This window comes from Methylocystis bryophila, assembly GCF_027925445.1.
Lineage (GTDB): Bacteria > Pseudomonadota > Alphaproteobacteria > Rhizobiales > Beijerinckiaceae > Methylocystis > Methylocystis bryophila.
Genome location: NZ_AP027149.1, coordinates 1,076,399 through 1,133,586 on the forward strand (window position 1 = coordinate 1,076,399; position 57,188 = coordinate 1,133,586).

Genomic DNA, 57,188 nt, shown 5'->3' on the forward strand with positions numbered 1-57,188 from the left:
CGCTGACGGCCGTCTCCGGGAAGACGGCGAAAGTAACGCCTTGCCGGCCCGCTTCCTTCGCCGCCACGACGAGACGGCCGATATTGCCCTCGAGGTCGCCCCAGGCCGGCACGAAGTCGACGGCGGCGACCTTAATGGCCTGTGTTCCGGAGGAAGCCTGCGCCACCGGCTTCCCATAGGCTGTCGTCAGGGGCAGGAGACTAAGGACAGCCGCGCAAGCCCAGATCTTCCATGTCATGGCGCTTCCCCCCAAGCCCGACAGGCCGTGCACGCCGCGCCGGTCCAGCAAGCGGTAATGGCGGTCCATATGGAGGCTCTGAGGCGCGCTTCAACTCGCCCCTCCGGTGGCGATGGATCTAGAGCGCGATGCGAAAAAGTGGAAACCGGTTTTTCGCACAAATCGCGCTCTAAAACTTTGAGATCGATCACGTTGTCTGCGTTCAAGCGATTCCGCCTGAACGCGACGCGATCTACCGCATCCCCCCGAAAATATTGCGCAGGACCTCGCGGCTGATCTTCGTGCCGAAGCTCTTGGCGGCCGATTGCAGCGCGGCGCTGGCGGCCTTCTCGGCGGGCGAGAGACGATTGGGGCTCGGGCGGGTGAAGAGCCCGCCGAGCGCCCCCTTGACGCCCTCCCAGATCCCGCCGTCGGCCGAGGCCTCGATGGGCGGCGCGTTGTCGACGTCCGGCGCCTTGGCCGGCCCCGCGCCCGCGCTTTCCATCCGCGCTCCGGCGCGCTTCTGCAGCACCTCGAAGGCGGATTCGCGATCGATCGGCGTATCGTAGAGACCGTAAAGCGGGCCGCCCTCGATGACGGCCTGGCGCTCCTGCGGGCTGATCGGCCCGACGCGCGAGGAAGGCGGTGCGATAAACGTTCTCTCCACGACCCGCGGCGCGCCTTTCTCGTCGAGCATCGAGACCAGCGCTTCGCCGACCGCAAGCTCGGTGATGGCCGCCGCCGTGTCAAAATCCTTGTTCTGCCGAAAGGTCTCGGCTGCCGTGCGCACCGCTTTCTGGTCGCGCGGCGTGAAGGCGCGCAGCGCGTGCTGAATGCGATTGCCGAGCTGGCCCAGCACCGTATCCGGCACGTCGAGCGGGCTCTGCGTGACGAAATAGACGCCGACGCCCTTGGAGCGGATGAGTCGCACGACCTGCTCGATCGCGGTGAGAAGGCCTTTCGGCGCGTCGGTGAAGAGGAGATGGGCTTCGTCGAAAAAGAACACGAGCTTCGGCGCCGGCAGATCTCCGACCTCCGGGAGCTGCGTGAAGAGCTCGGTCAACATCCACAACAGGAAGGTCGCATAGAGCCGTGGCGAGCGCATGAGCTTTTCGGCTGCGAGGATGTTGACATAGCCGCGGCCTGCTTCGTCCTGGCCGATAAAATCCTTGAGATCGAGCGCCGGCTCGCCAAAGAATTTCTCGCCGCCCTGCGTCTCCAGCACGAGAAGCTGGCGTTGCACGGCTCCGATCGAGCTGCTCGCGACATTGCCGTATTTCGTCTGCAGCTCGCTCGCATTTTCGGCGACATAGGCGAGTGTCGCGCGCAGGTCCTTCAGATCATAGAGCAGCAGGCCCCGCTCGTCGGCGACGCGAAAGACGATGTTGAGCACGCCTTCCTGTGTGTCGTTGAGATCGAGCAGGCGCGCAAGCAGAAGCGGACCCATTTCAGCGATTGTCGCGCGCACCGGATGGCCGTTTTCGGCGAAGAGGTCCCAGAAGATCACGGGGAACTTCTCAGGACGATAATCGAGGCCGAGATCCTTGGCGCGCTCGACCAAGATCGCGCGTCCGTCGCCGGGCTGACTCAAGCCGGCGAGATCGCCCTTCACATCCGCGAGGAACACCGTCGTCCCAGCGCGCGAGAATCCTTCCGCGAGCCGTTGCAGCGTCACGCTCTTGCCCGTCCCCGTGGCGCCGGCGATGAGGCCGTGGCGATTGCCGAGGGGCAGCAGCAGATATTGATATTGGCGCTCCTGCGCGGCCTCCCGCTTGGCCGAGGCGCGCGTGGCGCCGACGAGGATCTTGCCGGGAAGGGCGTTAGGGTCCGCGGGCATGCGCAAAGCTCCAGTTGAGGCGCCGATGACGCTCTCGAAGCGTCTCGCGCATTTTCGCAGAAGCCGGGGCCGCGTCAAAGAGCGAGCGATGCGCCGCTTTTGGCGCGGGCTCGCGAAGCGAGAGCGACATTGGCGAAAGGCTTGGGCGAAAGGCTCGCCGCAGCGCTTGGCGCCTGTTGTAGAAATGTCACGCCGCGTGAGAATCGGCGCCGAAGGGTCGATTGTTCATTGCCCGAATCTGGCACGCCGCATAGCGTAGGAGTAACCATAGTCTCGCTACGAGTCTGATGGTTCAATTCCAAGATCGCGGCGAACGCTCCGATGCGCGCAATGAAGTCCTGGCTCTCGCTCTTAGCCGCACTGGTCGCGATCCTCGTCGCGAACCCGGGCTCGGCGAGCGTCGTCGGCGCGTCGGACCTCTCGACCGTCTCCGCGGCGACGCCGTCCCATTGCGCGAGCATGCTGGGCGATCAAGCGCCGAACGGCGGCAGGCGGTCGGCGCCTTGCGAGCATTGTCTTCTCTGTGGCGTCGCCTTCATCGCGCCTCCAGAAGCGCCGACGGCGGATCGATCCGCAACCTCCCGACGCTTCGCGCCCTTGGCGGCCAAATTTGCCGCGCGGCCGCAGCAAGAGGCCAGCGCGCATCGCGCCCGGGCGCCGCCCGTCATTTAAAGCCGCGCGTCCAAGCGAAAGTTTTTGCGTCTTCTTTCTCGAATATTCCGCCCTCGCGCCGCGACGGCCGGCGAGCGGGCCTGCCACATGGTGGCGGATTCGGAGCAATCGTCATGTCAACTCGTCCCTCTATTCGCATCGTCCGCGCCGGCGCCGTCAGCGCTGTCGCCTTGCAGATCGCTCTGACAGCCGGCGCGGCCTATGCGCAAACCACTCTGCCGACGATCGACGTCGGCGGCGCGAAACATGTCGCGCACAAGCCCGCGCCGAGCGCCAAGCCAACAACCCATGTCGCCGCGGCGCCCACGCGCGCCGCCCCCGAGCGGATGACCCGACCCGCTCCTTCGCGGCCTGCGCCCCATCCATCCGCACCCCAGGCTCCGCTGGAGCCGACGCCGACGCCTGAGCAGCCCTGGCAGGAGGCCGCGCCGGGGACCCAGCAACCCGAGTATTCCGACCTCAAAAAGCCGTTGACGCAGCCGCAGAGGTCCGACGCTTCCTCGAGCGTGAGAGATTTCAGCCCGCAGCAGGTCAATGCGCGCGTCTTTGCGCAGCCCGGCGAGGCGCTGGAGATCGCGCCCGGCCTCGTCGTCGCGCAGCACAGCGGCCCCGGCAAGGCGAACCAATATTTCCTGCGCGGCTTCGCGCTCGATCACGGCTATGACATCGGCATCACTTTCGACGGCATGAACGTCAATCAGCCGTCGCATATCCACAGCAACGGCTACGCCGACACGAACTTCCTGATCCCGGAACTGCTCAGCCAGTTCGAGGTGCGCAAGGGTCCTTATTTCGCGGACGAGGGTGTGTTCTCGGCCGTCGGCGCGATCCACATGAACTACATCGACAAGCTGCGCGAGGGACTTGTCATCGCTTCGGGCGGCAGCTTCGGCTGGGGCCGGCTGGTGGGCGCCAAGTCCTGGGCGCTCGGCCAAGGCGAGCTGTTCACGGCCCTCGAGCTGCGCAACTACAACGGTCCGTGGCAGCGGCCGGACGAAGGGCGCGTCATCAACGGTTTCGCGCGCTGGAGCGAGGGCACGCAGGAAAACGGCTTCTCGCTCACGGCCATGGCCTATTCGCAGCATTATTTCGCGACGGACCAGATTCCTTACAACCTCGTCTCGGAAGGGCTCATGTCGCGCTGGGACACGCAGGACCCGACGGACGGCGGCAACGGCGCGCGCTACAGCCTGTCGATGCGCTGGAGCGAGACCAACAAGAACGACTGGTCGCGCGTCGAAGCCTATATGATTCACAACGACACCAATCTCTACGACAACTTCACCTATTGGCAGAGCAATCCCGCCAGTCTGCTCTTCCAGCCCCTCAGCGCCAACACCTTCGCCTTGGGCGACCAAACGCATCAGTTCGATCATCGCCAGCAATACGGCCTTAAGGCCATGCATGGCTGGAAATACACCCTGCAGGGCACGGATATGCAGACGCGCGTCGGCTATCAGGGCCTCGCCGACTTCATCCTGAACGGCAACGGCGACTCATTCCAGAGGCAGCAGTTCGATCAGATCTCGAACAACTACATCAAGGAATATATCCATGGGCTGTGGACGGACACGACGCAGTTCTGGACGCCGTGGTTGCGCACGACGGAGGGCTTCCGTCTCGACTATGTGCACGGCTCGGTGAACTCCGTCGCCAACCCCACGCTCGCGCTGGGCTCTTTTCCGCCCCTCGTTCCCGACCCGACCGCAACATTCCTCGTTCCCGCGACTCCCTTTCCTTTGGGCAGCCTCAACAATGGCGAGCTCGGGCGGTTCTTCACGAGCCCCAAGGTCGGGACCGTGCTCGGGCCCTATAACAACACCGAGCTTTTCGTGAACTTCGGCGAGGGCCTGCGCGCCGAGGATATCCGGGGCGCGCTTGGTCACTGGACGACGGACGGAGGCGCCTATTCGTACATCCCCAACGTGCAGCTTCTGACGAAGACGCGCGGCGCCGAAACCGGCTTGCGCAGCAAGGGCATCCTGCCGGGATTGGACGCGACCATCACGCTTTTCTGGCAGGATCTCGACGCCGAGCAGACCTTCAACGCCGATACGGCGACTAGCCAATACGGTCGTCCCGGCCGGCGTTACGGCTTCGAATTCACCGGGAATTACGAGATCACGAGCTGGGCCCATGCAGACGCCAACGTCACCGGCACGCATGCGCGCTTCCGCGGCTACGACCAGCAGCAGTTTGCGAATTGGTTCACATATCTCTCGGGCGGAGTCGCCGCCGACCCGCTCTGGCCGCTTAGCCTGCCAGGATCTTCCCCCGGCAATTATCTCATGCTCGCCCCGGTTTGGGTCTCCACTTTCGGCCTCGAGCTCGGGGAGAAAACCGGCTGGTTTGGCGCGCTGCGCGGGCGTTATTTCGGCGCTCGGCCGCTCACTGAAGACGGCCAGATCGAGTCGCATGCGACCTTTACCGTCAATGCGCGTCTCGGCTACCGCTTTGACAATGGCTGGAAGGTGCAGGTCGACGGCTTCAACATCCTGAATTCGCGCGCCGACATGATCGATTATGCGGCCAATGTGTTCGGCAAGCAGGATTTCGCGATCAACCCCTGGTACGTCGGCGGCAGCGCGGGCATCGCGCAGCGCACCTGGAAGCCGATCGATCCGCCGGCCGTGCGCCTCACGATCAGCGGACCGCTCGACTTCGTCGACAAGACGCCGATCGCGCCAGTCCTCGCGAGCTACTGATCGAAAGCCAAAGAGAGCGGCGCAAGCCGCTCTTTTTTTGACGCGAGCGTGTTCGTCCGCGAGCGCTCGAATGAGGTCCGTCTCGCCGCCTCACCAGCCGGCGATCTTTTGGCAGCCGTCCTGCCCTCCCTCGAAGGCGTAATGATCGCCGCAGGCGTAGACCGTCGGCGGCTCGTGGTTCGACTCGAACCGATCGTAACCTTCCTTCAGATTCTTCCAGAACCCGGCCCATTCCTTGCCGGCGACGGCGTCCTGAGACATGAAGGACATCCAGCCGCTGGCCGTCGTCTCCTTCAGCAGGGCCGACTCGGTCATGCGAAACGGGAAGATATGCACGGGCACGTCGCGTTGGCCGGCGGAAAGCGCGGCCGAGACGAAGCCGTAGATTTCCTCGATGCCCTTGTCGGTCATCGCGAAGCAGCCGACCGACTTGCAGGCGCCATGCACCATGACGAGGCCCCCGGTGCGTCCGTTCTGCTTGTCGAAGGCGTTGGGGTAGCCGACGTTGAAGGCGCGGAAATAGTTGGAGTGCGGATTGAGCTGCTTCGCGGAGACGGCATAGAAGCCCTCCGGCGATTGATAATCGGCCTCCTTGAGCTTGGGCCCCAGGTGGCCGGACGATTTGCAGATCGGGAAGGTGCGGTAAAGCGTGTAGTGGCCATTGACCTTGAGCCACAGCTCGAGCTCGCCCTCCTTCTTGAAGATGCGCACATAGGCCGGCGCGCCCATGTTGAAGCGGGGCGGCGGCTGATCCGGCCGGTCGAAAGCCCCGGGCGGCGCGGGCTTCAGCGTCGGCTCGGGCGCAAGCGCGGCGACCTGCTGCTCCGCAGGCGCCGGCGCCGCGACCGCTTGTGGGGCGGCGGCCTGAGCCTCGGGCGCCTCGGCGGCGGCCTCCGCCAAAAGCGTGGAAGGCCTGCGCGGCGGCAGGGGGATTTCCTCTTCGCCCAGGCCGTCCGGCCGGCGCGGCGGCGTCGGCGCGTCCACCGGCTGGCCCGGGATATTCAACGACGCCGGCGCCTCTGCAGCTTTGGCGGCGGCCTGAGCCTCGGACGGCGGCGCGACCTCGTCACTGCGGCGCAGCGTTGCGATGCCGCCGCGAATCGCGTGCAGAAATCGGCCGCCGAGGCCCTCGTCGGCCCGCGCCGGAGACGGCGCCGCGGCGCTCGGCGGTTCCGCGCTCTCCTCCTTCTCCGGGGCAAGGTTCAGCGCGAGGACGCCGATCGTGAGCGTCGCCGCCGAGACGATCGCCAAGGCAAGCTGCGTCCGACTCGGCTTTATCGCCTCCACTCTCATGATGACGACGCCCCGCCGCGCAGGATTGCCGCACTCTCGCGTAAGATGCGATTTAACATCCTAAAAAATAAACCATTTTTCCGGCCGGCGCGCTCGTCTGGCCGCGGGCTGCGGACGGCCGACGCAAGCAGGCGAAGGGCCCGCGTCAAGCTAATGCCCTTCAAACGTCACGAGGCTGCGCACGGGCACGTCGAGCGCCTCGAGCCTCTTCGCCCCGCCAAGCTCCGGCAGGTCGATGACGAAACAGGCGGCGATGATCTCGGCGCCCATCTTACGGAGCAAGCCTATGGCGCCCTCGGCCGTGCCGCCAGTCGCAATCAGATCGTCGACCAGGATCACGCGATCGCCGGGCGACACCGCATCTTCGTGCATCTCCATCTCGTCCGTTCCATATTCCAGCTCGTAACTGATCGAGACCGTCTTGTGGGGGAGCTTGCCCTTCTTACGGATTGGCACGAATCCCGCCGAAAGCTGATGGGCGACGGCGCCGCCGAGGATGAAGCCCCGCGCCTCCATGCCGGCCACCTTGTCCATTTTGGAGCCGGACCAGGGCTGCACCAGCTCGTCCACCGCCTTGCGGAAGGCGCGGGCGTCACCGAGCAGAGTCGTGATGTCGCGAAAGAGGATGCCTTTTTTGGGGTAATCGGGAATGGTGCGGATCGCGGCGGCGAGAGGCATGGGTCAAAGCTCGAAACGGTTGGGTTGCAGCTGCTTCCTAGCGCATTTGTCGCCTGAAAGCAGCCATCAGGCGCTGCTCCCTCGCGGCGACCGCTTTGTCGCTCCGCGGCGTGGCAAATTTGGGGACGGTCGATCCGAGCAGGCTGTTGAAAAAGTGAACGAAGATCGCGCTCCGAAGCTCCAATCGGAGGCCTGCGGCCTCCGGCCTCGACCTGCTGGCCCATTGCGCTATGCTCGCTCCATGACCCCGGCGCTCCCCTCCGCCTCGCTTCTCGCCCAGCTCGACGACCGCTCGCGCGAGATTTTTCGGCAAATTGTCGACGGCTATCTCGCCTCGGGGGAGCCGGTCGGCTCGCGGCATATCTCTCGGGTTCTGCCGATGACACTCTCGCCCGCTTCGGTGCGCAACGTCATGCAGGATCTGGAAGAGCTCGGGCTTGTCTATGCGCCGCACATCAGCGCGGGGCGGCTGCCGACTGAAATGGGCCTGCGCTTCTTCGTCGACTCGCTCTTGCAAATCGGCGACGTGGGGCCGCAGGAGCGCGCGCGCATGCAGGCGCAGGTCGAGACGGCCTCCAAGGAGCGCGATTTCGAGGGCGTCCTCGCCGAGGCGACGGGTCTGCTCTCGGGCCTCGCCCGCGCGGCTGGCGTCGTCGCCGTCGACAAGGCCGACGTACGCCTGAAGCAGATCGATTTCGTGCGGCTCGAACGGGAACGCGTGCTCGCCATTCTCGTCGCCGAGGACGGCGGGGTCGAGAACCGCGTGCTGCCGGTCCCGAAAGACCTGCCGGCTTCCGCGCTCATTGAGGCGGCCAATTACCTCAACGCGCGCATCCGGGGCCGCACGCTCGCCGAGGCCCGGCGCGAGATCGAAGCGGCGAGAGTGGCCGCTCAGGCCGAGCTCGACGCGCTGACCGCAAGGCTCGTCGAGGCGGGGATCGCGAGCTGGGGAGGCGCGGGCCGTGAGCTCATCGTGCGCGGCCAGGCGCATCTCCTGGAAGATCTGACCGCGCTGGAGGATCTCGAGCGCATCCGCCTGCTCTTTTCCGATCTCGAAACCAAGACGGAAGTCATCGACCTGTTGGAGCGCGCCGAGGAAGGCGAGGGCGTGCGCATCTTCATCGGCAGCGAGAACAAGCTCTTTTCGCTCTCCGGCTCCTCGATGATCGCCGCGCCCTTGCACGACGCCAATCGCCGCATTGTCGGCGCGCTCGGCGTGATCGGCCCGACCCGGCTCAATTACGCGCGCATCGTGCCCATGGTAGACTACACTGCGAAGCTTTTGTCGCGCGTGGCGGGCGGGGGTTAGGGCGCGGGTGCTCGATCCGGAACCAATGCTGCGGAAGGGACGTTATTCCTCCACGTTCGCTCGCTGCTTTCATCCGGGGCGGAAATGAACAGCTTGAAAAATGTTTTGGTCTTCTCGTGCCTCGCGGTCACTCTCGTGGCGTCGCAAGCCCTCGCGCGGACTGAGAGAATGCGTAAGATCGAGGACGCGGGTATCTATTGCGCAAGCTTCGACAGGAAAATCGCTAACTTCTATCCGCTCGCCAAATCACGTTGTTCGGGGAAGTTCTCCTGCGCCATGCGCGCCACGATGGTGACGACGAAAGCCGATCTCATCAGGCATCAATGCACAGGCTTCTTCGTCGCGCCGGTTTGCCACGGCGCGCCGGTGAGTCACGAGACCCACAACATCTTGGAGACTTTGCACGTGTCTTGCGCCCGCGCCGAGGTTAGGCGAGGCTTCACCCCATAAGGGCCGGCTGTTGTGCTCTGGCCAGCGCAGCCTCTTTTATTTATCCCCCCACATCCGTGTTCAGCACCTCGACCCCGCGGAATCTGGCGCAGGGGGCGCCGTGGGAGACGGGCGCGAGCTGGATCGGCTCGGCCTTGCCGCAGGTGAACACGCCCCAGAGCGCGTAGGTCGAAGCGTCGCCGAGACCGTCGAGCCCGCTCCAGAAATCGAGCGTGCGTCCCTGATAGGCCGCGCCCTGCACCATCTCGCCGAGCTTGCCGTTCTTGATCTCGTAGAAAAGCTGGCCGCCGAATTGAAAATTGTCGCGCTGCTGGTCGATGCTCCAGCTCCCCGCGCCGACCACATAAAGTCCGTCCTCGACGCCGGCGATGAGCGCGTCGCGCGAGCAGGGGCGCTCGCTGGGCTTTAGCGAAATATTCGGCATGCGTTGCAGCGGAACGGCGCAAAGATCGTCGGCATAGGCGCAGCCGTTCGTCATCGGGAGGCCGAGATAATGCGCCTGGCCAATCGCCATCTGAAAATTCTTGAAGACGCCCTTCTCGACGATGTTGAAATCGGCGAAGGAAGCCGGCGCGCCATCGTCGTCATAGCCGATCGTCGCGAGCGCGCCTTCCTGGCGCCGGTCGGCGAAGATCGTCATCAGCTCTGAACCGAAGCGCAGCTCGCCGAGCCGTTGCGGTTTCACGAAAGTGGTGCCGGCGAAATTCGCCTCCCAGCCGAGCGCGCGGTCGAGCTCTGTCGAATGACCGACCGTCTCGTGGATCGTCAAAAACAGATTGCTCGGCTCGATGACAAGATCGCGCCTGCCGGGCGCGACGGGCTTGGCGTGAAGCTTTTGCCGCGCCTCCTCGGCGCCCCGCCGCGCCTCTTCCAAAAACCCGCAGGCTTCGACATGGTCCCAGCCCGCGCCGCGCGGCGGGATCAGGCTGTCGCGCGTCGCGAAGCGTCCGCTCTTCTTGTCGACGACAGTGATCTGGAATTCGGGCCACACGCGCGTGCGGCTCTGCCAGATGCGGCTGCCGCGGCTATTGGCGAAAAGCCGCTCCTCGCGCGCCGCCTGGAAATGCGAGGTGCAGAAATCGGCGCCGGCGTCGCGCGCCGCGGCGTTGACGTTAAGGAGAAACTCCGCCTTCTCGCCGATGGCCACGGCGAAAGGGTCGACCCCGAGCGCCATCACCCAGCGATCCTCGACGACGGGCAACGCCTCGAGCTCGATTTTCGCGCCTTGGATCGGCTCGACCGCGCGCGCATTGGCGAGCGCCGTCTCGACGGCTCGGCGAATCGCGTCCGGCGTGAGCGTCGTCGAGCCGCAAAAACCCCAGGAGCCGCGCCGCAGCAGGCGCAGGCCGAAGCCCCAGCTTTCCCCGTTGCCAGCGTCCTCGAGGCGCTCCTCGCGGACGCGCAAAGATTCCCAAAAGGTCGCGCCGAGACGAATGTCGGCGTAGTCCGCGCCGCCTTCTCGGGCGAGCGCAAGCGCAAGTTCCGCCAACGCGAGCCGCGCCGATTCGTCGGGCTCGGCGGGGGCAGGATGGGGGGCGGAGGCGCGGCGGCGTGAGCGAAACGGCGCGTTCATGGAAGAAACTCAGACTGTCGAAAGGCCAGGGCTCTTGCGTGCCGGCAGACGTCATCTTCGCGCCGAGTTCGGCGACGGCTCGTCATTGATTGCATGAAGGCGATTGTGCGCGGCGTCGATTTGAAGTCAAGGATTGCTTCGCAACCGCCTGCGGCGGCGGCCCGGAGCGCCGTCCTTGAGTTCAAATCGACGCCGCGCGACGCTCCGCCATGCCATTCAATGACAAATCTGCGCTCGGGAGCGCGTTTCGCCCGGAGGATGGCGGCAGGCTCGGTTTGACCCCCGGACGCCCCCGCCCTACAACCGCGCCAACCTTCAAGCGCCGCGCAAAGCCTCTCAAGAGCCATGTCACACAACAGCTTCGGCCATCTTTTCCGCGTCACGACCTTTGGCGAGAGCCACGGGCCGGCGCTCGGGGCGGTTGTCGACGGCTGTCCGCCGCGCATTCCGCTGACCGCCGAAGAAATCCAGGTCTTTCTCGACAAGCGCAAGCCGGGCCAATCGCGCTTCACGACGCAGCGTCGCGAGGACGACGCGGTGAAGATTCTCTCCGGCGTCTTCACAGACGACGCCGGCCGGCAGGTCACGACGGGAGCGCCGATCGCGCTGATGATCGACAACACGGATCAGCGCTCGAAGGACTATGCCGAGATCGCGCAGAAATACCGGCCGGGCCACGCCGACTACGTCTATGACGCCAAATACGGCATTCGCGACTATCGCGGCGGCGGACGCTCCTCGGCGCGCGAGACCGCCGCGCGCGTCGCCGCCGGCGCCGTGGCGCGCAAGGTTGTCGCGGGCGTCACGATCCGCGGCGCGCTGGTGCAGATGGGACCGCACAAGATCGACCGCGCGCGCTTCGATTGGGCCGAGGTCGACAAGAACCCCTTCTTCTGCCCGGACAAGATCGCCGCCGCGCATTGGGAGAGCTATCTCGACGAGATTCGCAAATCCGGCTCCTCCGTCGGCGCGGTGATCGAGCTGGAGGCGACAGGGGTTCCGGTGGGCTGGGGCGCGCCGATCTATGGCAAGCTCGACGCCGATTTGGCCTTGGCGCTGATGTCCATCAACGCGGTGAAGGGCGTCGAGATCGGCGCGGGCTTTGAGGCGGCGGCGCTTACGGGCGAGGAAAACGCGGACGAGATGCGCAAGGGCCCGAGCTTTTTGTCGAACCATGCGGGCGGGATCTTGGGCGGACTTTCGACGGGCCAGCCAGTCGTCGCGCGCTTTGCGGTCAAGCCCACCTCCTCGATCCTCACGCCGCGCAAGACCATCGATCGCGCGGGCGAAGAGACCGAGATCGTCACCAAAGGCCGTCACGATCCATGCGTCGGCATCAGAGCCGTGCCGGTCGGCGAGGCGATGATGGCCTGCGTTCTGGCCGACCATTTCTTGCGCCATCGCGGGCAGGTGGGGTGACGCTCACGCGCCGCGCCGCGCTGATACTCGGCGCGCTCGCGCCGCTGCCTTTGCGTGCGCAAGCGCGCGATGATCTTCTACTGATTTTGCCGCCCGAGAGCGCGGCGGCGCACGATCCCGGCCCCGGCGCTTTTGATCGCCCGAAGCGCCTTGCCGCCGTGCGCCGCGCGTTGGCGCGCCCGGAGCTCGCAACTGCAGCGCGGATCGAGGCGCCGAAGGCGAGCCTCGACGCGCTGCTCGCGATTCACGATCCCGCCTATGTGGAGCGCTTGCGCGTCTCCGCGCCGCGCGAAGGCGTTTTGCGCCTCGGCCCCGACGTGATCATGAGCCCCGGCACGCTCGACGCCGCGCTGCACGCCGCTGGCGGCGCGGTGCTCGCGACGGACGCCGTCATGCAGGGTCGCGCCAAAACCGCCTTTGTCGCCACGCGCCCGCCCGGTCATCATGCGCTCCCTGATGAGGCCATGGGCTTCTGCTTCTTCAACAACGCTGCGGTTGCGGCCCGTCACGCGTTGGCCAGCGGCGCCGAGCGAGTCGCGATCCTCGATTTCGACGCGCATCACGGCAATGGCGTGCAGAAAAGCTTCTGGAGCGAGAAGCGCGTTTTCTACGCCTCGACGCATCAAATGCCTCTGTATCCGGGCACGGGCGAGATTTCCGAGCGCGGCGCGCACGGCAATATCGTCAACGCGCCGCTCGCCAAGGGCGACGGTGGCGAGGCTTTTGCGGCCGCTTGGCGCGAGCGCGTCTTCCCGGCGTTGGAGGCCTTCGGCCCGGACCTTATGGTCCTCTGCGCGGGCTTCGACGGCCATAAGCACGATCCGCTCGCGGGCCTGCGGCTGGAGCCACAAGACTTTCGCGCGCTGACGCTGCGCCTGCGCGACTTTGCCGAGCGCCGCTGCCAGGGTCGTATCGTGTCGCTGCTCGAAGGCGGCTATCTTCCCGAAGATTTGGAGCGAAGCGTCGCCGCGCATGTTGCTGTGTTGGCGGAGGCGGGCTGACGACTTGTTTCGTCAGTTTCCGCTTTTGGAATTGGGTAGAGCTTCCGCCAAGTCGTGCTCGACATCCCTGCGGCCGTGCAGGACACGCACAACGCTCAAGGGCGTTGAAACGGGATCGTAGATAATGAGATAGGAAAATACCGACCAGAATTTGACGGGCGCGTCCGTAAGGTCGGCCCGAGAGTGGCCAATTTCCGGCCGTTCTGCAAGAAGCCTTATTGCTTGCCGAAGTTCGCGCAACACATAGCGTGCGACGCGAGCGCCCCCATTTTTCGTTAGATAAAGGCGGATGAAGTGGACGTCTTTTTCCGCTTCGGGTGAAAGGCGATAGCCTGTCACGATCTGCTGCGCGCTTCTTCCTCGTCCATTTCGGTTTCCATCCTCTCGAAGACCGCCTCTCCGTCGACGCCCTGGCCGGCCTTCAGCGAGGCGAGCCCCGCGGCTATCTTTTCGCGAATGGACCCCTCGGCCCAGAGAATGGGCCGATCCTGATCTTCCATGAGCCGAAGCGCGGCGCGGACGACTTCGGCCTCGGAGTCGAAGAGACCCGACTTGATCTTATCTTGCACGAAGCGCTCCAGCTCGGGCGGCAAGGTGACGTTCATTGGCGGCATCGTCCAAGGGGTTGATAAGTTCTATGATAGCTCGGCGCGCATCTCTCGCAAGTTTTGCGACGCGCCCGAGCTGCGCACCGCTACCCCACCTCGAACCAGGTCGCGACGCCTGCGGCCTCATGATCCAATATGTCGTCGTGGAGCGCCCATCTGCCGGGGCTGTCGGCGACGAAGGCCACATGCTTGGCCTTGCCGGGCGGGGCGACGACGGTGTTGCGCCAATAGGGCTCCCAGCCGTCGTCGAGATCGTGCAGCAGCCGCACGCAATGCCCATGCACATGCATCGCGAGGGGAATGCCGGTGCGATTGTCGAAGCCGAGCGTCACTGGCGTGCCGCGCTTGACGCGAAACAGCGGATCGCCCGCATAGGCCTTGCTCGGTCGGCCATTGAGCGTCCAGCGGCCGTTATCCTGCGCGATGACGAGATCGACCTTCTTCGACTGCTCGAGATGAATGACCGGCGGCAGCGCGGGATTTTGCGGCAGGCTGCGGACCGGCTCCCGCGCGCCGCGCGGCGCGCCCTTTGTCGCAAAGAGCAGGAGGTCCTGATCCCTGCCGTCGGCGGCGCGGAGAATCATCCGCGCCTTCGCGCCCTCGGTCGCGGGCAGGTCGAACATCAGCTCGTAGCGCGCGCTGGGCGTGACGGGAATCGTGTTGCGCACGGGCGGGAACGGGTCGCAGGGCTGGCTGTCGACCGCGATTACGGAGGGCGTTCCCCCCTCGAAGCTGAGCGCCATGATGCGGGCGCTGGCGAGATTGGCGAGACGCAGCCTGATGCGCGAGCCGGGCTGAAATTCAAAGCTCTTCGGCGCGCTTGCGCCATTAACGGCGATGAGATTGCCGAGCCGCCCGGCGCCCTTCGCCTCATCGGCGTTGGAAAAATCGCCCTCGATCGCGCCCTTGGCGTCGAGACGCCAGTCATCGAGGACGACGAGGATATCCGCGTCGCTTTCCAGCGGCTTGGGCTCGTCGACGACGAGCAGGCCTTTCAGGCCGCGGTCGAGAAGCTCGCCCGCCTCTTTGAAGACGCCGGGGCGATAGCAGAAGAGGCCGGGGTCCTCGAGCTTGCGCCGATAGTCGAAGCTCGCGCCGGGCGCGACGGCCGCCTGCGTCAACGGCGCGACGCCGTCCATGCCGTTCTCTCCGCGCAACCCCTGCCAATGCAGGCTCATCGGCTTCTCGGTCTTGTTGACGAGCCGCGCGAAGAGCGTGTCTCCCTGCCGGTAGCGCAGGATCGGCCCCGGCGAGACGCCGTCGAAGCCCAGAATGTCAGTCGCGGGCGCGGGGGCGGGCAGAAGCTGCGCCTTGACCGGCCCCGCCTCCAGAATGCGGGGCGGCGGCTCCTCGCCACGCGCCGGCAAGGGCAGGGCGAAGGCGCCGACGCCGGCGAGAAAGGCTCGGCGAGTTTGGGCGAACGGCATTGCGGCATCCGGGCTGGAGTGCGGTCGAATCCGGCTCTTTTAGCGCGACCCGGGACTGAGGCGAAAGCTTGCTGCCCGAGGAGGCAAATTTGTGCTGCATCGCCCTCCAGCCCTTGCTATAGAGCCCGACGCGGCTCTGGCGCGCAACGCCGGTCGGTCGTCTCGACGGCAAGGCCGTCGCGGGCGTGGCGGAACTGGTAGACGCGCCGGATTTAGGTTCCGGTGACGCAAGTCGTGGGGGTTCGACTCCCTCCGCCCGCACCAACCAGGGAACGACGAGACGACGGACGGCGTAAGCCAAAAAATGGCTTCGCAGCCGCAAAGTCATTGCGAGAGGCGGAAAAAATGCAAGTTACCCAGACCCTTTCCGAGGGGTTGAAGCAGGAATTCAAGGTGGTTCTGCCGGCGAGCGATCTCGCGGCGAAACTCGAGACGCAGCTCGCCGAGGTGCGCGCCAAGGCGCAGATCAAAGGTTTCCGCCCCGGCAAGGCGCCGATGGCCCATTTGAAGAAGCTCTACGGCAAGAACCTCATGGGCGAGGTCCTGCAGGAGGCTGTCAACGAGGCCAATCGCAAGATCGTCGAGGACAATAAGCTGCGCGTGGCGAGCGGACCGAAACTCGACTTTCCCGAGGACCGCGACCTCGTCGAAAAGGCGCTGGAGGCCACTGGCGACTTCTCCTTCGTCGTGACCTTCGAGACGCTGCCCGCCTTCGAGGTCGGCTCCTTCGACGACATTTCGCTCGAGCGCCCCGTCGCCTCCGTATCCGACGAAGAGGTGGAGAAGGCGATGAGCCAATTCGCCGAGCGGCTGCGCGAATATGAGCCGAAGACCGAAGAGGGCGCCAAGGCCGAGAAGGGCGACAAGCTCACGATCGATTTCGAGGGCAAGCTCGACGGCGTGCCCTTCGAGGGGGGGACAGGCGGCGACGTCGACCTCGTGCTGGGCTCCGGGACGTTCATCCCGGGCTTCGAGGAGCAGCTTGAAGGCGTCGCGAAGGACGAGAAGCGCGTCGTGAAGACGCGCTTTCCCGACGACTATTCCGCGACGCATCTCGCCGGCAAAGAGGCCGAGTTCGACGTGACCGTGAAGGAGGTCTCCGGCGCGAAGCCAATGGAGCTCGACGACGAGCTCGCCAAGAAATACGGCTTCGAGTCGCTCGAGGCGATGCGCGCCGCGGTGCGCGCCAATATCGAGGCCGATTTCGACAAGGCGTCGCGCGACAAGCTGAAGCGCAAGCTGCTCGACGCGCTCGACAAGCGCTATTCCTTCGAGCTGCCGCCGAGCCTCGTCGAGCAGGAGTTCGAGGGCATTTGGCGCGAGGTCGAGAAGGAGCGCGCCCGCCCGACGTCGCAGAAGGAATTCGAGGGCAAGAGCGAGGAGGATCTGCGCGCTGAATATCGCGTGATCGCCGAGCGTCGCGTGCGCCTCGGGCTCGTTCTCGCCGAGATCGGCCAGCGCGCTGGCGTGTCCGTCGAGGAAAAGGACTTGACCGAGGCCGTCGTCGAGCGCGCCCGACAATTCCCGGGCCAGGAAAAGCAGGTCTGGGACTTCTATCGCAACAATGAGCAGGCGCTCGCCTCGCTGCGCGCGCCGATTTACGAGGAGCGCGTCGTCGCCCACCTCTCCGGCCTCGTGAACATCGCGGACAAGACTGTCACGCGCGAGGAGCTCTTCGCGGAGGACGAGGAAGAGGCGGCGTAGGAGCCGCATTCTCCGTCTTTCGGGCCCGGCAACCGCAGGCGTATTGCCGGGCCTGAAACCGGTCGCCAAATCTGATGTCAGCCCCATCTCACGGCGCTCTCACGCCAAATGACTTGGAAACGCCTTACATCTCATGGCGGCAAGCGTGGCGAGCGGTCGGCCTTTGTCAAGGATGCGAGCCACAGCCCGTCATATTTGACGGACTATGGCTCGCACCGCTGCGCGGCGGCCTGAAAGGCCGTCCTTGACAAGGGCCGAGCCGTCTCGCCGAGAATGCTCCGCCAAGAGATTCAAGGCGAACTTCGAGTTCACGGCCAACGATGGACGAGCGATGCGAAGAGAGCCGATCAACTCGCGTCTTTCATTCAACGGAGCCCGCTCGTGACTGATTTCGCTTCCGCTCATACCGAAGCTCGCTCGAGCCGGGTCGTCGATCCGAGCGACGAGAGATGGCGCCGACTGCTTGCGCAGATTCAGAAGGACTCCCTGCAGATCGGGGACTTCACGCTCTCCTCCGGACGCAAGAGCCGCTTCATCTTTCAGCTGCGCCAGACAACGCTTCATCCGGAAGGCGCTTATCTCTCGGCTGAAATCATCGTCGATTACATGCGCACGCAGGGCCTGCGCTTCATCGGCGGGCTCGTGCTCGGCGCCGTGCCGATCGTTGCGAGCGTCGCGGCCGTCAGTCAAAGCCGCGGCGCGCCGGTTTTCGCCTTTTTCGTGAGAAAGGAGGCGAAGGGCCACGGGTCCCGGGAGATCATCGACGGCTACACGGGCGAGGGCGAGGGCGAGGAAATTCTGCTCGTCGACGATGTCGCGACGACCGGAGGCTCCATCCTCAAAGCGCTCGCGATCCTCAAAGAAGAAGGCTTCAAAGGCAGCGTGAAGAAAGCCCTCGTCGTGATCGACCGCGAGGAAGGCGGGGCGGAAAATCTCGCGCGGGAAGGCATCGCGCTCGTCTCGATCTTCAAGAAGAGCGATTTCGACATCGGCGTTTGAACGCCGCGCGCTACGGCTCCGCTCTCGTCGGGGTCGTAGAGAGCGCGTGGAATTACGCGATCGAAAAGGACTAAGCTCCAGATCAAAAACTTAGAGCATGTCCTACCGGAAAACCGCTTCGGACTTTTCCGCGACATGCTCTAGATCACGCTGAGTTCAGGCGGAATCGCCTGAACGCAGAAAACGTGATCGATTCTAAAAGTTTAGAGCGCGATTTGTGCGAAAAATCGGTTTCCACTTTTTCGCATCGCGCTCTAGGCGAGAACTTTTACATGGCTCTGTCGTCATCGCCGTGTATTCTCTGCCCCTCTCCGCATTGTGAGGGAGGATTTTATGAACAAGTTTCAACTTCGCCGACTTGCCGCGTTTCTCGTCTTCTCCGCGGCTTTCGCTGCGCCGCCGCTGGCGGCAGAGCCCTCCGCGCTCAAAGCTTACAACGCCGACATCAAAGAGAGCTCGATTTCCGGAATATCGTCCGGCGCCTTCATGGCGGTTCAGTTCGCCACGGCCTGGTCCTCGACGATCAAGGGGGTCGGCGTCGTCGCGGGCGGCCCCTATTGGTGCGCCCAAGCCGACGCGGGCGACTTGGTGGACGCCTATGTCCTTCCAGCCTGGACGGCGACGCATGCCTGCATGAAAGGGCCGCCGCCGGATCTGGGCGTCTTTTTCTCGAAAGCTGACGCAAAAGCAGCTCTGGGCGAGATTGACCCGCTTCAAAATATCGGCCGGCAGAAGGTCTATCTCTTTCACGGCTATAACGACAAAGTCGTGGCGAGATCCGTCTCCGACGCGGTCGCCGATTTCTATCGCCACTATCTGGGCGACGCGAACCGAGGCAACCTCTATTATCAGACCGCGCTCGGAGCCGGTCATTCGCTCGTCGTCGCCGAGGGAGCGAACGTCACGGGCCTGAACGCCTGCAGCGCCAATGAGAGCCCGTATATCGACCAGTGCGGCTATGATCAGGCCGGGGTTATCTTGCAGCATACATATGGTGCGTTGAATGCTCCAAATCGCGGCCAGCTGAGTGGCGCGGTCAAGAGTTTCGATCAATCTCTCTACACAACGCCAGACATCCCCGATGCGCTGAGCATGGGTTCGGTCGGCTATGCTTATGTCCCCAAAGACTGCGAAAACGGGGAGGCGTGCCGTGTTCATATCGCCTTGCATGGGTGCAAGCAGGACGTCGACGACATCGGCAGGCGCTACGTCAATGACACCGGGTATAATTCCTGGGCGGACACGAATCATATCATCGTCTTGTATCCGCAGACCAAATCGAGCCTCGTCCTCCCGCAAAATCCCGAGGCGTGCTGGGATTGGTGGAGCTACGTCAACCACAAGGATAATTACGTCACACGCGCCGGAGCGCAGATTCGAACGATCAAGGCCATGTTGGACGCGCTGACCGCGGGCGCCAAGCCTGCGATCGCCGCCGCCGCGAACGTTGGGCCGGTGGCGAATGCGCTCACCGTCATGGATGGCCCGGCCGCCAGCGGAAACATGGCCTTAGCTCCCGCAAAGGAGGCGACGACCGTTGCCGCGCCGGGTGCGCTCGCGGTCATCGACACTTCCGACTCCAGTGCGGACCTCGTTTGGGCCGCTCTGAAGGGCGCGACAGCCTACAAAGTCTCTCGAGCGGGAGTCGACGGTCCCTTCGTCGTGGTTGGCGAGGTCGCCGGACCGAGCTTTGGCGACACGGGCCTCGCGCCGAAGTCGACCTACCGCTGGCGCGTCTCCGCAATCGTGGGGGGCGTGGAGGGGCCGGCCTCCAGTGAGATCAGCGCCGCCACGCGCTCCATGCCCGCGCCCTGCGACGATCCGGGCGCCTGCCCCATCGAAAGGTGACGCATACCGCCGCGGCGCGAGGCTGGTGCTACATAATGTCGCAACGCGAAATATGCATTCTCTGCGGGCAGAGTCTCTCAAAAGCCGAGGTCGGCTCTGCCTGCCGGCGTTGCATGACGAGAGGATCGAGCAAGGCTCGGATCGGCATCGATATAAATAACAACCGAATATACATTTGGCGTGTCGAGCCATAGTCTTTGTTTATCTGATAAATCCTGTGGCGCCTCAATGTGACGAGTGCTTTCGAGCACCCTCTGATGCGTGTAAGAATATTGATGTGACTATCAGCGTCGCATATAATAGCCTCATGCCGTCACCTCTATGTAGGCCGAGTCGCCAGGTGCGGACATTTGACTTCCGCGCGCTGGAAAATTAGCTTCACCCTCTCTCGGCGCTCCAAAGGCGGGCGTCGGATCAGAGGGCTCCGTGTTCGACCCCGAACATCATCAACTCGCCGCGCGCCTCATCGAACGCGCGACGCAAGGGCTGGGCGGGACTCAGCTCATCGCTGCGATAAGACAAGAGTTTCCGGACGCGCCCTTGCGCTTGATCGCGCATGCGGGCTTCATCGCCATCACTCGGCCGAGCGTGAGCCCGGAGGCGCTCTCGTCGATTTACGATATGGCGATATGCGCCCGTCGGCCTGACCTCAAGGAGATGGCGGACGCCTGAAGCCCCTAGCGAACCTCACCTTGATGAGGCTCCGTAGGAGCCGTCTCGAAGGATGAGGACACGCGAAATCTCGTAGGATTCCCCTCTTGGCCGTCCTTCGAGACGCCCGCTTCGCGGGGTCCTCAGGACGAGGGCAGGGAGTCGATCGTCCCCCCGATTGCGCTAGTGGGCCGAGCCGAGGCCATTGACAGCCTTGCCCGCTTCCCTCTTTATGCATCCGTGGTTATTTGAGCCGGCCGGCTTGCCGCCACGTAAAATAAGGCGCTAAAAGGCCGGGGCTCCTCGGAAACCCTGGCCGCGTCTCAAGTTTTGAGGAGCCAGGAGTGTCCAAGCCTTCCCGTCGCCCCATGAAGCCCGCGACCGCCCTCGTCCACGGCGGGTCGCTGCGCTCCTCCTTCGGTGAGCTTTCAGAGGCGCTCTACCTCACACAGAGCTTCGCTTACCCTTCCGCGGAGGCCGCCGAGGCGCGCTTCAAGGGCGAAGACCCGGGCTTCATCTATTCGCGCTTCTCCAATCCGACGGTCGCCATGTTCGAGCAGCGCATGTGCCTGCTCGAGGGCGCCCAGGCCGCGCGCGCCACGGCCTCGGGGATGGCCGCGGTCACCGCCGCGATGCTCTCGCAGGTTCGGGCCGGCGACCATGTGGTCTCCGCGCGGGCCCTTTTCGGCTCCTGCCTTTATGTCGTCGAGGAGCTTTTGCCGCGCTTTGGCGTCGAGACGACTCTCGTCGACGGCGCCGACATTGCGCAATGGAAGAAGGCGGTCCGTAAGGAGACCAAGGCTTTCTTTCTCGAGACGCCAACCAATCCGGGCCTCGAAGTCTATGATATCAAAGCGATTGCGGATGTCGCGCATGAGGCGGGCGCAAAGCTCATCGTCGACAATGTCTTCGCGACGCCGCTCTTGCAAAAGCCGTTCGAATTCGGCGCCGACCTCGTTGTCTACTCGGCGACGAAGCACATCGACGGCCAGGGACGTTGTCTTGGCGGCGTCATTCTCGCCTCGCAGGCCTTGATCGACGAAACGCTGCATAATCTTTTGAGGCAGACGGGCCCCGCGCTCTCTCCCTTCAACGCCTGGGTGCTGCTGAAGGGTCTCGAGACCCTGCCGTTGCGGGTCGCGCGCCAGACGGAGAGCGCCGCGCGCATCGCCGATTTTCTGGCTGCGCAGAAAGGGGTTTCGCGCGCGCTTTATCCGTTTCGCGACGATCACCCGCAGGCGGCGCTCGCGAAACGACAGATGCTGGGCGGCGGCACGCTGGTCTGTTTCGAGATGCGGGGCGGCAAGGAGGCGGCGTTCAAATTTGCCAACGCGCTCGAGATCATCAAGATTTCCAATAATCTGGGCGACGCCAAGAGCCTGATCACCCATCCGGCGACGACGACGCATCAGCGTCTGGCGCCGGAGGCGCGGGCCAAGCTTGGCATTTCCGATGGGATGCTGCGCCTCTCCTTGGGCCTGGAAGACATCGACGATCTGATCGAAGATCTCGAATTCGGCCTGCGCGCCCTTTCCGCGTAAACGGAAAACTCCGTCACTTTTGCGAGAGCGCGTTTCGCTTGAGCGCAGAAAACGTAAAATTTAGAGCGCGATCTGCGCCAAAGCCGGTTTCCGCTTTTTCGCATCAGGCTCTCGTGTTCCGCCTGAGGCCCGACAGGGTAAAAGCGTCGGCATGGCGCGGTCCGCCACCGTTCAGGGAAGTCCGCTGAAACGGGCGCCATGCCGACTTTACCGGTTTCGCGGTCCGTTTCGGCGGCGCAGGCGCTTCGCGAGAGCGAAGCGCGACTGCCGCAGCCGGGGGAGGAGGCGAGACCCGGTGTTCTGATCAGCTATCCGCCGCGAGTCGCGTCTGCTTCGATGCGAGCGAAACGCGCTCGGCGCTCGAGGTTGATTGGGCGGAAGATCTGCCCGCGCGCCACAGAGATTTGTGCTCGCGCGGCGCGGATGGGCGTGGCTCCCGGGTGTTCGTCCGGACGGGCGCTTGCCGCCGCCGAGGCCGGGGGTCGATTCAGAGACTTAGACATTGGTTCTCCTGAAGAAATTCGCTTCAAGGCGCAACGAACCGCCACGCTGAAACGCGCGCTTTTCCGTCACGGTGGCAGCGAGTCTGGCCGCGGCATGTCCCGCAGCAAGGTCAGGAGAAGTCTGGAGGCCCCCGGGGCTGATGAGCGGCCGCGGCGCGAACTGGGTTTGCGGCGTGGTCGTCGAGCGTTGGGGGCGCCGCGGGCTCGAAGAAGACCAGGGCCGCCGGCTGAGGCGTTCGCTCCAGGAGGAGGAAGGAGCCCTCGCTGAAAATCTGGCACAGGGGGCAGTTTGCGGCGTGGCGCTGGGCTCTGCCCGGCGGCTGCGTCTCGCCGAGCGCGCCGTCCTCGGCAGCTCGAACGCAGTCCCGCAATGCGGCTTGCGGCAAGTTAGCGTCGTTCGAGACGTGGGCGAAGACCCCCGCCGCCGGCAGCAGGACTTTCAGTCCCAGCGCCAGAGCGAAGAGCACCACCACAAATGCGTTGCGTCGCATTCCGCTCACTGCCAACTCGCCTACGTATAAAGCGACCTTGGCCGCAAGCAGTGATACTACTCCGATGACGGTCGGGAGCAAGTCGAAAAGTTCTAAAGATGCCGAACGCTTGGGCGATGTCGCATATTTAAGTGCGGATTTTCTGGGAATGGCGCCTTTCAGCGCGGCCGCGCCCATGCGGGGAGAGCGGAGCTTGAATTGCGATCAGGCGGCAGGCGCAACTTTCGTCTTCTCTTATCAATCTGCAGTCATGTCGCGACGCGGCATGACGCCCGGCGCCTATCGCCGCCGTCGCGCCCGAAGCGGCTTCGCCTGATCCGATCTGCGTCCGATCGGCATGGGGGGACCCCTCGCCTTGTCGCGTCGGGATGAACGTGTTAGGCGGGGCCGCGAAAACTGCGAAATCTTGATAGGAGTCGATGGAAATGGCGGAAGGCAACGGCAATGACAACGCGGCGCAGCAGGGCTCCGGCGCGCCGGCGCTGAACGCCCTTGGCCAATATTTGAAGGATCTGTCCTTCGAGAACCCCAACGCTCCGCGCTCGCTCGCCCCGCCGGACACGCCGCCGAACATCCAGGTTCAGGTCAATGTCGACGCCAAGCAGCTCGCGCCGACCGATTTCGAGGTTTCGCTCAAGCTCGACGCCAAGGCGGGCGAGGGGGCGAATGTGCTCTTCAAGCTCGATCTCGAATACGCCGGCGTCTTCCGCCTGACCAATATTCCGCAAGAACAGGTGCATCCGATCGTCATGATCGAGTGCCCGCGCCTGCTCTTCCCTTATGTGCGCCAGATCGTGTCGGACGCCACTCGTGACGGCGGCTTCCCGGCGCTGTTTCTCGATCCGATCGACTTTGTCGGCCTCTATCAGCAGAAGGCGGCGGAAGCCGCCAAGGCTCAGGGAGCCAGCATTCCAAGCTGATGGAAGCAAGGGGCGACGCCTGCGGGTTTTCGGGGCGCGGCTTTGACCGCGCCTTTCCTTATGTTACGAAATTGATCCGGCGAGCGCCGCAATTGCGGCCTAGAGCATGACACGGAAAAGCGCGAAGCGGTTTTCCGGTCAGGCCATGCTCTAAGTTCTCGATTTGGAGCTTGATCCTCTTCGATCGCGAGATTCCGCGCGATCGGGACTCGCTCTAGCGCGCCTCGCCCAATGAACGATCATAAGGGAGAGGAAGCCCATCGATGAGCGAAAGACGCTCAAGCTTCGGCTATGAAGATTTGCTCGCTTGCGGCCGCGAGGAGCTGTTTGGCCCCGGCAATGCGCAGCTGCCGCTGCCGCCGATGCTGATGTTCGACCGCATCACGGAAGTGTTCGAGGAGGGCGGCGAGCACGGCAAGGGCTACATGCGCGCCGAGTTCGACATCAAGCCGAGCCTCTGGTTTTTCGATTGCCACTTCAAAGGCAATCCGATCATGCCGGGATGCCTAGGGCTCGACGCGCTCTGGCAGATGGTCGGTTTCTATCTCGCCTGGCTCGACCTGCCGGGCCGCGGCATGGCGCTCGGCGTCGGCGAGGTGAAATTCACCGGCATGGTGCGCCCGACCGTGAAGCTCGTCACCTATGGGATCGACTTCAGGCGCGTCATGAAGGGCAAGCTCGTGCTCGGCATCGCGGACGGCTGGATGGCGGCCGACGGCAAGCGCATCTATGAAGCCAAGGATTTGCGCGTCTGCCTCGCGAAAGAGTGAGCGCAAAGAGAGTGCGCGGCGAATAGGCGATAGCGAATAGGGCGCGAGAGCGCTTCAATTCCCGAGTCCCTATTCGCTCCTCGCTCCCAAAAAGGGCTTCGAGCCCTGAGGAGGAACATCATGAGACGCGTCGTCGTCACTGGAATGGGCATCGTGTCGTCGATCGGCGACAATGTCGAGCAAGTCAAAGAGTCGCTTTTTCACGCGAAGCCCGGCATTGTGCGCGCCGAAAAATACGCCGAGCTCGGCTTCCGCTCGCAAGTGCACGGCATGCCGAAGCTCGACGCCATGAAGGTCGTCGACCGGCGCGCCGCGCGCTTTCACGCGGCCGGCACCGCCTGGTGTCACGTGGCGATGGATCAGGCTATCGCCGACGCGGGGCTGAGCCTCGAGGAGATTTCCGATCCGCGCATCGGGATCGTGATGGGCTCGGGCGGCCCCTCGGCGCGCGTCATCGCGGAATCAGCCGACATCACGCGCGAGAAGGGGCCCAAGCGCGTCGGTCCCTTCGCCGTGCCGAAGACCATGGCCTCCACGGCCTCCGCCACGCTCGCGGTGTGGTTCAAGATCAAGGGCGTCAACTACTCGATCTCCTCGGCCTGCGCGACCTCCAATCATTGCATCGGCAACGCCTTTGAGCTGATCCAGTGGGGCAAGCAGGACATGATCTTCGCCGGCGGCTGCGAGGAGCTCGAATGGGAGCTTTCCGTGCTGTTCGACGCGATGGGCGCGATGTCCTCCTCCTATAACGACACGCCGGAGACCGCCTCGCGCGCTTATGACAAGAACCGCGACGGCTTCGTCATCGCCGGCGGCGCCGGCGTGCTCGTGCTCGAGGAATATGAGCGCGCCAAGGCGCGTGGCGCGAAGATTTATGGCGAGATCGTCGGCTATGGCGCGACCTCGGACGGCCACGACATGGTTGCGCCCTCTGGCGAAGGCGCTGTGCGCTGCATGCAGCAGGCGCTCCAGAATGTGAAGATTCCGATCGACTACATCAACCCGCACGCGACCTCGACGCCCGTCGGCGACGTGAAGGAGATCGAGGCGATCCGCGAGATCTTCGGCAATGAGGACAAATGCCCGCCGCTTTCGGCGACGAAGTCGCTCACTGGCCATTCGCTGGGCGCCACCGGCGTGCAGGAAGCCATCTATTCGCTGCTGATGATGAAGCACGGCTTTATCTGCAAGAGCGCGAACATCGAGGAGCTGGACCCCGAGTTCTCCGACATGCCGATCCTGCGCCAGCGGCGCGACAATGTGAATCTGCGCGCGGTGCTCTCCAATTCCTTCGGTTTTGGCGGCACCAATGCGACATTGGTGTTCAAGCACCCGGACGCGTAAGACGGTAGCAAGATGAGCGAGCCTGGAGGCTCTCGGTCCGGACGGCGTGGACCGCGAGCCTCCAGGCTCGCGTTGGTTTCAACGAAGCTCGAGGGCAGTTGCGGATGACCGAGGCCAAGGGATTGATGCAAGGCAAGCGGGGCCTGATCATGGGCGTCGCCAATGATCACTCGATCGCTTATGGGATCGCGCGCGTGCTCGCCCGGCACGGCGCCGAGCTCGCCTTCACCTATCAGGGCGAGATGCTGCTGAAGCGGGTCAGGCCGCTTGCCCAGGAGCTCGGCTCGGAGCTCATCCTTCCCTGCGATGTCGAGGACCTGGCCACGGTCGACGCCGTCTTCGCGCGCCTGCAAAAGGAGTGGGGCGGGCTGGATTTCCTCGTCCATTCGATCGCCTATTCCGACAAGAACGAGCTCAAGGGCCTCTATGCCGACACCTCGCGCGAGAATTTCATCCGCACGATGGTGATCTCCTGTTTCTCCTTCACCGAGGCGGCGAAACGCGCCGCGAGCCTGATGCAGAGCGGCGGCTCGATGCTGACGGTGAGCTTCGCCGGCGGCACGCATGTGATGCCCAACTACAATGTGATGGGCGTCGCGAAGGGGGCGCTTGATTCTTCGGTGCGCTATCTCGCGGCGGATTTCGGCGCGCGCGGCATTCGCGTCAATGCGATCTCGCCCGGTCCAGTCCGCACGATGGCCGGCGCCGGGATCGGCGGCGCGCGCGCGATGGGCGCTTTTCAGAAGGCGCATTGCCCGCTCAAGCGCATGATCACCTTGGACGAGATCGGCGGCTCCGCGCTCTATCTCCTCTCCGAGCTTTCCGGCGGCGTGACCGGCGAGATCCATCTCATCGACGCGGGCTACAACATCATGCTGCAGCCGCGCCCCGAGGATCTGGAGGCGGGCGGGGATTGGGACGCTCTTCCTCCGCCGAAAGCTAGGGCCTGAGAATCCCTCACCGCCCCAACGCCCGCTCCATCTCCAGCTCCGCCCGCAGGCTGTCGATGTCGCGATAGATCGAAGCGACGGCGAGCGTTTTCCCGCCGCGCTTGTAGCGCAGAACGCAGTCCTTTGCGGCGATGTCGCCGTCGATCTTGATGGCGTCCCAGCTTTCGGCGTGTCCGACATAATTGATCGGCACGTCGTAATGCTGGCTCCAGAAAAACGGGACCGCCTCGAAGGTCTCACGCGCGCCGAGCATATTGCGCGCGGCGGTCTCGCCCTGACGTTCGGCGACAACCCAGTGTTCCACGCGTATCTTGTCGCCGCTATGCGGATCCGGCCAGCGCGCGATGTCGCCGGCCGCAAAAATTCGCGGCGCGCTGGTTTCGAGAAAGGCGTCGACGACGACGCCGCGATCGACCGCGAGCCCGCATTTTTCCGCCAAAGCGACGCGTGGACGCACGCCGACGCCCGCGACAACGAGATCGGCGGGAAGCGAGAGCCCGCTTTTCAGCGTGACTTTCTCCGCGTCGATCGCGGTCGCGACATCCTCGAGGTGGAAGATGACGCCGTGCTCCTCGTGCAGCTTACGCACGAAGGCGCCCATCTCTTCGCCCAGCACGCGCGCCATCGGAACTTTTTCCGGCGCGACGACGTGCACTTCGATCTCGCGCGCGCGCAGTGACGCGGCGACCTCTAGGCCGATGAAGCTCGCGCCGAGCACGACGGCGCGTTTGGCCGTCTTGGCGCGCTCGATGATCGCGCGGCAATCGTCGAGCGAACGGAGCACGCTCACATGCGGGAGATCGGCTCCAGGAATCGTCAGCCGAACCGGCTCCGCGCCCGGCGCCAGCAACAGGCGGTCATAGGCAAGCTCTTCCCCATCTTCGAGCTTGACGGCGCCCTTCGCGGGATCGATGGCGCTCACCGTGGCGCCGAGCCTCAGATCGACGCCGTTTTCCGCGTAATAGCTTGCGGGCCGCAGGGGCAGCCAATCTTCCGGCGCGCTGCCCGCGAGATAGTCTTTAGAGAGGTTGGGGCGGTCGAGCGGCGGCGCCTTCTCGGCGCCGATCATCGTGAGGACGCCGGTGAAGCCCGCGCGTTTCAGCTCGAAAAGGGCGGAGAAGCCGGCGGCGCCGCCGCCCACGATGACGATGCGCTCGATATTGCCCGTCGGGGCCTGGACATAGGGGCCGGCCTCGCGCTTTGAGCGCACGAAGATCCTGTCCCCTTGTCGCTCGACCGACCAGCAGGGAAGCCTGTCGAAAGCCGGCGCGCGCAGCGCCTCGCCCGTCGACAGGTCGAAAGCGGCGTGGTGCCAGGGACAGCGAATCTCGCCACCCACGGCGATCCCGTCGACGAGCGGCCCATGATAATGGGTGCAATGCGCTCCGACAGCGAAGATCTTCTCGCCGTCGAGCACGAGCAGCACTTCTGCTTCGCCGACGCGGCCGACGAGCTTTCCGGCATGCAAGAGATCGGCATGGGCGACGCCCTGTGTCAGATCAGGGAGCTCTTGGGCCGGCGCGTCGTTCATCTCAGCTCCGTATTCAAGCGGCCTCTGGAGCTTCAGATAGATCGCCGGCGGCCGCGGTCCACGTCTTCGAGATCGTCAGGGCTTCGCGCAGTCCTCCGCCAGGGCTCGCAGCCTCAGAGCGCGTTCCGCGGGCTCTCCGGGCAGGTCGCGCGCCCGCGCTTCGACGCAGCCGCAAGCCGCTTCGCAAAACTCGATCGCACCGCCGTCCGCCTCGCAACGCATTTCGCAGGCAGCCAGGAAGTCTTTGGGGAACGGGTTCTCGCTCGGCGTCGAGAGCTTCGCTATTCCCAGAAAGACGCCGAAAAGCAGCGGCTGATGCAGCAGGTAGATCGCCAGGCTGTGACGGCCAAGCCAACCGGAGGCGTTCGCGAAAGCGCTTCCGGCCCCCGTCGGCTCAAACCTCCCGAGCGCAGCCAAAACGCCCGGAGCTTTCGCGAAGGCGACTCCGGCGAGCAGCGCCCCTGACCAAGGGAAGAGCGGCCGCCAGTCATTGGTCAACGGTTCGACGGTCGAGAGGCCGATCCAACTCAGCCAGGGCGCGTCGAAGACAGGCGCCGCAAGGAAGCGCGGCGCGAGAAAGACCGCGACCGCGGCGAACAAGGACGCCGGCCAAGGCAGAAAGAGAAAGGGCGCCGCCAGCAGGCTCGCCGCCGCGATGCAGTGCAATATGCCAAAGAACACGAAGGACTGCGGAAAAACGAGATAGGTGCCAAGCGACACGAGCGCGGCGGCGGCGGCGATGCGCGCGAGGCGGCGCCAGAACGGGCCAAAGCTCGGATTGCGCTCATGTGCGAGGACGAGGCTCACCCCGGCGATGAAGAGAAAGGAAAGGGCGATCGCATGGCCGAAGCTCTTGAACTGGGCCGAATAGGGAAAATAGCGATCGATATAATCGAAATTTCCGAGGTCCCAGACGAAGTGATAGGCGACCATCGCGACGACGGCGAAGCCGCGCGCCGCGTCGAGCCAAAGGAGCCGGCTCAAGGCGGTCATCTCGAGGCGAGCGCGGCGGCCTGAAACTTTCCGAAGACCATGTCGGGGGCCGAGAGATTGTGGCGCGACGGCAAATGCCGGCCCACCCAAAATTCGGTCGCGCTCGCGCCTGGGAAGCCAATCACCTCGGCCTCCTGCCAGCCCGAGCCGCGCTTTGTGCGCCAGGCGACGCGCGCCGCGTCGTTCATCGTCTGCATCGTGAACATCGAGCGCAGCGAGGCGAAGGGCAGCCCATCCGGCATTTCTGCGCTGTAGGAGACGTCCAGCACCATGCGCTCCTGGTCGATCTTGTCGATTCGGATGTGGGCCTCGCCGCCGCGCTTGAATTTCAGCACGAAGCTCTTCGTTTCCGGCTCGAAGATCACTTCTTCAAAGTCCACGATGGGGCGCTGCTGCGTTTCGACCGGGCCGATCAGAAAGGAGGAGCCATAGGCGGTCCAGCGCATTTCCTCATAGGGAAGGGGCCGCGCGCGCCAGTAGCCGTCGGGCGGATAGAACACCAGGATTTCCTCCGCGCGCTGGCGATAGCTCATCCAGACCTGCACCATGTGAAAGCCGCGCTCCACGCGGTCGCCCACGCGCACCGGCACGGTGGGGGCGCGCCAAAAGGCGTTGGGCGGGAAGGTGTAGCCGACGAGCCAGAACTCTGGCGTCTCCCAAAAAGTATGACGTCGCGTGTGCTCGACGACTCCGGAATAGTCATGGGAGAAGTCGCAGCTCGACCAGTCGGGCGCGTAGCGGTCCCTATCGATCATGTTGATGTAGGAAGGATGCACGGCCTGCACCTGCATGCGGCGCAGCCGGCTCGAGTAGAAGTCGAGCTCGATATTGTCCTTCTCGGCGCAAAGCTCCGGCGTCGAATTGTTCTCGACGCGAACCTGCAACTCCTCCTCCGGCTGCCCCTGCGCCAGGGCGCGTGGCGCGAGAGCAAGGCTCGCTCCACCTATGAGGAAACGGCGGCGATCGGTCCAAGTCATGGCGAGAGGGCCCTTGTCTGCGAAGGGTTCTGCTCTAGCGCAAAGGAGGCCTGACGCGCCAGAGGCAAGCCGGCCCCGAGCGTCGGGCGCAGCGACTTGGGCTCCACCTTGACAGCGGTTCGGGGCGCGAGCGGAGCCTCCCGATCGCGTTGACAGCGCGGGCTATATGTTATCAATGCTGCCGCTCATCCCGCACCGACAAGGAGGACCTACATGGCCGTGAGACTGGCGATCAACGGATTTGGCCGCATTGGACGCAACGTGCTGCGCTACATCGTGGAATCCGGCCGCGCCGATCTCGAGGTCGTCGCGATCAATGATCTCGGGCCGGTCGAGACCAATGCGCATCTCCTGCGCTACGACTCCGTGCACGGGCGTTTTCCGCAAAAGGTCACCGTCTCGGGCGATACGCTCGACGTCGGCCGTGGGCCGATCAAGGTCACGGCGATCAAGAACCCGGCGGAGCTTCCCTACAAGGAACTCGAGATCGATATCGCGCTCGAGTGCACGGGCCTCTTCACCGCGCGTGAGAAGGCGAAGCTCCTCCTCGACGCCGGCGCGAAGCGCGTGCTGGTCTCGGCGCCTGGCGAGGGCGCGGATCTGACGGTCGTCTATGGCGTCAATCATCACAAGATCACCAAGGAGCATCTCGTGATCTCCAACGCCTCCTGCACGACGAACTGCCTGGCGCCCGTCGCCAAGGTGCTGCATGACGCGATCGGCATCGACAAGGGGATCATGACGACGATCCACTCCTATACAGGCGACCAGCCGACGCTTGACACGATGCACAAGGACCTCTATCGCGCCCGCGCTGCGGCGCTGTCGATGATCCCGACCTCGACGGGCGCGGCGAAGGCCGTGGGCCTTGTGCTGCCGGAGCTGAATGGTCGTCTGGACGGCTATGCGGTGCGCGTGCCGACCCCGAATGTCTCACTCGTCGATCTGAAGTTCGTGGCGAAGCGCGCGACGAGCAAGGACGAGATCAATGCGGCGATCCAGGCCGCTGCGGACGGGCCGTTGAAGGGCGTGCTGGACTATACAAACGACAAGCTCGTCTCCACCGACTTCAACCACTGCCCGGCTTCCTCGACCTTTCACATGGACCAGACCAAGGTCCTCGACGGGACGCTCGTCTCGGTGCTGAGCTGGTACGACAATGAATGGGGCTTCTCGGCGCGCATGACGGACGTCGCTGCGGCGATCGCGAAGCTGATCTGAGGGAGCGCGAACCAATGGCGGAGCCAACATCCCCTACAGATGACCTCCGCCCCACCTCCAACCTCGTGGAGGACGAACGCCTCAACGAACTAGCAAAGCTTGTTAATGAGGCGTTCCCCAACCTCTCCTGTCTGCGCTGCTCGAATGAGCGATTCTACCTTGTCGAAAGTCGCAGCGTCGTGCCGCATGGTTCCTTCCAGCTGCCCGGGGACGCCTTTCCGAGGGGGCATTTTCATCACGTCGAACTCATCTGCTCTCGCTGCGGCTATGTCGAAAGACACGAGGTGACAGTTCTCAAGAACGCAACTAAGCCTATTATAAGCAAGGGATAAAAATGCAGAAACTCGACGCAAAACTCGATAGACTCGACGCGAAAATTGACGTTCAGTTTGCGGAGTTTGGCGGAAAGTTCGCGTCGATCAATGGGCGTTTCACGGGTGTCGAAGGTCGCCTCTCCGGCATAAGCGAGCGGTTCAACGCGCTCCCTACCGTCTGGACCATGCTCGGCATCGTCTTCACCACCTGGGCGCTCGGCTCGGGGATTTTGATCTTCGCGATGAACTACCTCAGAAGGTGACATGACCTCCTTCAAAACGCTCGATCACGCCGATCTCAAGGGCAAACGCGTCCTCCTCCGCGTCGATCTCAACGTGCCGATGGAGGGCGGCCACATCACCGACGCCACGCGCATCGACCGCGTGCTGCCGACGATCAAGGAGATCGCCGACAAGGGCGGGAAGGTCATCCTGCTCGCCCATTTCGGACGACCCAAAGGCGCAAGGAACGACGAGGATACGCTCAAGCCCGTCGCTGCGGCGCTGGCTGAGCATCTGCGTCGTCCCGTGGCCTTCGCCGACGACTGCGTGGGCCCGCCTGCGCAGGAGGCGATCGCCGCGCTGAAGGACGGCGACGTGTTGCTGCTCGAGAACACGCGCTTTCACAAGGGCGAGGAGAAGAACGACCCCGCCTTTGCGGAGGAGCTCGCGAATCTTGGCGATCTCTATGTGAACGATGCGTTTTCGGCGGCGCATCGCGCCCACGCCTCGACCGAGGGCCTCGCTCACAAGCTTCCGGCCTATGCCGGTCGCGCGATGCAGGCCGAGCTCGAGGCGCTCGAGCAGGCGCTCGGCGCGCCGCAGCGCCCCGTCATGGCGATCGTCGGCGGCGCGAAGATATCGACGAAGCTCGATCTCCTCGGCAATCTCGTGTCGAAGGTCGACTATCTCGTCATCGGCGGCGGCATGGCCAACACCTTTCTTGCCGCGCAGGGCAAGGCGGTCGGCAAGTCGCTCTGCGAGACGTCGCTGCTCGACACGGCGCGCGAGATCATGAGCAAGGCGAAGGCCGCCGGCTGCCAGATCGTGCTTCCCGAGGACGTGACCGTGGCGCTGACGTTCAAATCGCATGCGCCGGCGCATGTCGTCTCCGCCGACCATGTCGGCCCCCAGGAAATGATTCTTGACGTCGGACCGAAGGCGGTCGCCCATGTCGAAGGCCTGCTCGAAAAATGCAAGACTCTCGTGTGGAACGGCCCCTTCGGCGCCTTCGAGCTGCCGCCTTTCGACGAAGGGACGAGCGCCGTCGCACAAACGGCGGCGCGATTGACGGTTGAAGGCAAGCTCTTGTCGGTCGCAGGCGGCGGCGACACCGTCTCGGCGCTCAATCAGGCGCATGCTGCGCAACAATTTACTTATGTGTCGACGGCCGGCGGCGCTTTCCTCGAATGGCTCGAGGGCAAGGAGCTGCCGGGCGTCAAGGCGCTTTCGGCCTGAGATATGGGAGGCTGAGCGCCCCGCGCCGGGCTTCAAGAGGCTGCCTCCGCTCCTATGCGGCGGCTGGAAGGCCTATTGCGGCGACGGCACGACCTTGATTTTGGCCATCATGCCGCCGTCCTCGTGTTCGAGGATATGGCAGTCGTAGACGCACTCGCCGATTTCCGAAAAGGCGATGTCGAGCACGACCGGCGGGGAGGCGCATGAGCCATCTCGCCATTGCTCGACACTGCACACGCCGTTCTGATCGTTCATGACCTGATCGTTGATCTTTGGATTGGGCGCCGCCACGCCGAGGGGCAGATTGTCCTCCAAGACCCTGAAGCCAAGACCCCGAAGCCGACATTCGCTCCCGGACTTTTCGAGGCAGGCGGAGTGAGTGACCTTGACCGGGTCGAGCTTGGGCAGGCGATTGACGAAATGAAACTTCAGGACAGCGCTGCGGCATTGAGCAACAGGGTTTGCCACCATATCGGTGTGGCGCCAGTGCAACAGTCAAGCATATAATGGTTGATTGGAATCCTTCTTCATTTAAATCCCATAAGTGAGAATATCTCCAAAGTATATCTTCGCTCATTTACCTCGCTCGCCTTACAGGTTTAGTCTTCGCTCACGATCGGCGCTTTGCCGGCGCCGAAAAGGTCACGAGTGATGACGGCAGGCGAGCAGCAAAACGGAGCAGGGGGCCCACGAAGAGATCGTGCTGCGCCCTCGCTGGGAAAGAGGCTTCTGCTTGGAGGAAGTCTTTGCGTTCTCGCGCTCGCGTCAGACGCTGCGCTGGCTCAGCTCGCGCTTCCCGACATTCACATCAGCAAGCCGAAAGCCAAACACGTCGCGGCGCGCCCTGCCGCGCCGCGCCAAGTTGCCGGGTCCCACGGCGGCCGGCCCGACTCGACGCCGCGAGCCGCGACCAACCCTGTTCCCGCGCCAACCGCTGCGGCCAACACGGGTCCGACGCCCTTCCTTGCCCCCGGTCAGCAAGTGGGACGTGGCCCGAGCGGCGTCGTCGGCTATTCGGCGAGCGGCACGTCGACCGCGACGAAGACCAACACGCCGATCATGGATATCCCGCAGTCCATCACGATCGTCACGCAGCAGCAGCTCAGGGATCGCGACAGCGTGACCTTGCAGGAGGCGGTTTCCTATGTGCCGGGCGTCACGGTCGCCGGCGGCGAGGGCAACAGTGACCAGGTCGTCATCCGCGGCCAGACGACGACGGCTGATTTCTATAAGGACGGCGTGCGCGACGACGCCGAATATCTGCGCGATCTTTACAACATCGAGGCGGTGGAGGTGCTCAAGGGGCCGAGCGCCCTCACCTTCGGCCGCGGCGGCGCGGGCGGCATCGTCAACCGCGTCACCAAGAAGGCGGACGGCGAATCCATTCAGGAGCTCAACCTGAGCGGCGGCAGCTTCGGTCAAAAACGCGTCACCATGGACTGGGGCGGCGCCGTCACCGAGCACTTCGCGGCGCGGCTCAACGGCATGTATGAGCAGTCCTACGGCTATCGCAATTTCTTCGGTCTCGAACGTTACGGAATCAGCCCCACCTTCACCTGGAAGCAAGACGAGAACACGCTCGTCTGGCTCACCTATGAGCATTACCGCGATCACCGGACGGCTGATCGCGGCGTCAACTCGACTGGCCTCTGGTCCGTTTTTCCGGGTCTGCCGACCGACCTGATGACGAATTATGCTCCTGGCTATCCCTCGCCGGTCCCGAGCTGGTTCTTCTATGGCGACGCCAACCCGAGCGCCGCGCAAGTCAATTATTCCAAGGTCGACGTGAACTCGGTCGATCTCGCGGGCGAGCACAAGACGGACTTCGGCCTCGAAATCCGCGACCACATCCTCTTCGCCAATTATCAAAAGCGCTATCAGAACACCTTCACCGACGAGCCCGTGCTGCTTTACGAAGGCGGGGTCAACGGCATCACCGGCTATCGGCATAACACCCCGCGTCAAAACATCATCAACCAGCTCGACTTCGTCTACAGGTTCGAGACGACGCCGGAGGTCAAGCACACGGTGGCTTTTGGCGGAGAGGTTGGACATCAGTCATCAAAAAGCGATCGCGACTTCGCCTGCTTCAATTTCGATTGCGGCACGACCGAGGTCGACACTTTCTATCTGACGCCGACCATCTACAATCCGGTCAACTACGGCAACGTCGCCGAGCGGCGCCGCTCCGATCTGCTCACCGCTTCGGGCTATGTCCAGGATCAGATCGCGATCACCCAATATTTGGATGTGATCGCCGGCGTGCGTTACGACCGCTTCGATCTGAAATTCATCGGCAATGATTACGCCAATCCAAACCTCGCGGCGAGCGGGGACATGGACGAAGGCTCGGCGACGATCGACGGCTACATTCGCACGATCAACAATGAGTGGTCGCCGCGCGTCGGCGTGGTGGTGAAGCCAAATCCGCAGCTCTCGCTGTACGGCGTCTATTCGCGCTCCTTCTTGCCGCCCTCGGGCGATCAATTCGTTCTGATCACGCCCAATCTCGCGGCGCTGTCGCCGCAGGGAATCGAGAATTACGAAATCGGCTTCAAGGCGGAGCCGCAGCCGAACCTTTTCTTCACCGGCGCTCTCTACCTTTTAAATCGCTCCAATCAGCCGCTGGCGGTGAACTCCGTCAATTTCGTCGCGGGGAACACGAAGACGAGAGGCGGCGAGATTGGCGTCGTCGGGCAGATGACCGACAAATGGCGCGTGTCTCTGGGATACGCTCATCAAATCGGGCTGATCACCGCCATTGACGGCGGCGCGCCCTATCCGAACAATCCGTTGCAGACGGACGTCGGCCACAAGACGCCCAATGTGCCGCTCGACACTTTTTCGTGGTGGAACAAATACGACCTGTCGTCGTTCTTCGACGCCGGTCCGGGCGTGCTGGGCGTCGGTCTTGGTCTGATCTACAACGCCAAATTTTTTCCCGAGATCGACAATGCGATCATCGTGCCCGGTTATGCCCGCGTGGACGGCGCGCTCTATGTCAAGTTGAGCGAGAAGGTCAGCGCCCAGCTCAACGTCGAGAATCTCGCCGGCGCCCATTATTACGTGGCGGCGAGCGCCGACAACAACATCATGCCGGGCTCGCCGCGCCGCGCCATTGTCACGCTGCGGGCGAAGTTTTGATCGGAGGCCCGCGGCGGCGCGACCACCGCGGGAACGGCCCAGAGCGATGCGCTATCCGAGCGCTTTCGCCAGCTCCGCGACGATCGCGTCGCCCATGGCGCTCGTCGAGACGCTCGAGGGCGCGTTGCCCTTGATGTCGGCGGTGCGCAGCCCCTTCGCCAGCACGCCGCCAATCGCCGCCTCGATGGCGTCGGCGGCCTTGGGCAGATCGAAGGAATAACGCAACGCCATGCCGACCGAGCCGATCATCGCGATCGGATTGGCGACGCCCTTGCCGGCGATGTCGGGCGCCGAGCCGTGGCAAGGCTCGTACATCGCCTTGCGTTTACCCTTCTCGTCAGGCGCGCCGAGCGAGGCGGAGGGCAGCATGCCGAGCGAGCCGGTGAGCATCGAGGCTTCGTCCGAGAGCATGTCGCCGAAGAGATTGTCGGTCACGACGACGTCGAACTGCTTCGGCCAGCGCACGAGCTGCATGGCGAGCGCGTCGGCGAGCATGTGCTCGAGCTGCACGTCCGCATATTCGCGCTTGTGCAACGCGGTGACGACCTCGCGCCATAGATAGCCCGACTTCATCACATTGGCTTTGTCCGACGATGTGACCTTATTGCCGCGTTTTCTCGCAAGCTCGAAGGCGACTCGGCCAATGCGCTCGATCTCGAAGGTCTCGTACACCTGTGTGTCGACGGCGCGCTTCTGCCCCTCGCCGAGATCGACGATCTCCTTCGGCTCGCCGAAATAGACGCCGCCCGTCAGCTCGCGCACGATCATGATGTCGAGACCGTCGACGACCTCGCGCTTCAGCGAGGAGGCGTCGGCGAGCGCCGGATAGCAGATCGCCGGGCGCAGATTGGCGAAGAGGCCCAGGTCTTTCCTCAGCCGCAGCAGCCCGGCCTCGGGCCGTACGTCATAGGGAACGCCGTCCCATTTGGGACCGCCGACGGCGGCGAGCAGCACGGCGTCGGCCGCATGCGCCCGCTTCATGTCGTCTTCGCTGATCGCGACGCCATGAGCGTCATAGGCCGCGCCCCCGACGAGGCCTCTCTCGATCTCGAATTGGGCGACGCCCGCCCTCGTCAAAAGCGCGATGACCTTTTCCGCCTCGGCCGCGATCTCGGGACCGATCCCGTCACCAGGAAGAAGCAACAGCTTGAAGGCGGACATTCGAACCTCACCCTTTTCTTGTGATTGCCGCCAGGCGGCGTTTTCCGCTCTTAAGGCGCTCGTCAGAGCGGCGCAACCGCGCTCGGCGGCGCCCGCGACAATTGGTCCGATTCGGGCCGCTTGCCGAAGGCTCGGGACGCGTGCAGCTTGAGTTTGCTAAAAAGGTTCCGGCGCGCCGGCCCGCAACGGGCGGCGCCCAGGGGCTCAAAAAATGCAAAATGGGAGGAGATCAGAATGAACGGAAAGTCGTTTCTCGCGCCGGCGGTCCTCGTTGCGGCGCTTCTAGCCGCATCGCCTGCCGCAGCCCTCTGGCCTTTTGGATCGTCCGAGCCGACCGAGGCGGACGCGCGCAAGGTCTTCGAGAATCTGATCCATAAGAAATTCGATCCCGACGCGAAGATCGTCGATTTCAAGGTCGACCGCTTCTGGCGGCTCGACGTCGAAGGCGCCGGCCACGAAGGCGTTGAATTCTACTACACCATCAAGGTCGAATTCCCGAAGGGCGCCCATCTTGAATGCAAGCCGGACGCGGCCGGCAAGGTTTCGGAGGGCTGCTCGCCCAGCACCTATTACTCGACCACGATCCAAAACCAGATGATCAAGGAAAAACAATATATCGAGCCCGGCAAGGTGATCGAATTCAAGGACGAGACTCGCTTCGACAAGACCGACAGCGGCAAGTGGAAGGGCCAGGACGGCAACCTCTACTGAGCGCCTAGAGCGAATTCCGCAAAAGTTGACAGACTTTTGCGATCAGAATTCGCTCCAGCCTTTTGATTTGGCGCGATTCCTTATCGCTCGAACGTCTCCGTTCGAGCGGGAAACGCGCTAGAGCGAATTCCGCAAAAGTTGACAGACTTTTGCGATCAGAATTCGCTCCAGCCTTTTGATTTGGCGCGATTCCTTATCGCTCGAACGTCTCCGTTCGAGCGGGAAACGCGCTAGAGCGAATTCCGCAAAAGTTGACAGACTTTTGCGATCAGAATTCGCTCCAGCCTTTTGATTTGGCGCGATTCCTTATCGCTCGAACGTCTCCGTTCGAGCGGGAAACGCGCTAGAGCGAATTCCGCAAAAGTTGACAGACTTTTGCGATCAGAATTCGCTCCAGCCTTTTGATTTGGCGCGATTCCTTATCGCTCGAACGTCTCCGTTCGAGCGGGAAACGCGCTAGAGCGAATTCCGCAAAAGTTGACAGACTTTTGCGATCAGAATTCGCTCCAGCCTTTTGATTTGGCGCGATTCCTTATCGCTCGAACGTCTCCGTTCGAGCGGGAAACGCGCTAGAGCGAATTCCGCAAAAGTTGACAGACTTTTGCGATCAGAAGTCGCTCTAACCTTTTGATTTTGCGAGACTCCTTATCGCTTGAACGTTTCCGTTCCAGCGGGAGACGCGCTAGGAACTCCTCGTCGGCGAGGGTCGTCTGCCGGAGCGCCCGGCTCGGCGCCCCGGCAGCGCGCGGATCGCTTTTCGGACGGCGTCGGCGTTCTCCGCCCATTTGCGCGCCCGCGCCGTTCGTGTAAAACGCGCGCCTGGAGCATGTCCCGGAAAGGCGCCACGCGGTTTTTCGGTCAGGAGATGCTCTCAGTTTTTGATTTGGAGCGGGTCCTTTTCGTTCGCGTGATTCCACGCGATCGGGACGCGCTCTCACGCGAATTCCGCAGAAGTTGACAGGCTTCCGCGACCAGAATTCGCACCAGCTACTTGATCTGGCGTGGTTTCTTGTCCCTCGAACGCTTCCGTTCGAGGGACAAGCGCTTCAGAGACGGACCGCTGCGCATGACGCGCGCAAGGGATTGAGCAATGCAACAGGTCGTCATGGCGATCCATCTGATGACGGTGGTCGCCCTCGTCACATTGATCCTCTATCAAAAGTCCGAGGGTGGGGCGCTTGGTCTCGGCCAGAGCGGCTTCTTCAGCGGGCGCGGACAGGCCAACGCCTTGACCAGGGCCACGGGCGTCCTGGCCACGGTCTTCTTTGTGACGAGCATATTGCTGACCGTCCTCCCCGCCTGGGAGCGGCGCTCGCTCGGCGGCGAGGACTGGACCAAAGGGGTCGACCAGGAAAAAGTTCAGCTCAAGGAGATCAAGCCCGAGGCGGCGCCGCCGGCGCAGAAGGAAACTCAGATCCCCAAAGACAAAGAGAGCATTTTCGAACAGTTGAAGCGCGCGCAGGAGCAGCGTCAGTCGGGAGGCGGCGCGCCGGCGATGCGGAAGGCTCCCGAAGAGCCCGCGCAACCGACGCAAAAGCCCGAGGCCCCCGCCAGCGCGCAACCCGGCCCGACCCAGGCTGAACCCGCGCAAAAGCCCGAAGCGCCGAAAACCGAAGCCAAGCCGGAGGAGGCAAAGCCGACCGAAGCCAAGCCGGAGGCCGCAGCTCCCAAGCCGGAGGCGGAGCCGAAGGCCGCGACTCCCAAGCCGGAGGCGCCTGCCGCGACGCCGCCCGCGGCTGGAGCGTCGGAGCCCGTGCCGGCCCCGCGCGCGGAGGAGCCGGCCCCGGCCCCGAAGTCCGAGGCCAAGCCCGAGGACGCGAAACCAGCCCCGGAGGCTAATCCGGCGCCCGCCACGCCGCCGCCCCCGGTGCAGTGGAAGTCGCCGACGCGCTAGCGCGTTTCCCGCTCGAACGGAATCGTTCGAGCGATAAGGAATGGCGCCAAGTCAAAAAGTTAGAGCATGTCATGACCGGAAAACCGCTTCGCACTTTTCCGTGACATGCTCTAAAACCGCGGACGCGCTCGCGTCCGCGCCGATCACCGCATGAATTCGCGCTTCCTTCCCCCTTTCGGGGGCGGGCGGGAGCGTCGCCGACCCTTCCAGTGGCGCCCGCGTCTCCGAATTGGGGAAAGCGGCGTCAACGCACTAGCCGAAACGCTAATTAGGCGTTAGGCGTGAGGCCCCATGGCGCGCTACATCTTCATCACCGGCGGCGTGGTCTCCTCCCTTGGCAAAGGATTGGCCTCCGCGGCGCTCGGAGCCTTGCTGCAGGCGCGCGGATTCAGCGTGCGGCTGCGCAAGCTCGACCCCTATCTCAACGTCGATCCGGGGACGATGAGCCCCTATCAGCACGGCGAGGTCTTCGTCACGGATGACGGCGCCGAGACCGACCTCGACCTCGGGCATTACGAGCGCTTCACCGGCCGTCCCGCCTCGCGCACGGACAATGTGACGACGGGGCGCATCTATCAGGACATCATCACGCGAGAGCGGCGCGGCGACTATCTCGGCGCGACGATCCAGGTCATCCCGCACGTCACCAATGCGATCAAGGAATTCGTGCTCGACGAGAGCGACAGCGCCGATTTCGCGCTGATCGAGATCGGCGGCACGGTCGGCGACATCGAGGGCTTGCCCTTCTTCGAGGCGATTCGCCAGCTCGGCAACGACCTTCCCAAAGGCCACTGCGTCTATGTCCATCTGACGCTTCTGCCCTTCATCCCGAGCGCCGGCGAGCTCAAGACGAAACCGACGCAGCATTCCGTCAAGGAGCTGCGCTCGATCGGCATCCAGCCCGATATTTTGCTCTGCCGCTGCGATCGCGAGATCCCGCGCGAGGAGCGCCGCAAGCTCGCGCTGTTTTGCAATGTGCGCGAGGGCGCCGTGATCGAGGCGCGCGACACGCATAACATCTATGACGTGCCGCGCCTCTATCACGCGGCGGGCCTTGACGCGCAGGTGCTCGCGGCCTTCGGCATCGAGCCCGCGCCGCGTCCTGACATGAGCCGCTGGAATGCGGTGCAGCAGCGCATCAACAATCCCGAAGGCGAGGTCACGATCGCCATCGTCGGCAAATACACGGGAATGAAGGACGCCTATAAGAGCCTCATCGAGGCCTTAGCGCATGGCGGGCTCGCCAATCGCGTGAAGGTCAATCTCGAGTGGATCGAGTCGGAGATCTTCGAGACCGCCGACCCCGCCGCGCATCTTGGAGACGTTCACGGCATTCTCGTTCCCGGCGGCTTCGGACAGCGCGGCGCCGAGGGCAAGATCAAGGCGGCGCGCTTCGCGCGCGAGCGCAAGGTGCCTTATTTCGGCATATGCTTCGGCATGCAGATGGCGGTGATCGAAGCGGCGCGCGCGCTCGCGGGCGTCGAGGGCGCAAATTCGACGGAATTCGGCCCCTGCGAAGAGCCGGTGGTGGGTCTGCTCACGGAGTGGCTACGCGGCAATGAGCTCGAGCAGCGGACGACGGGCGGCGAGATGGGCGGCACGATGCGGCTCGGCGCCTATCCGGCGCGGCTCAAGGAGGGATCGCGCATCGCGCAGATTTACGGGCGGCTCGACATTTCCGAACGCCACCGCCATCGCTACGAGGTCAATAACGCCTATTGCGCGCGCCTGGAGGAGAAAGGCATGATCTTCGCAGGCGCCTCGCCGGACGGCAAGCTCCCCGAGACGGTGGAAATTCCTGATCATCCCTGGTTCATCGGCGTGCAATATCACCCGGAGCTGAAGAGCCGCCCCTTCGATCCGCATCCGCTCTTTGCAAGCTTCATCGCGGCGGCGAAGGCCCAGAGCCGGCTGGTCTGAGACGTCCTGCTGGCGGAGCTGCGCCGCGGCGCCGGCAGACTTGACTCGGCGCAACGGGTCGCGCCCAATCGCGCTATAAACTTTTAGAATCGATCGCCTTCTCTGCGTTCAGGCGATTTCGTCTGAACGCAGCGTGATCGAGTTTTCGACTTGGCGCGTTTCCCGCTCGAACGATTCCGTTCGAGCGGGAAACGCGCTAGCTGAAAGCGCTGGCGTTAGCGCCTCTATTCGCCTTGAATAATTGATCGGTGTCCTATGCAGGAGCGCGAAGCACAAATTCCAGAGGAAGAGTTTCGCCTCCTGGCCGATAACATGCCCGTCATGTGCTGGATCGCGGACACGACCGGCTACATTCACTGGTATAATCGGCGCTGGCATGAATATACTGGCACAACGGCCGCCCAAATGAAGGGGTGGGGCTGGCAATCTGTGCATGATCCGCGGATACTGAGCTCGGTGTTGGAGCTTTGGAAGACATCGCTTGCGACGGGGAAACCTTTTGAGATGGTTTTCCCGCTGAGAAGCGCCAAGGGCGAATACAGGCTGTTTCTGACCCGCGTCCAGCCTTATTATGACACCCAAGGCAATTTGAAATATTGGTTTGGGAACAACGTCGACATCACCGCGCAAACGGCCGCGGAGCAGGCGTTGAGCGACCTCAATGCGGATTTGCGCCGGGCGGCTGCTTTCGATGAAGCCGCGCTGAAGTGCCTTGGCGAGGGGCTGTACACGCTTGATCTAAATGGGCTGGTGACCTCCATGAACCCCGCCGCCGAGGAACTGCTTGGTTGGAGCTTTGCTGAGCTGCGCGGCAAGAAAATGCACGACATGGTTCATCACCATTATCGCGATGGGCGACCTTTTCCCGCCAGCGAATGTGCTGCGCTTCAGGCGCTCAGCGGCGGTGAAGCCTTGAAGAACCACGAAGACGTGTTCATTCGAAAGGACGGCGCGTTTTTCGACGTTGTCCATTCGATTGCCCCGCTTCGCGACGAGGACGGCAAAATCATCGGTCTTATCGGGGTTTTTAGCGATGTCACCGAGCGCAAGCGAGCGGAGGCGGCGCTGCGGGAGAGCGAAGCCCGGCTGCGGATGGCGACCGAGGCCGCGAAGATCGGCGCGTTCGACTGGAACGTCGAGACCGGCGTCAACACCTGGAATGCAGAACTCGAGGCGATCTATGGCCTTCGGCCCGGCGAATTCGGCGGGTCGCAAAGGGCTTGGGAGCAGTTGGTCCACCCCGATGATCGGGCTGGCGCCGTGGCCAAAGTGGAGGAGGCGCTGCTGACAGGCCAAGCGGTCGAGCACGAATGGCGTGTCATCTGGCCCGATGGCAGCGTGCATTGGATTGCAGCGAGATTTCAGGGCTTTAAGGACAGCGCTAACAAGCCGCTGCGTCTCATCGGCGTGAACATCGATATGACCAAACGAAAACAGGCCGAATTGGCGCTAGCGGAGAATGATCGGCGCAAAGATGAGTTCATCGCGACGCTCGCCCATGAACTGCGGAACCCTCTCGCCCCTATTCGCAATGGCCTTGTCGTTCTGCGCAAATCTGGCGGCCAAGGTCCGGCTGCGGAGCGCATGCAGGCCATTATGGAGCGTCAAGTCCACCACCTCGTCCGTCTCGTTGAGGATCTGTTGGAGGTCTCGCGAATCACTAGCGGCACGATAGAACTGAAAAGGGAGCGCGTGGCCCTTTCCATCGTCATCGATCTCGCCGTCGAAATGAGCCGCGAGGCGATAGACGCCGCCGGAATAGAGCTGCGGATCGCCTTGCCTGATCAAGCGCTCGTGCTGGACGCCGATCCGGTTCGACTGACGCAAATTTTTGGGAATCTTCTTTGCAACGCTGCGAAATACACGGATCGAGGCGGGCGCGTCGAAATCGCGGCGATGCGCGACGGAGATGACGTCGTTGTGAGCGTGGTTGATAGTGGAGTCGGCATTCCGAAGGAGATGTTGCCGCGAGTATTCGATCTGTTTGCGCGATTCAACCGGACGCTCGGCCGCGCGCAAGGCGGGCTCGGAATCGGCCTTGCTTTGGTGAAAAGCCTCGTTGAGCTGCACGGCGGCAAAGTCGAGGCGCAGAGCGATGGCGAAGGCTGTGGCAGCCGCTTCATTGTGCGACTTCCGACGTTCAATGCGGTAAAGCCGGATGAGCCGCCAAGGCGAAGCGCGCCGCGCTCGGCTGCGTTATTACCGCGCGTGCTGGTGGTGGACGACGCGGTCGACGTCGCTGACGCCTTTGCGGGGTTGCTCGAATGCCTGGGCGCGAAAGTTCGCGTCGCGAATAGTGGGGCCGAGGGTCTGAAGGCGTGCGTCGAGTTCGAGCCCGCGTTGATCTTTCTCGACATCGGCATGCCCGGCATGGACGGCTTTGAAACAGCGCGGCGTTTGCGCAAGCTTCCCGTTGGACGCGAAGTGACGTTGGTCGCCCTCACCGGCTGGGGAGAAGAGGAGACCCAGCGCCGAGCGAGAGACGCTGGTTTCGATCGGCACCTGACAAAGCCGGCCGACATATGCGAGGTCGAAGCGCTGCTCGATGGGGTCGCCCGCGCGTAACGTTGCTGCGACAGACTGTCGCCGAAACCCTCTCGCGCCTTGAACGTTAGCTCTGTGTCACTGAAGGGGATGAGCGACTTCGGGAAACGGCGAGAGCCGCGAACGCAACGCACAGATGAGCGGTTCGCCGATGCTGAGTGAAGCGAGAGCCGTGAGCGAAGATCGCATCGTTGGAGCCCGTCAGCGAGGATCGAGGACAGGCGCGGCGCATGGCGCGTGCGCAGGAGGCTCGCAGCAGCGAACGGCAAGGGTTCGCGGGAGAGGCAAGGCGCGGAAGGACCGCAAATAAGAACCCTCGCCCTTTCCATGCCTCCCGTCGGATTCAATCGGCGCGCTATCTTAGAGCGCGCCGCGTTTTTTTACCGCGGCCTTCATTTGTCGTCCGTGAAGAACTCATAAGCCTCTGTCATGGCGGGTGATACGGCTACGTTAAAGTAATCGTTTTCGCCGGGATTGGGGCTGTTTGCGCTGGTTTCCTTGCAAATTGATCTCGCGCCGGAGGCGTGATTCTCTGCCCTTGACGAACGGTCGGCAGGGAGATTCGCAATGCGTCCGAAGGAGCGGCGTGACAGTGGGCAGCGGGATCTGTTTCGGGCGCGTCTCGATCAGATCGTCGACATGGCTCACCCGCTGGTCAAACTCCTGCGCACGATCGACTGGGGCTTTCTGGAGCGGCGCTTCGGCGCCGTCTACGCCGACGTTCCCGGTCGGCCGCCGCTGCCCACAAGGCTCATGGCCGGCCTCGCCATCCTCAAGCACATGCACGATCTCTCCGACGAGGCGCTGTGCGATCGCTGGCTGGAAAACCCCTATTTCCAGCTCTTCTGCGGCGAGGAGTTCTTCCAGCACAAGCTGCCCTTCGACCGCTCCTCCTTGACGCGCTGGCGCCAGCGCATGGGCGAGGAGAAGCTCGCGGCGCTGGTTCAAGAGAGCCTTTCCGTCGCGACCAGGACCGGGGCGGCGAAGCCCTCTGACTTCGCCAAGGTCATCGTCGACACCACCGTGCAGGAGAAGGCCGTCGCCTTCCCGACCGACGCCAGGCTGATGCATCGCGCGCGGGAGCGACTGGTGCGTCTCGCCAAGAAGCACGGCGTGGCTCTGCGTCAATCCTACGAGCGGATCGGCAAGCACGCGCTCATCGCCTATCAGCGCTACGCCCACGCCAAGCAGTTCAAGCGCGCGGGCAAGGCGCTGCGCAAGATCAGGACCTATCTCGGCCGCGTCGAGCGCGACGTCGCGAGGCGCATCAAGGACAATGAGGCGCTGCGTGATGTTTTCCGTCGGCCGCTCTATCTCGCCGAGCGCGTGCGCGAGCAGCGCCAGAAACAGCGTGGCCGCAAGGTCTACAGCCTGCACGCGCCCGAGGTCGAATGCATCGGCAAGGGCAAGGCGCATCGCCCCTATGAGTTCGGCGTCAAGGTGTCGGTGGCGACGACGCTCTTTCGCTCGAAGGGTGGGCAGTTCGTCGCGCATGTGCAAGCGCTGCCCGGCAATCCCTACGACGGCCATACGCTGGCGCAGGTCATTCCCGACATGGAGAAGCAGATCGGCGCCTCGATCTCACGCATCGTCGCCGACCGCGGCTATCGCGGACACAACGCCCCCGCGGAGCACAAGTTCAGCGTGTTCATCGCCGGCCAGCGGCGGCGCGTGACCGGGGCGATCAAACGCGAGCTCAGGCGACGCTCGGCCGTCGAGCCGGTCATCGGCCATCTGAAAAGCGACCACCGCATGGGCCGCAACTTCCTCGCCCACAGCGCTGGCGACGCCGCCAACGCCGTGCTCGCCGCCGCCGGCTACAACTTCAGGCGCCTGCTGGCCTGGCTGGCGCTTTTTTGCACCATCATCCTAGCCACCCTCGCCCGATTAGGTTCAGCTCAGAATCGCCCACTCGCCGCCTGATTGCTCGTTCTTCACGGGCGACTCATTTGCGTCGCGGCAGCCCATGCCGGGGTCGAAAGAAATAATAGAGCAGGCTCACGGCCGAGAAGGCGAGACCGAACAAAAGAACGACCATGCCGATATTCTGGTCCTTCATGGTCTGGCTATAAAGCGCGATGCACAACCCCACCACGACGAGCCACAGCGGCGTTTGGCTGGGCTCCGGCGGTTGTTGCCGCTTCTTGAAGGCGTCCGACATCCCAGCCTCCTCGATTTCGTGGGCGGTGCGCTCACGGCAAGCAAGCTAGGGCGTTTCTCCCGTCTTGGCTACCGCCCCGATGCGTCTGCGCGCCTACCCCTCTCTGCAGTGCGTTTTCATTGGCGTGAGGGACCCCCTCTCCCCGTTTACGGGGAGAGGGCAGGGGTGAGGGGCTTGGCGGATTGCAAGCCCCTGAGGCCATCGAAATCCGAAGCGAAAGGGCGTGATCGCAGAAGCGTCTCCAGCCCCTGGCCCCTCTCCCTAACCCTATTCCCGTTTGCACGGGGAGAGAGAATCCTACAGCGTCGCGACGATCAACTCCCGCAGCGTCGGCGTCGCCTCGGGCATCACGCCGAACCAGTCGCGAAAAGCCGGGCGCGCCTGATGGATCAACATGCCGAGCCCGTCGACCGCGACGAGGCCGGCGCGGCGCGCGCTTGCGAGCAGCGGCGTCTCCAGCGGCGCATAGACGATGTCGCAGACGACGCTAGAGGGCGGCAGCGCGCTGATCTCAATGTCGAGCGGCGGCTGGCCGACCATGCCCTGGCTCGTCGTGTTCACCAGGAGCCCCGCGCCCCTCTGACCCGCATTGCGCTCCTCCCAGGCGTGGGCGTGAACCTTGTCGCCAAAATCCGCGGCCAGCGCCTGCGCGCGTTCGCGCGTGCGATTGAAAACGCGAATCTCCGTCGCGCCCGCATCGAGGAGCCCGGCCACGATCGCGCGGGCGCCGCCGCCGGCGCCGATCACAACGGCGGGCGCGGCCTCGGCGCGCCACTCCGGCGCAGCGGCCCGCAAGGCCGCGATGAAGCCGAAGCCGTCGTAATTCTTGCCGGTGAGCCGCCCATCCTCTCCGACGACGACGCAATTGATCGCGCCGATGCGCGCCGCGCCGTCTTCCACGACGTCGACGAGCTTTAGCGCCGCCTCCTTGTGGGGAATCGTCAGATTGCAGCCGGCAAGCCCCAGCGTCGCCATCGCGCGCAGCGCGGGCCCAAGCTTGCCGGGCTCAATGGCGAAAGGCGCATAGGCGCCTTCGACGCCATGCAGCTTCAGCCAGTAATTGTGAATCTTGGGCGAGCGCGAATGGGCGATGGGCCAGCCCATGACGCCGGCGAGATGAAAGCGGTTGTGCATGAGGGAACAGTCTCGAAGGGAAATCGCGGTCTCAGGCTACAATTTTGCCGCCGTCTGGCATAGCCGCAAAACGCGGCGGTGGGCTGGATGTGTCGGCGGGTCGTTTTCTTATTGTGACATTCGCTTGATACTCGGGCGCCGCGTCGGCTTTTGCTCCACATCGCCGCTGCACGAAATTCACTTTTGCCCGCCGCCGCAGCCCATAGTCCTCGCGGCGTGATCGGCGAGGCGGCGGAGGCGACGCTGGCATGAGCACGATCGTTCTCGGGCTAACCCGCGCCCTGGTCTACGCCGCCGAGGCGCACGCCAACCAGCGGCGCAAGGGCGCTGCCCAAGAACCCTACATCAATCATCCGATCGAGGTGCTCGACCTCGTCGCCCGCGCCACCGGGGGCGCCGATGAGGAGCTTCTGACCGCCGCGCTCCTGCATGATGTCGTCGAGGACACGCCGGTCACGGCCGAGGAGCTCGCCGCCGCTTTCGGGGAGCGGGTGGCAAGGATCGTCACCGAGAACTCCGACGACATGACCTTGCCCAAGGACGAGCGCCGCCGGCGGCGAATCGCCGCGATGCCGCACAAGTCGGTGGCGGCGCGCATCGTCAAGACCGCGGACGTGATCTCGAACCTGCGCGCGACCGCCGCCTCCCCGCCCGCCGGCTGGGCGATGGAACGCCGCCTCGGCTATCTTGAGGGTGCCGGCAGCTTATCGACGCCGGTCGCGGCGCCAATGCCGCAATCGAGGCGCTCTTCGACGAGACGGCCGCTGACGCCGAGCGGACGATTCGCGCCGACGCGGCCGTCGACGTCGGCGGCGCGGAGGGCGTGGCCCGGCATCTCGACAGCGTCATCGGCCAGGCGGTGCATCTCGTCTACCTGCCGAACACCAAGGGGCGGGCGATCACGGACGCCGACGTGGACCGGCTCTGCGAGACCATCTCCCGCAACTTTCCCTCCGCCACCGTGCAGCACGCGGAGGCGATCTTCGACGGCAGCCGTCGCCCGATCCTGCTCGCGCGCATCCGCACCGACAGCACCGATGCGGTGGTGGCGCTCGCCCAGCGGCTCTGCCTCGCCTTCGACCAGCGCTTCGTCGGGATCGAGGTTGGCGGGCGCTACATCCGCGTCTACGCCGACGACACGGGCTGACCTCGCTGGCTTGCGCCACAGGCTTGCCTGAAGGCGTCGCCTTCGCCAAGCTTGCCGGGCTCAATGGCGAAAGGCGCACAGGCGCACTCGATCCCACGCAGCTTCAGCCAGTAATTGTGGATTTTCGGCGAGCGCGAATGGGCGATGAGCCGCCCATGACGCCGGCGAGATGAAAGCGGTTGTGCATGGGGAGGGGATCTCGAAGGGAGGTCGCGCGCCAAGGCTACAATCTTGCTGCGGGCCGGCATAGCCGCAATACAGGATGATCGATTTCGCTGGTCCTGGCGGCCCTGCGCATGATGCTTTGTGCAGCCCAAGACGACTGCCCCAGCGCAGGGAGCTCGTACATTACTCAGCTGCCGCCGCCCGGGAGTAATCGCTTGAAGCCTCTTCCGTGATCCCTCTGGACGCTTCTTGAGCTGTTCGTCTGACGTTTTCTCGGCGCGCGCGTTCCTGCGCGGTTCTACGCCGACGAAACTCTGCTCGCTCTTCTGGCGTCATCTGGGCAATGTAGCCTCGGTTCTGCGCATTTCTGCGATCCCTGCGCGCGCGCAGATCTTCCGGCGTCGACATGCTCCGAGCTCTTGGCTTAGGCTGCGCCTCGTTCTCCACTTCCAAGCGCCCCGCTTGGCCGTCCTTCTCTTCGTCCACTCCATCGTAGGGCCAGGGCCAAAGCGCTTCTGCGAGGACAAAAACTTGTTCCGTGAAACGCTCGAGCTCTTCGCGCGACCTGATGGTGACGGAAATGTTTAGAGCGTCTTCGTTATTCGCCTGGAACTCGATCTGCATCGATGCCAAACCTCTGTGCTCACCGCTCCTGGAACCTCTTTCAAAACTTTGCAGGGAACGAATCCGATCGGAAGCGCTCTGGTCGGATCGGCGACCGCCCTGCTAGGCGCAGCCGGCGGCGTTGGCGCTCTTGGCGCCGCTACTCTTGCCGCCGCCCCAGGCTGGCATTGCACCCCGGGCCGAGCTAGCGCCTGGCGCGGTGGTCGCTCCCGCTCCAATGAGCGCGAGTATGATGGCGACCAAGCGCGACGGCGCTAATTCCCTTGTTTTGAATTTGGTTCGAGCGGAAGTCTGCCGAAGCAAAGCCTCTCGCTGGCTCTCGCGGCCGGTTCGGCGGCTCTGAGCCCGTCCGAGGCTCACTTTTTTGCGGCTCTTTGCCGCAAACGACGTTTACAACACCAAGCTGACCGGAAGCTGACGACATTACGTACATTCACAACGTACATTCACGGCGCAGCGCGGGCTCGTGCGCCGAAAGGATTTGGGGGCTCACCCCCCCGCGCCATCGCGAAACTTCAGCCACTGCTGGCCAAGGCTTTGGCTATAGGCTACGCGCTTCGCCGAGCTTGCTGGGCTCAAGGGCAAAGGCGCATAGGCGCCCTCGATCCCATGCAGCTTCAGCTTATGGATCTTGGCGAGCGCGGATGGGCGATGGGCCAGCCCATGACGCCGGCGAGATGAAAGCGGTTGTGCATGAGGGAACAGTCTCGAAGGGAAATCGCGGTCTCAGGCTACAATTTTGCCGCCGTCTGGCATAGCCGCAAAACGCGGCGGTGGGCTGGATGTGTCGGCGGGTCGTTTTCTTATTGTGACATTCGCTTGATACTCGGGCGCCGCGTCGGCTTTTGCTCCACATCGCCGCTGCACGAAATTCACTTTTGCCCGCCGCCGCAGCCCATAGTCCTCGCGGCGTGATCGGCGAGGCGGCGGAGGCGACGCTGGCATGAGCACGATCGTTCTCGGGCTAACCCGCGCCCTGGTCTACGCCGCCGAGGCGCACGCCAACCAGCGGCGCAAGGGCGCTGCCCAAGAACCCTACATCAATCATCCGATCGAGGTGCTCGACCTCGTCGCCCGCGCCACCGGGGGCGCCGATGAGGAGCTTCTGACCGCCGCGCTCCTGCATGATGTCGTCGAGGACACGCCGGTCACGGCCGAGGAGCTCGCCGCCGCTTTCGGGGAGCGGGTGGCAAGGATCGTCACCGAGAACTCCGACGACATGACCTTGCCCAAGGACGAGCGCCGCCGGCGGCGAATCGCCGCGATGCCGCACAAGTCGGTGGCGGCGCGCATCGTCAAGACCGCGGACGTGATCTCGAACCTGCGCGCGACCGCCGCCTCCCCGCCCGCCGGCTGGGCGATGGAACGCCGCCTCGGCTATCTTGAAGGGTGCCGGCAGCTTATCGACGCCGGTCGCGGCGCCAATGCCGCAATCGAGGCGCTCTTCGACGAGACAGCCGCCGAGGCCGAGCGGACGATTCGCGCCGACGCGGCCGTCGACGTCGGCGGCGCGGAGGGCGTGGCCCGGCATCTCGACAGCGTCATCGGCCAGGCGGTGCATCTCGTCTATTTGCCGAACACCAAGGCGCGGGCGATCACGGACGCCGACGTGGACCGGCTCTGCGAGACCATCTCCCGCAACTTTCCCTCCGCCACCGTGCAGCACGCCGAGGCGATCTTCGACGGCAGCCGTCGCCCGATCCTGCTCGCGCGCATCCGCACCGACAGCACCGATGCGGTGGTGGCGCTCGCCCAGCGGCTCTGCCTCGTCTTCGACCAGCGCTTCGTCGGCATAGAGGTTGGCGGGCGCTACATCCGCGTCTACGCCGACGACACGGGCTGACCCCGCAGGGTCTCAGCCCCTATGGCTCGCGCGAGAGAACCCTAATGGCGCTTAGGACCCGAAACGGACATGCTGCCCCAACGGATGATGCGGGAGTTGGACTTAAACTCAGAACACGAAGGAATCGTCGACCTACCCACCGTCGACCGGCGTAGTCGATACAGAATTGCACATCAAAATATCCGTCTTACTTTATAATACCTAAAAATCTTTTGACGACCACCACTCAGCGTGCGACGAATGAAGGGCGGCCATGACTCGGTTTGAGCGGCATATTCTAAACAATCGGCGGCGGGGCTACGGTCGGCGGGACGCGTCTTTCAGGAGTTCAGCATCAGTCGTTCAAGGGGAAAGCCGATGACACATATAATGCGCCGGTTCGCTGTGAGCTTCCTTTGCGTCGTGGCGATCACGAGTTTTGGGTCCTCGCTTTCATCGTCTTTTAGGGCTTCCGCCCAACCGACAGATCCAGCGCCTTCTTCCACGCCAGCCCCCAAATTGTCCGTCGAGGAGCGCGCGCTGAGGCAGAGCTGGCGCGCGGACATGCTTAAAGCGGCGCCGCCCAAGCCTGGATGCTTCCATTCAACCTACCCGAACAAGGAATGGCGGGAGGCTCCGTGCAGGACGGCGCCAAACATCCCCTATCCGATGAGGACTGATCTTGTTCGCGCGGATGTGGGCGGTGGATCAGACTACGTCGCCCAAGTGGCGGGCTCCATCTCGACCGCGAGCGGGACTTTCAATCGCGCCACGAACTTCAGCGAGAGTGGTCTCGGAGGCGCAAACGCCTTTTCCTTGCAGCTCAACACCAATCGATTTGTTAGCCCTCTTTGTGAGCCGCCATCCACAACCCCGGCAACGCCTAAGTCCCCCAACTGTATGGGCTGGCAACAATTCTTGTTTTCAAATTCCAGTCAGGGATCCTTCATACAATATTGGCTAATCGGTTACTTCGACAACCGTTCCACATGCTCGGAGGCCGCGGACGTGGCGCACGGTGGTTGTTGCCCGAAGGATTGGACGACATTCAAGGCAACCGCCACTGTCTCTGGAGCCAACGGTTGCTTCCGTAATAGCCCCATGAGCTCGCCGACCACGCCTCGCGTCATTCTTACGGCCCACACCCTCTTAGATATGAACCTCGTGGGCCGAGTCGCAAACAATACGGACAGCGTTGTGTTTGCCGCGGACACCCAGGATTTATACACTGCGAACGGCCTGAGCAACATCCTCAGTCTTGCAGGCAATTGGAACGCCGTCGAGTTCAACATCGTCGGCGATGGCGCTGTTTCCCCGATAGCTAATTTCACCGACGGGACGAAGATGGACGTCTGGGTCGAAGTGGACGGCGAGCCGACCTGCGCGCAACCCTCGACCAGCCAACCCACGACCGGCCTTACGAACGAGTCAAACAACCTCACGTTAGTGAACGGCGACTCAGGTCCCTGCTGTGCCTGGACAGGTCAGGGCGGGGGCGGAATTAGTTTCACCCAGAGCAACGCCGCCGGCGTGAAATCGATTTGCGATGCGGGTGACCATTGCCTACCGCCAGGCGCATCATGCTCTGTCACCGGTCTGGGGTGTTGCGCCCAATTCGGTCAACACGAATGCAAAAACGGACGTTGCGTTCCTGTCGTTCCGGTCCAGAGCTGCAACGGTGTCCGCAGGCCGACACAGGCGTGCGGAGGAGGAGGACTGGGATGGCAATGTTGCGGCGAAGACGGCTGGGAATGCGGACCATGCCGCTGACTGGCGGCCTTAGCGCGCGTCCCGATCGAACGGAATCGTTCAAGCGATAAGCAATCGCGCCAAGTCAAAAGTGAGAGCATGTCATGACCGGAAAACCGCTTCGCGCTTTTCCGGGACATGCTCTGGTTTCCCGCACGGCAGCCCGGCGCGTGCGATTGGCTGCTTGGCCAGAGGCTCCTGAGCGCGCCGGAAGCAACGAGGGTTTTTATCCCTTGGCGCCATCGCGAAACTTCAGCCACTGCTGACCGAGGCTCGCGCCATAGGCCTCCTTGAAGGCCTCGCCGAAAAACGCGCCGTCCTGAAGCTTCGTCAACAATTTCGCGAAAGCCTCGGGCTGCTCGCGTTTTAGCCAAGCCACGAAAAGCCCCGCCTCGCGGAAGGCGAGGTTCTGCCGATAGCGGAAGAAATCCGCGCCCTCGCCCTTCGGCTTCGGCTCCTTCTCGAAGGGGATAGAGTTGAAATCGCGCCAGACGCCCGTCTCTGCGACCTTGATCGCATAGCCGTCTTTGAGCGCCGCCAACGCCTCTTTTTCGTCGACGCTTTCCGCCCCGCCGCCGTCCGAGATCATCACGGCCAGGCCTTCCGTGAACCAGCTCGGCGGACGCTCCGCGATCACGCCGCGCCAGCCGAAGAGATGCGTGTGCGAAAGCTCATGCGTCAGCACTTTTTTCAGCTTCGGCTTGTCTTCATGGCAGAGCGCCGGCGAGAGCAAGACGCGGCCCGAGCGCGCCGTGGCGAGGATGCCCACATCGTCATAGCCGTTGGAGCGCCCGTAATCGCCGTAAGAGGTATAGACGACGACGATCGGCTCCTTGGCGAAGGGCTTGCCCTGCGCCGCGACGACCCGCGCGGTCGCCTCGCCCATGAGCGCTGCGACGTCGCGCGCGCAATCTTCTCCGCCCGGCTGAAAATGCACGCGCGCATCGTCGAGATCCGACGGCAAGGCGGCAGGATCGGCGAAGAGCGAAAGCGGCGTGAGCCGCTTCTGCAAGGAGACGACCGACTGATAGGCTAAGAGCAGCATCAGGCCGACGCCGACGATCTTGAGGAGATGCCAAACAGTCATCGTTAGAGTGCTTCAATGATCTCTTGCGCCCAGGCGGCGACGGCTTCGCTCGCCTTGCCGTAGTGGCGTTCGTCGAAGAGATAGGCGTTGTCGGAAGGTTCGAGATTCAACTCGCACGTTCTCAGCCCCAGCGCGCGCGCTTCGGCGACGAAGCCCGCGGCGGGATAGACCGAGCCGGAGGTGCCGATGGCGACGAAGCGGTCGGCGTGGACGAGCGCCGCATAGATCTCTTCCATATGCAACGGGACCTCGCCAAACCAGACGACATGCGGTCGCAGCGCGCCCTCAGCCTTGCAGGCCGCGCAGGCGCTCACCGCGCAGGCGCTCGCCTCGCCGAGGTCGTCGCGACAGGGCAGAACGGCGTCGCAGCGCAGGCAGCGGGCCTTCAGCAGCTCGCCATGCATGTGGATCACGCGTTGCGAGCCGGCGCGCTCGTGCAGATCGTCGATGTTTTGCGTCACCAGCGTCAACTCCCCGCCGCGCGCCGCGAGCTGTCGCTCGAGCTCGGCCAGAGCGACATGAGCGCCGTTCGGCTCGGCGTCGAGAAGATTGCGCCGTCGCGCATCGTAAAACGCCTGGACGGATGCGGGGTCGCGGGCGAAGGCTTCGGGCGTCGCGAGCTTTATCGGATCGAAGCGCGCCCAAATCCCTTCGCCTTTTTTGTCGCGGAAGGTCCCCAGACCGCTTTCGGCGGAGACGCCGGCGCCCGTCAGCGCAAACAGCCGCATGACGCGCGTCCAGAGCCGGAAACCGCCTGTCTCACGCGGAGACCGGCGTCGCAACGAGAGGGGGCGCCGGAGACTCAGGCGCGAGAGGGGGCTCCGAGGCCGATTGCTTCGGCGCGCTGGCGAGCTCCCAAACCTTCTCGTGGCCAAGATAGATGAAGGGACCGAGCACGAAGCCGAAGGCGGTGAGCGCCACCGCGGTCGTGGCGTCCCCCACCACGAGAAAATTCGTCGTAAACTCGGTCACTGTCGCGAAGGCGCGGAAAGTGACGGTCTTCGCAACGGATCGCTCCACCTCCAGCGCGTCCCTTTCCTCCTGCGGTGCGCCGGAGCCGAACGCCGGGAGCGGAACCGCAACGGTGTCCTGGGGGGCGAAACGGTTCCACGCGGTCTCGTGAACGAAGTAGAAGACCGTGCCCGCCGCGAGCGAAATGGCCGAGAGACCCGCCGCAGCCTGAGCCTGGCCGAGGATCGCGAAGTTCCAGCTCAGATCGCAGGCGGTGATGACGACGCGATAGGTGATCGACTTTCCCAGCGCTTCCTTGATCTTGAGCCCAGGGAGAGAAATGTAGCGCGTTTCTTCTGCGTCGCTCCGCGTCGCGGGCGGAAGCAGGGGAAGGGCGGACGGCTTTCCGCCTCCGCGCGTCTGGCGCCATAGGCGCGGGGCGAACACCACCGCGCCGCCCAGCGCAAGGAAAAGCACCGCCGCCTCCACGAGCGCCGCCCCGGCCCCGACGGCGCCGAGCGTCGCCGCCGCCGCGAAGACTCCGGCGCCCTTGGCGGGCGCGCCGCGCCGGGCGGCCGACCTCGGCGCCTTATTGGTCGGGGCTCGTTTTCCGCGCTTCACGTTCGGCTGCGTCATGCCCGCATCCTATTGCCGGCGGGCGAGAAGCGCAAACTTGAGCTTTCTCTTCCCGGCGGGCTCGATAGGGCGGATCAATTGCAGATTCGTGATCCCTGCCCCGCAGGAGAGTCCGGGGAGCAGATCCGAGCGGGGATTTTGATCAGATTGACGTCCGCGGCGAGACCGATCACCAAAGTCAGCGCAAGGATGGCCGCGAAAACGAAGGTCGCCACGAGCGTGGCGCCCCACAGCAGCTCGACGAGCGCCCACGCGTGCTTCTTGAACCAGTCTTCCGATCTCGAGAGGACCTGGGTGGTCATGGCGAAGTTCCCCTTCGGCGCCCCAGCCCCGTCGCTTGCATGAAAATGCAAGATAGCGTCTTCGCGAAGGAGGGCGAGGTCCGAGAGGGGAGTTCCTCAGTCGATCGAAAAGGACTCGTTCCCGATCAAAAGCTTTTCCGCGACATGCTCTAAAAGGCGTCGGCCGCCTTGCTGACGACGAAGATCAGCAATCCGACGAGGCCGCCGACGAGCGTTCCGTTGATGCGGATGAATTGCAGATCGCGGCCGACGCTCAACTCGAGCTTGTCTACGAGCGTTTGCGCGTCCCATCGGCGGACCACGTCGGAAACATAGGCGCCGATCTCGGCGCGCCGCGGCGGCAGCGCGCGCAGCGCCCAGAGCCGAATACGGCGGTTGAGCGCCGCGGTGAGCGCGGGATCGCTCGCGAGCCAACGACCCAGTCCCGCGAGCGCGGAGTCGATTCCCTTCGCGACGTCGTCGCCGCGCTGAGTGAGATCGGAGAGCAGGCTCGCCTCGACCTTCTCCCAGAGGACTTCGGTCTGGCGCAGAAAAACGGGATCGGCGAGAATGCTTGCCTTGAGCGCCTCCCCCTCTTCTCTGATTTTCGGGTCGGTCGCGAGCGTTTCAATAAAGCCTTCGACCGACTTCTG

48 protein-coding genes, 1 tRNA gene, 1 pseudogene and 1 riboswitch (2 of these 51 running past the window's edge) are annotated in these 57,188 nt (G+C 63.9%); of the genes and pseudogenes, 28 read left to right on the forward strand and 22 right to left on the reverse strand.

Annotation, left to right across the window (positions count from 1 at the left end; genetic code table 11):
* Together QMG80_RS05000 and QMG80_RS05005 are read right to left on the reverse strand one after the other, a co-directional pair.
* Positions 1-307: the beginning of a carbon-nitrogen hydrolase family protein gene (locus QMG80_RS05000; RefSeq protein ID WP_245299897.1), read on the reverse strand. Its footprint begins 1,634 nt before the window's first position; only the first 307 of its 1,941 coding nucleotides appear in the window; the start codon lies at positions 305-307; the stop codon falls past the left edge of the window.
* 163 nt (positions 308-470) lie between these two features.
* On the reverse strand, positions 471-2,054 hold the full coding sequence (locus tag QMG80_RS05005) for a helicase HerA-like domain-containing protein (protein WP_085771817.1): 1,584 nt from the start codon (positions 2,052-2,054) through the stop codon (positions 471-473).
* 321 nt (positions 2,055-2,375) lie between these two features.
* Between QMG80_RS05005 and QMG80_RS05010 the strand changes: the two genes are divergently transcribed.
* Positions 2,376-2,726: a hypothetical protein gene (locus QMG80_RS05010; RefSeq protein WP_085771819.1), complete on the forward strand. Its 351-nt coding sequence runs from the start codon at positions 2,376-2,378 to the stop codon at positions 2,724-2,726.
* A 113-nt stretch (positions 2,727-2,839) separates the two neighbouring features.
* Positions 2,840-5,431 (forward strand): TonB-dependent receptor, encoded by a 2,592-nt coding sequence (locus QMG80_RS05015; protein ID WP_245299898.1) that lies wholly within the window; start codon positions 2,840-2,842, stop codon positions 5,429-5,431.
* A gap of 90 nt (positions 5,432-5,521) precedes the next feature.
* On the opposite strand, the gene QMG80_RS05020 is transcribed toward QMG80_RS05015, so the two are convergent.
* Positions 5,522-6,724 (reverse strand): L,D-transpeptidase family protein, encoded by a 1,203-nt coding sequence (locus QMG80_RS05020; RefSeq protein WP_085771820.1) that lies wholly within the window; start codon positions 6,722-6,724, stop codon positions 5,522-5,524.
* Positions 6,725-6,874: 150 nt separating this feature from the next.
* Positions 6,875-7,402 (reverse strand): adenine phosphoribosyltransferase, encoded by a 528-nt coding sequence (locus QMG80_RS05025; RefSeq protein ID WP_085771821.1) that lies wholly within the window; start codon positions 7,400-7,402, stop codon positions 6,875-6,877.
* Between the two features lie 241 nt (positions 7,403-7,643).
* On the opposite strand from QMG80_RS05025, the gene hrcA reads away from it, so the two are divergent.
* Both hrcA and QMG80_RS05035 read left to right on the forward strand, forming a co-directional pair.
* On the forward strand, positions 7,644-8,711 hold the full coding sequence (gene hrcA / locus QMG80_RS05030) for a heat-inducible transcriptional repressor HrcA (protein WP_085773685.1): 1,068 nt from the start codon (positions 7,644-7,646) through the stop codon (positions 8,709-8,711).
* A 168-nt stretch (positions 8,712-8,879) separates the two neighbouring features.
* Positions 8,880-9,161, forward strand: a complete 282-nt coding sequence (locus tag QMG80_RS05035) for a hypothetical protein (RefSeq protein WP_158658733.1) — start codon at positions 8,880-8,882, stop codon at positions 9,159-9,161.
* 40 nt (positions 9,162-9,201) lie between these two features.
* Here QMG80_RS05035 and QMG80_RS05040 read toward each other — a convergent pair whose 3' ends face one another.
* Positions 9,202-10,734, reverse strand: coding sequence for a TldD/PmbA family protein (locus QMG80_RS05040; RefSeq protein WP_085771823.1), 1,533 nt, complete (start codon positions 10,732-10,734; stop codon positions 9,202-9,204).
* Between the two features lie 345 nt (positions 10,735-11,079).
* Between QMG80_RS05040 and aroC the strand changes: the two genes are divergently transcribed.
* The gene (aroC, locus tag QMG80_RS05045) at positions 11,080-12,153 is read left to right on the forward strand and encodes a chorismate synthase (RefSeq protein ID WP_085771825.1); all 1,074 of its coding nucleotides are present in this window, start codon (positions 11,080-11,082) and stop codon (positions 12,151-12,153) included.
* The gene (locus QMG80_RS05050; RefSeq protein WP_280949982.1) at positions 12,150-13,154 is read left to right on the forward strand and encodes a histone deacetylase family protein; all 1,005 of its coding nucleotides are present in this window, start codon (positions 12,150-12,152) and stop codon (positions 13,152-13,154) included. The genes aroC and QMG80_RS05050 overlap by 4 nt, the downstream gene beginning before the upstream one ends.
* Before the next feature lie 12 nt (positions 13,155-13,166).
* Here QMG80_RS05050 and QMG80_RS05055 read toward each other — a convergent pair whose 3' ends face one another.
* The 3 genes from QMG80_RS05055 to QMG80_RS05065 all read right to left on the reverse strand — a co-directional run bounded on the left by QMG80_RS05055 (position 13,167) and on the right by QMG80_RS05065 (position 15,189).
* A complete protein-coding gene (locus QMG80_RS05055) occupies positions 13,167-13,493 on the reverse strand; it encodes a type II toxin-antitoxin system RelE/ParE family toxin (RefSeq protein ID WP_158658734.1) in 327 nt (108 codons plus the stop codon).
* Positions 13,490-13,759 carry a type II toxin-antitoxin system ParD family antitoxin gene (locus QMG80_RS05060; RefSeq protein WP_085773687.1) on the reverse strand — a complete coding sequence of 90 codons (270 nt, stop codon included), beginning with the start codon at positions 13,757-13,759 and terminating at the stop codon, positions 13,490-13,492. Before QMG80_RS05060 ends, QMG80_RS05055 begins: the two co-directional genes overlap by 4 nt.
* Before the next feature lie 89 nt (positions 13,760-13,848).
* Complete coding sequence (locus QMG80_RS05065) at positions 13,849-15,189, reverse strand: multicopper oxidase family protein (protein ID WP_085771827.1); 1,341 nt, start codon at positions 15,187-15,189, stop codon at positions 13,849-13,851.
* 179 nt (positions 15,190-15,368) lie between these two features.
* On the opposite strand from QMG80_RS05065, the gene QMG80_RS05070 reads away from it, so the two are divergent.
* The 6 genes from QMG80_RS05070 (at position 15,369) to QMG80_RS05095 (ending at position 21,932) form a co-directional block, all read left to right on the forward strand.
* Positions 15,369-15,453 (forward strand) — tRNA-Leu (locus QMG80_RS05070).
* Between the two features lie 81 nt (positions 15,454-15,534).
* Positions 15,535-16,893: a trigger factor gene (tig, locus tag QMG80_RS05075; RefSeq protein WP_085771828.1), complete on the forward strand. Its 1,359-nt coding sequence runs from the start codon at positions 15,535-15,537 to the stop codon at positions 16,891-16,893.
* Positions 16,894-17,274: 381 nt separating this feature from the next.
* On the forward strand, positions 17,275-17,892 hold the full coding sequence (gene pyrE, locus QMG80_RS05080; protein WP_245299899.1) for an orotate phosphoribosyltransferase: 618 nt from the start codon (positions 17,275-17,277) through the stop codon (positions 17,890-17,892).
* Between the two features lie 333 nt (positions 17,893-18,225).
* On the forward strand, positions 18,226-19,740 hold the full coding sequence (locus QMG80_RS05085; RefSeq protein WP_085771830.1) for an extracellular catalytic domain type 2 short-chain-length polyhydroxyalkanoate depolymerase: 1,515 nt from the start codon (positions 18,226-18,228) through the stop codon (positions 19,738-19,740).
* A 426-nt stretch (positions 19,741-20,166) separates the two neighbouring features.
* Complete coding sequence (locus tag QMG80_RS05090) at positions 20,167-20,412, forward strand: hypothetical protein (RefSeq protein ID WP_085771831.1); 246 nt, start codon at positions 20,167-20,169, stop codon at positions 20,410-20,412.
* Between the two features lie 209 nt (positions 20,413-20,621).
* A riboswitch (SAM riboswitch) is annotated at positions 20,622-20,700 on the forward strand.
* Between the two features lie 59 nt (positions 20,701-20,759).
* The gene (locus QMG80_RS05095; protein WP_085771832.1) at positions 20,760-21,932 is read left to right on the forward strand and encodes an O-succinylhomoserine sulfhydrylase; all 1,173 of its coding nucleotides are present in this window, start codon (positions 20,760-20,762) and stop codon (positions 21,930-21,932) included.
* Positions 21,933-22,545: 613 nt separating this feature from the next.
* On the opposite strand, the gene QMG80_RS05100 is transcribed toward QMG80_RS05095, so the two are convergent.
* Positions 22,546-22,926 (reverse strand): DUF2946 family protein, encoded by a 381-nt coding sequence (locus QMG80_RS05100; protein WP_342586580.1) that lies wholly within the window; start codon positions 22,924-22,926, stop codon positions 22,546-22,548.
* A gap of 425 nt (positions 22,927-23,351) precedes the next feature.
* On the opposite strand from QMG80_RS05100, the gene secB reads away from it, so the two are divergent.
* The 4 genes from secB to fabI all read left to right on the forward strand — a co-directional run bounded on the left by secB (position 23,352) and on the right by fabI (position 26,910).
* Positions 23,352-23,846, forward strand: a complete 495-nt coding sequence (gene secB / locus QMG80_RS05105) for a protein-export chaperone SecB (protein ID WP_085773688.1) — start codon at positions 23,352-23,354, stop codon at positions 23,844-23,846.
* A gap of 263 nt (positions 23,847-24,109) precedes the next feature.
* Positions 24,110-24,616 (forward strand): 3-hydroxyacyl-[acyl-carrier-protein] dehydratase FabA, encoded by a 507-nt coding sequence (gene fabA, locus QMG80_RS05110; protein WP_085771835.1) that lies wholly within the window; start codon positions 24,110-24,112, stop codon positions 24,614-24,616.
* Positions 24,617-24,736: 120 nt separating this feature from the next.
* The gene (gene fabB / locus QMG80_RS05115) at positions 24,737-25,960 is read left to right on the forward strand and encodes a beta-ketoacyl-ACP synthase I (protein WP_085771836.1); all 1,224 of its coding nucleotides are present in this window, start codon (positions 24,737-24,739) and stop codon (positions 25,958-25,960) included.
* Positions 25,961-26,064: 104 nt separating this feature from the next.
* Positions 26,065-26,910 carry an enoyl-ACP reductase FabI gene (gene fabI, locus QMG80_RS05120; RefSeq protein WP_085771837.1) on the forward strand — a complete coding sequence of 282 codons (846 nt, stop codon included), beginning with the start codon at positions 26,065-26,067 and terminating at the stop codon, positions 26,908-26,910.
* Between the two features lie 7 nt (positions 26,911-26,917).
* Here the strand turns inward: fabI and QMG80_RS05125 are convergent, their stop codons facing one another.
* From QMG80_RS05125 to QMG80_RS05135, 3 genes are all read right to left on the reverse strand, one after another.
* Positions 26,918-28,441, reverse strand: a complete 1,524-nt coding sequence (locus tag QMG80_RS05125; protein ID WP_085771838.1) for an FAD-dependent oxidoreductase — start codon at positions 28,439-28,441, stop codon at positions 26,918-26,920.
* Between the two features lie 75 nt (positions 28,442-28,516).
* A complete protein-coding gene (locus tag QMG80_RS05130) occupies positions 28,517-29,425 on the reverse strand; it encodes a heparan-alpha-glucosaminide N-acetyltransferase (protein ID WP_425351430.1) in 909 nt (302 codons plus the stop codon).
* Between the two features lie 5 nt (positions 29,426-29,430).
* The gene (locus QMG80_RS05135; RefSeq protein WP_085771840.1) at positions 29,431-30,411 is read right to left on the reverse strand and encodes a hypothetical protein; all 981 of its coding nucleotides are present in this window, start codon (positions 30,409-30,411) and stop codon (positions 29,431-29,433) included.
* A gap of 213 nt (positions 30,412-30,624) precedes the next feature.
* Between QMG80_RS05135 and gap the strand changes: the two genes are divergently transcribed.
* The 3 genes from gap (at position 30,625) to QMG80_RS05150 (ending at position 33,404) form a co-directional block, all read left to right on the forward strand.
* Positions 30,625-31,632: a type I glyceraldehyde-3-phosphate dehydrogenase gene (gene gap / locus QMG80_RS05140; RefSeq protein ID WP_085771841.1), complete on the forward strand. Its 1,008-nt coding sequence runs from the start codon at positions 30,625-30,627 to the stop codon at positions 31,630-31,632.
* Positions 31,633-31,966: 334 nt separating this feature from the next.
* Positions 31,967-32,209 carry a hypothetical protein gene (locus tag QMG80_RS05145; RefSeq protein WP_085771843.1) on the forward strand — a complete coding sequence of 81 codons (243 nt, stop codon included), beginning with the start codon at positions 31,967-31,969 and terminating at the stop codon, positions 32,207-32,209.
* A gap of 1 nt (position 32,210) precedes the next feature.
* Positions 32,211-33,404, forward strand: coding sequence for a phosphoglycerate kinase (locus QMG80_RS05150; RefSeq protein ID WP_085771844.1), 1,194 nt, complete (start codon positions 32,211-32,213; stop codon positions 33,402-33,404).
* 72 nt (positions 33,405-33,476) lie between these two features.
* Here QMG80_RS05150 and QMG80_RS05155 read toward each other — a convergent pair whose 3' ends face one another.
* A complete protein-coding gene (locus QMG80_RS05155) occupies positions 33,477-33,875 on the reverse strand; it encodes a cupredoxin domain-containing protein (RefSeq protein ID WP_085771845.1) in 399 nt (132 codons plus the stop codon).
* Positions 33,876-34,055: 180 nt separating this feature from the next.
* Here QMG80_RS05155 and QMG80_RS05160 point away from each other — a divergent pair, with 180 nt between their 5' ends.
* A complete protein-coding gene (locus QMG80_RS05160) occupies positions 34,056-36,548 on the forward strand; it encodes a TonB-dependent receptor (RefSeq protein WP_085771846.1) in 2,493 nt (830 codons plus the stop codon).
* Between the two features lie 51 nt (positions 36,549-36,599).
* On the opposite strand, the gene leuB is transcribed toward QMG80_RS05160, so the two are convergent.
* Complete coding sequence (gene leuB, locus QMG80_RS05165) at positions 36,600-37,709, reverse strand: 3-isopropylmalate dehydrogenase (RefSeq protein ID WP_085771847.1); 1,110 nt, start codon at positions 37,707-37,709, stop codon at positions 36,600-36,602.
* Between the two features lie 234 nt (positions 37,710-37,943).
* Between leuB and QMG80_RS05170 the strand changes: the two genes are divergently transcribed.
* The 5 genes from QMG80_RS05170 to QMG80_RS05190 all read left to right on the forward strand — a co-directional run bounded on the left by QMG80_RS05170 (position 37,944) and on the right by QMG80_RS05190 (position 46,701).
* Positions 37,944-38,420 (forward strand): hypothetical protein, encoded by a 477-nt coding sequence (locus tag QMG80_RS05170; protein WP_085771848.1) that lies wholly within the window; start codon positions 37,944-37,946, stop codon positions 38,418-38,420.
* Between the two features lie 1,090 nt (positions 38,421-39,510).
* Positions 39,511-40,314, forward strand: coding sequence for a preprotein translocase subunit SecG (gene secG, locus QMG80_RS05175; RefSeq protein WP_085771850.1), 804 nt, complete (start codon positions 39,511-39,513; stop codon positions 40,312-40,314).
* A 291-nt stretch (positions 40,315-40,605) separates the two neighbouring features.
* A complete protein-coding gene (pyrG, locus tag QMG80_RS05180) occupies positions 40,606-42,234 on the forward strand; it encodes a CTP synthase (RefSeq protein WP_085771851.1) in 1,629 nt (542 codons plus the stop codon).
* A 255-nt stretch (positions 42,235-42,489) separates the two neighbouring features.
* Positions 42,490-44,799 carry a hybrid sensor histidine kinase/response regulator gene (locus QMG80_RS05185; protein ID WP_085771852.1) on the forward strand — a complete coding sequence of 770 codons (2,310 nt, stop codon included), beginning with the start codon at positions 42,490-42,492 and terminating at the stop codon, positions 44,797-44,799.
* Positions 44,800-45,345: 546 nt separating this feature from the next.
* Positions 45,346-46,701, forward strand: coding sequence for an IS5 family transposase (locus QMG80_RS05190; protein ID WP_085770453.1), 1,356 nt, complete (start codon positions 45,346-45,348; stop codon positions 46,699-46,701).
* A 22-nt stretch (positions 46,702-46,723) separates the two neighbouring features.
* Here the strand turns inward: QMG80_RS05190 and QMG80_RS05195 are convergent, their stop codons facing one another.
* Both QMG80_RS05195 and QMG80_RS05200 read right to left on the reverse strand, forming a co-directional pair.
* Positions 46,724-46,939 carry a hypothetical protein gene (locus QMG80_RS05195; protein ID WP_085771853.1) on the reverse strand — a complete coding sequence of 72 codons (216 nt, stop codon included), beginning with the start codon at positions 46,937-46,939 and terminating at the stop codon, positions 46,724-46,726.
* A 297-nt stretch (positions 46,940-47,236) separates the two neighbouring features.
* Complete coding sequence (locus QMG80_RS05200; RefSeq protein WP_085771854.1) at positions 47,237-48,073, reverse strand: shikimate dehydrogenase; 837 nt, start codon at positions 48,071-48,073, stop codon at positions 47,237-47,239.
* A 248-nt stretch (positions 48,074-48,321) separates the two neighbouring features.
* Here QMG80_RS05200 and QMG80_RS05205 point away from each other — a divergent pair.
* Positions 48,322-48,669: pseudogene (locus QMG80_RS05205) on the forward strand (HD domain-containing protein); the annotation flags it as partial.
* An 86-nt stretch (positions 48,670-48,755) separates the two neighbouring features.
* Here QMG80_RS05205 and QMG80_RS05210 read toward each other — a convergent pair.
* On the reverse strand, positions 48,756-48,908 hold the full coding sequence (locus QMG80_RS05210; protein ID WP_245300292.1) for a hypothetical protein: 153 nt from the start codon (positions 48,906-48,908) through the stop codon (positions 48,756-48,758).
* Here QMG80_RS05210 and QMG80_RS05215 point away from each other — a divergent pair.
* Complete coding sequence (locus QMG80_RS05215; RefSeq protein ID WP_245300293.1) at positions 48,897-49,220, forward strand: hypothetical protein; 324 nt, start codon at positions 48,897-48,899, stop codon at positions 49,218-49,220. The genes QMG80_RS05210 and QMG80_RS05215 overlap by 12 nt on opposite strands.
* Positions 49,221-50,952: 1,732 nt before the next feature.
* The gene (locus QMG80_RS05220) at positions 50,953-51,852 is read left to right on the forward strand and encodes an HD domain-containing protein (RefSeq protein ID WP_085771856.1); all 900 of its coding nucleotides are present in this window, start codon (positions 50,953-50,955) and stop codon (positions 51,850-51,852) included.
* A 1,954-nt stretch (positions 51,853-53,806) separates the two neighbouring features.
* On the opposite strand, the gene QMG80_RS05225 is transcribed toward QMG80_RS05220, so the two are convergent.
* From QMG80_RS05225 to QMG80_RS05245, 5 genes are all read right to left on the reverse strand, one after another.
* Positions 53,807-54,667, reverse strand: coding sequence for a hypothetical protein (locus QMG80_RS05225; protein ID WP_085771859.1), 861 nt, complete (start codon positions 54,665-54,667; stop codon positions 53,807-53,809).
* 2 nt (positions 54,668-54,669) lie between these two features.
* Positions 54,670-55,395: an NAD-dependent deacylase gene (locus tag QMG80_RS05230; protein ID WP_085771860.1), complete on the reverse strand. Its 726-nt coding sequence runs from the start codon at positions 55,393-55,395 to the stop codon at positions 54,670-54,672.
* A gap of 31 nt (positions 55,396-55,426) precedes the next feature.
* Positions 55,427-56,254, reverse strand: a complete 828-nt coding sequence (locus QMG80_RS05235; RefSeq protein WP_085771861.1) for a DUF2061 domain-containing protein — start codon at positions 56,252-56,254, stop codon at positions 55,427-55,429.
* Positions 56,255-56,328: 74 nt separating this feature from the next.
* Entirely contained in the window at positions 56,329-56,556 is a 228-nt protein-coding gene (locus QMG80_RS05240) for a hypothetical protein (RefSeq protein WP_085771862.1), read from the reverse strand.
* Positions 56,557-56,705: 149 nt separating this feature from the next.
* Positions 56,706-57,188: the 3' portion of a DUF445 domain-containing protein gene (locus QMG80_RS05245; RefSeq protein WP_085771863.1), read on the reverse strand. The gene runs 795 nt beyond the window's last position; 483 of the gene's 1,278 nt are visible here — the last part of the coding sequence; its start codon lies off the right edge, out of view; it ends in the stop codon at positions 56,706-56,708.

Coding starts and splice junctions, on each gene's coding strand:
- QMG80_RS05060 (WP_085773687.1), bottom strand. CDS start 13,759: ATGAACGTCACCTTGCCGCCCGAGCTGGAGCGCTTCGTGCAAGATAAG.
- QMG80_RS05125 (WP_085771838.1), bottom strand. CDS start 28,441: ATGAACGACGCGCCGGCCCAAGAGCTCCCTGATCTGACACAGGGCGTC.
- leuB (WP_085771847.1), bottom strand. CDS start 37,709: ATGTCCGCCTTCAAGCTGTTGCTTCTTCCTGGTGACGGGATCGGTCCC.
- QMG80_RS05220 (WP_085771856.1), top strand. CDS start 50,953: ATGAGCACGATCGTTCTCGGGCTAACCCGCGCCCTGGTCTACGCCGCC.
- QMG80_RS05195 (WP_085771853.1), bottom strand. CDS start 46,939: ATGTCGGACGCCTTCAAGAAGCGGCAACAACCGCCGGAGCCCAGCCAA.
- fabA (WP_085771835.1), top strand. CDS start 24,110: ATGAGCGAAAGACGCTCAAGCTTCGGCTATGAAGATTTGCTCGCTTGC.
- pyrG (WP_085771851.1), top strand. CDS start 40,606: ATGGCGCGCTACATCTTCATCACCGGCGGCGTGGTCTCCTCCCTTGGC.
- QMG80_RS05185 (WP_085771852.1), top strand. CDS start 42,490: ATGCAGGAGCGCGAAGCACAAATTCCAGAGGAAGAGTTTCGCCTCCTG.
- QMG80_RS05100 (WP_342586580.1), bottom strand. CDS start 22,926: ATGCGACGCAACGCATTTGTGGTGGTGCTCTTCGCTCTGGCGCTGGGA.
- tig (WP_085771828.1), top strand. CDS start 15,535: ATGCAAGTTACCCAGACCCTTTCCGAGGGGTTGAAGCAGGAATTCAAG.
- QMG80_RS05240 (WP_085771862.1), bottom strand. CDS start 56,556: ATGACCACCCAGGTCCTCTCGAGATCGGAAGACTGGTTCAAGAAGCAC.
- gap (WP_085771841.1), top strand. CDS start 30,625: ATGGCCGTGAGACTGGCGATCAACGGATTTGGCCGCATTGGACGCAAC.
- QMG80_RS05065 (WP_085771827.1), bottom strand. CDS start 15,189: ATGCCGTTCGCCCAAACTCGCCGAGCCTTTCTCGCCGGCGTCGGCGCC.
- QMG80_RS05190 (WP_085770453.1), top strand. CDS start 45,346: ATGCGTCCGAAGGAGCGGCGTGACAGTGGGCAGCGGGATCTGTTTCGG.
- QMG80_RS05160 (WP_085771846.1), top strand. CDS start 34,056: ATGACGGCAGGCGAGCAGCAAAACGGAGCAGGGGGCCCACGAAGAGAT.
- QMG80_RS05230 (WP_085771860.1), bottom strand. CDS start 55,395: ATGCGGCTGTTTGCGCTGACGGGCGCCGGCGTCTCCGCCGAAAGCGGT.
- QMG80_RS05020 (WP_085771820.1), bottom strand. CDS start 6,724: ATGAGAGTGGAGGCGATAAAGCCGAGTCGGACGCAGCTTGCCTTGGCG.
- QMG80_RS05015 (WP_245299898.1), top strand. CDS start 2,840: ATGTCAACTCGTCCCTCTATTCGCATCGTCCGCGCCGGCGCCGTCAGC.
- QMG80_RS05170 (WP_085771848.1), top strand. CDS start 37,944: ATGAACGGAAAGTCGTTTCTCGCGCCGGCGGTCCTCGTTGCGGCGCTT.
- QMG80_RS05225 (WP_085771859.1), bottom strand. CDS start 54,667: ATGACTGTTTGGCATCTCCTCAAGATCGTCGGCGTCGGCCTGATGCTG.
- QMG80_RS05095 (WP_085771832.1), top strand. CDS start 20,760: ATGAAGCCCGCGACCGCCCTCGTCCACGGCGGGTCGCTGCGCTCCTCC.
- QMG80_RS05040 (WP_085771823.1), bottom strand. CDS start 10,734: ATGAACGCGCCGTTTCGCTCACGCCGCCGCGCCTCCGCCCCCCATCCT.
- QMG80_RS05200 (WP_085771854.1), bottom strand. CDS start 48,073: ATGCACAACCGCTTTCATCTCGCCGGCGTCATGGGCTGGCCCATCGCC.
- QMG80_RS05150 (WP_085771844.1), top strand. CDS start 32,211: ATGACCTCCTTCAAAACGCTCGATCACGCCGATCTCAAGGGCAAACGC.
- QMG80_RS05005 (WP_085771817.1), bottom strand. CDS start 2,054: ATGCCCGCGGACCCTAACGCCCTTCCCGGCAAGATCCTCGTCGGCGCC.
- fabB (WP_085771836.1), top strand. CDS start 24,737: ATGAGACGCGTCGTCGTCACTGGAATGGGCATCGTGTCGTCGATCGGC.
- hrcA (WP_085773685.1), top strand. CDS start 7,644: ATGACCCCGGCGCTCCCCTCCGCCTCGCTTCTCGCCCAGCTCGACGAC.
- QMG80_RS05145 (WP_085771843.1), top strand. CDS start 31,967: ATGCAGAAACTCGACGCAAAACTCGATAGACTCGACGCGAAAATTGAC.
- QMG80_RS05010 (WP_085771819.1), top strand. CDS start 2,376: ATGCGCGCAATGAAGTCCTGGCTCTCGCTCTTAGCCGCACTGGTCGCG.
- QMG80_RS05035 (WP_158658733.1), top strand. CDS start 8,880: ATGCGTAAGATCGAGGACGCGGGTATCTATTGCGCAAGCTTCGACAGG.
- QMG80_RS05235 (WP_085771861.1), bottom strand. CDS start 56,254: ATGACGCAGCCGAACGTGAAGCGCGGAAAACGAGCCCCGACCAATAAG.
- secB (WP_085773688.1), top strand. CDS start 23,352: ATGGCGGAAGGCAACGGCAATGACAACGCGGCGCAGCAGGGCTCCGGC.
- secG (WP_085771850.1), top strand. CDS start 39,511: ATGCAACAGGTCGTCATGGCGATCCATCTGATGACGGTGGTCGCCCTC.
- QMG80_RS05155 (WP_085771845.1), bottom strand. CDS start 33,875: ATGGTGGCAAACCCTGTTGCTCAATGCCGCAGCGCTGTCCTGAAGTTT.
- QMG80_RS05025 (WP_085771821.1), bottom strand. CDS start 7,402: ATGCCTCTCGCCGCCGCGATCCGCACCATTCCCGATTACCCCAAAAAA.
- fabI (WP_085771837.1), top strand. CDS start 26,065: ATGACCGAGGCCAAGGGATTGATGCAAGGCAAGCGGGGCCTGATCATG.
- QMG80_RS05085 (WP_085771830.1), top strand. CDS start 18,226: ATGAACAAGTTTCAACTTCGCCGACTTGCCGCGTTTCTCGTCTTCTCC.
- QMG80_RS05135 (WP_085771840.1), bottom strand. CDS start 30,411: ATGACTTGGACCGATCGCCGCCGTTTCCTCATAGGTGGAGCGAGCCTT.
- aroC (WP_085771825.1), top strand. CDS start 11,080: ATGTCACACAACAGCTTCGGCCATCTTTTCCGCGTCACGACCTTTGGC.
- QMG80_RS05210 (WP_245300292.1), bottom strand. CDS start 48,908: ATGCCGGGCCACGCCCTCCGCGCCGCCGACGTCGACGGCCGCGTCGGC.